Raw genomic sequence first — 57,671 nt, 5'->3', positions numbered from 1 at the left:
TACTGGCCCAGGTAACCCGCCTTCTCGGCCAGGGCAAAGGAGACCACATCCCCCTCGTCCACGTTATAGGTCTCGGCGAAGTTGCCCATGTTGATGGCCACCACCAGCAGGTCGCTCTCCTGGTTGTCGCGCACCACGGTCTCACCGGTGTTCACGTCGCTGTAGGCGGTGCAGAAGGGGATGGCCAGGCTCACGCCGTTGACCGTCACGTCCAGCACGTCGCCCAGCTCCAGGCCGGCGGTGTAGAGGGCCTCGGGCTTGATGTCCAGGTCCAGGTTGCCGTACTTCTCCACGGCGGCCACACGGCCCACCACGGGGCCGCGGCTCACGTCATAGGTGCTGCCGAACACGGCGCCGTTGACCACCCACACGTCGGAGAAGTCGGGCTTGCCGTCCTTGTTGGGGCAGACCAGATAGTCGCCGTAGCCGTGCTCGGAGGAGGGATCGTTCACGTGGAGCACATCGCCCCAGGCGGTGTTCACGGTGAGGCGCACGTCGGCGGGCACGAAGCAGGCAAAGTTGGTGTCGGGCTCGGCCTTGGTCTTGAGGTCGATGAAGGTGTCCTTGCTGCCGGTGAAGTCCTCGGCGGTGAGGGCGGAGCCGTCGGCCTTGGTATAGGTCTTGAGGACCTTGTCCAGCTTGGCGATCCACTGCTCACCCACGGTGCCCTTGAGGACCACGCTCACCCCGTCGTCGGTGGCGGTGTAGTCCACATTTTCCAGATCGTTGTGGAAGGAGGTGTCCTTGGAGACCATCATGCCCTGGATGGCGTACTCGGTCTTGCCGGTGAGGAAGAAGTCATCGGCGTGGGCGGCGATGTAGTCCTCGGCGGGGGTCTCGGCGGTGAGGCCGTCAAAGGTCATGAGGATCTGGGCCAGCTCGGCGCGCTGGGCGGTGCCGGTGGGATTGAGCTTGCCCTGGCTGCCCGAGAGGATGCCCAGAGCCACGGCCCGCTCCACGCCGTCCTTGGCCCAGGCGGCCACGGCGTCAGCGTCGGCGTAGGTGCTCAGATCGGCATTGGCGGCATTGACCCCCTTGGAGGCGGCGTAGTCGGCAAAGACCTTGGCCAGCTCCTGGCGGGTCATGGAGCGCTCGCCTCCAAAGACGCCCTTGCTCACGCCGGTGGTGAGGCCCTCGTCCTCGGCCCAGGCGGCGGCGTCGGCGTACCAGGTGCCGGAGACATCGGTGAAGGTGGCCTTCTCGGCCACGGCGGGCTTGCCGGCCAGGTTGTAGAGGGTCTGGTAGACCATGCCGCGGGTGACGGTGCCGGCGGGGGAGAAGGTGGTCTTGCCGGTGCCGCTCATGATGCCCTCGGCGGTCACATAGGAGACTGCGTCGGCGTACCAGGCGTTTTCGGCCACGTCGGTGAAGGAGGCAACCTCAGCCGCCAGAGCGGGGGCGGTCAGAGAGAGTGCCAGGGCGCCGGTCAGCGCCAGAGAAAGAGGCTTTTTCATGGCTGTTTCACATACCTTTCATTTCCATACATCTTGGTTCCATCAGTGGGAGGCGGGGGTGGAGAGATTGGTCTTGAGGGCGGTGAGCTGCTCGGCCGTCATACCGAAGCCGGTGAGGTAGTCCTCCGCGGCGGCCTGGAGATCCACGCCGGAGAGATCGGCGTCCTTCTCCACACCGGCGATGGTGCGCAGCATATCCAGAATGTTGTTCTTCACGATGAGCTGGTATTTTTCCGGCTGGCCCGCCTGGGTGACGCCGTAGTAGTTCTCATAGGAGACCATGTAGTCGGCCACCACCTCGTCCAGACTGGCGCCCATCAGGCACTCCAGCAGGGCGGAGGTGAAGCCGGCCCGGTCCTTGCCCTCGGTGCAGTGGACCAGATAGGGGCCGGGCTGCTGGGAGAGCTTGGCCAGTCCGGCGGTCAGATCCGCGCCGAAGCTCTCGGAGGAGTAGTCCACCGGCATGCCCAGGGGGATGACACTGCCCGCCTCATAGAGGCTCTTGTAGTAGGGAGAGGCGAAGTCCTCCGCGGCCAGATAGCCGTCGATGTCCTCCTTGTGGTCGGCCAGATTGAGGACGGTCTTGACCCCGGCCTTCTGGATGAGGGCGTCGGCATAGGAGGCACGGCCGTGCTCGTTGTTCACCGGGCTGGCCGAGCGGTAGAGAGCACCCTCGGCGATGTCACCCACGGTGACGGCCCGGAAGTTGGCAAAGACGGCGTCACTGGAGTAGTCGGAGCGCTCATCGGTGTAGACCAGGGAGTTGAGCTCCTGGGTGTCCTTCTCGGCGCCCTTCTGGGCCAGGGAGATGGTGGCGGTGCTGCCCACCTGCACGCCCGCGGTCTCGTTGAGCTTGCCGTAGTTGATGCACACGGCCAGGTAGGTGTCGCCGGGATAGGCCCGGAGCATGGCCTCTCCCTTGTCCACGTAGTAGCCGTTGAAGTAGGGGATACCGGAGAGGGTGTAGCCGTTGTCAAAGACCACGTCCACCGTGTCCCCCAGAGCAAAGCCGGCCTTCTCAAAGTCGGCGATGGAGATGTCCAGCACCGCATGGCCGTACTTCTCGATCTCCCGGACGGCGCCCGACATGGGATCGGGGGCCTCCGTCTGGGTGAGGGAGGAGAACTGCATGAGGATCTGGGCCAGCTCGGCGCGCTGGGCGGCCCCGTTGGGGTTGAGGTACCCACGGCTGTCACCCTTGAGGCTGTCTGCGTAGTAGCAGAAGCTCATCCCCTCCAGCGCCCAGGATGGGATCTGGTCATAGTCGGGGGCCTCCCGCATGGCCATGCCCCCCTCCTCGCTGGTGACGCCGGTGAGGGCGGCATAGCGGGAGAGCAGGACGGCCAGCTCGGCCCGGGTGATGGTCCGGTCCCCGGCAAAGGTCTTGTCGGCGGGGACGGCGGCCAGGCCCTCCTGCTCGGCCCAGACGGCGGCGGTGCCGTACCACTTGCCGTCCAGGTCGGTGAAGGAGGTCTTGGCGTCCACGGCGGGGGCGCCCGCCAGGTTGTAGAGGGTCTGGATGACCATGCCGCGGGTCACGGTGGCGGCGGGGGAGAAGGTGGTCTTGCCCGTGCCGCTCATGATGCCCTCGGCGGTCACATAGGAGACCGCGTCAGCATACCAGGCGTTTTCCGCCACATCGGTAAAGGCGGACGGTTCCGCTGCCAGAGCGGGGGCAGCCAGAGAGAGGACCAGGGCGCCGGTCAGGGCCAGGGTGAGCGTTTTTTTCATGGCTGATTCACATACCTTTCCGTTAATCAAGTGGGGACAAAAGGGGGCCGGCCCTTCGGCCGGCCCCGCAGACTGGGTAAGATGCAGTTGGATCAGGCGGCAGCGTCCGCAGCGGCGGGGATGAGCTGAGCCTGGAAGAAGGCGATGGTGGCGTCCACCGTCTGGAAGAGAGCGGTGAAGTCACCGGAGAACACATTGTAGGTGTGGTCGCAGTTGTCCACCAGCAGCACCTCGCTGGCATCGTTGGCAGAGGCCTCCACGATCTTCTCGGCGTTGTCGGGGGTGACCGTGGTGTCGTTCTTGCCGTTGATGGCCAGGATGGGAGCCTTGATGCCGGCGGTGACCTTCAGCATGTCGGTCTCAGCGATCTCCTTGTACCAGCGCTCGCCGATGTGCAGGGGCTCGCGCCAGTCGTAGGTCTGCTCATAGTAGCCGTCCTTCTTGGCGGTCTCGTAGGCGGCCTGGAAGTCCTCGTCCTCGGTCATGCCCAGGTAGAGGGCGCCGGACCAGGTGACCACGGCCTTGAAGGTGTCGGGGTGGGCCTCGGCGGCCAGCAGGGCATCGGTGCCGCCCTGGCTCCAGCCCATGACGCCCAGGTTGGCGGCGTCCACGGTCTCCAGACCGGCCAGATAGTCGGCGGCGGCCTTGGCGTCGATCACGGCGGAGGTGTTGTTGTAGTTGACATAGTCAGCCTTGGACTCGCCGTTGCCCATGAAGTCGATGCGGATGGTGGCGATGCCCTGAGTGGCCATCACGGGAGCGGCCATGGCGTAGCCGTTGCCGGCCTCCTCACGGTTGGAGCCGGTGCCGTGGAGCATGACCACGCCGGGGACCTTGGCGTCCTTGGAGGCGGCGGTGGGCATGGTGACGGTGGCGGGGATGTCATGGGCGGGGATGCCGTCCTGAGCCGCCACGGGGATGGAGACCACAGTCTCGGTGTAGGTGGGCTCCAGCGCGTCAAAGCTCTTGAGGATCTGAGCCAGCTCGGCGCGCTGAGCGGTGCCGGTGGGATTGAGCTTGCCCTTGTTGCCGGAGAGGATGCCCAGAGCCACGGCGTCCTCCACGCCTTCCTTGGCCCAGGAGGCCACGGCGTCGGCGTCGGAGTAGGTGCTCAGGTCAGCGCTCTCGGTGGGCAGGATGCAGTTCTGGGCAGCGTAGTCGGCAAAGACCTTGGCCAGCTCCTGGCGGGTCATGGCCCGCTCGCCGCCAAAGACGCCCTTGCTCACGCCGGTGGTGAGGCCCTCGTCCTCGGCCCAGGCGGCAGCGTCCGCATACCACTTGCCGGAGACGTCGGTGAAGGTGGCGGGCTCAGTCACAGCGGGCTTGCCGGCCATGTTGTACAGGGTCTGATAGACCATGCCGCGGGTCACGGTGCCGGTGGGACCGAAGGTGGTCTTGCTGGTGCCGTTCATGATGCCCTCAGAGGTCACATAGGAGACCGCGGGGGCGTACCAGGCATTCTCGGCCACGTCGGTGAAGGTGGGGGCGGGCTGCACAGCAGTGCCCTCCTTGACGGTGATGCGGCCGTCGCCCTTGGGATCGGCGTAGGCATCGCTCACCACGCCGCCCAGCTCGTCCACAATGTAGTTGATGAGCACGGCGTTGTCGATCATGACGGAGTCCTTGAGCAGCTTGTCGTCCTTGAACATCACAAAGCCGTCGCCGCCGCTCTTGAGCATGTAGTTGTGGGAAGCCAGGGTGTAGGTCTTGTTCACGTCCAGAGGCTCGCCGCCCACCATGACGTTGTTGACCCGGTAGGCGCCCTCCACCTTGACGAACTCGCCCTCATCGCTGAGGACCACGCCGGAGGGGACGGAGGGATCGATGGTGTAGGTCAGGCCGGAGACCTGCAGGAAGCCGCCGTTCTCCTCGGGATACAGGCGGGCGCCCATCTCCAGAGCATCCAGGATGTCCTGGCCGGTGGTCTCCACCAGGCAGGCCTCGTTGCCGAAGGGATGGACATTGATGATGTCCTCGTAGGTGATGTCGCCCGCGTCGATGTCGGCGCGCACGCCGCCGCCGTTGACGAAGGCCACGTCAGCGCCCAGCATCACGCGGTAGGCGTCGGCGCACAGGTCGCCCAGGTTGGTCTCGGCGTTGCGCACGGCGCGGTTGCCGGTGGCGGGGTCCTTGGTGGTGAGGGCCACGTCGGACTTGGCCACGACCTTCTGGAGCACGCCGGAGAACTCGTCGTTCACCTTGGCCACGAAGGCGGCGGTGTCGGCGTCCTGCTTGTCATAGCCGGAGACCAGCTCGGTGGTCACGTCGCCGGTCTTGGTGTCGATGACCACCTTGCCCAGGTTGGCCAGCTTGGTGCCGGTCTGGGCCAGGGTGACCTCCTCGCCGTCCTTGTTCTTGACGGTCTCGTCATAGGTCTCGTGGGAGTGGCCGTCGATGAACACATCGATGCCGGTGGTGTTGGCGATGACGGACTTGGAGGTCCACACGTCGGTGGAGCCCTCGTTGCCCAGGTGGCCCAGGGCCACCACGTAGTCGGCGCCGGCCTTGGTGGCGTCGTCCACAGCCTTCTGCACGGCGGCGTAGAGGTCCTTGCCCTCATTGCCCTGGGAGAAGCTGTAGATGTACTCGCCCTTGTCGTTCTGGAAGTAGGTGGGAGTGGACTTGGTGAAGGACTCGGGAGTGTCGATGCCCACATAGCCCACGGTCACGTCGCCGTAATCCACCAGCTTGTAGGCGTCCAGCACGGCCTTGCCGTTCAGGTCGGTAAAGTTGCAGCAGAGATAGGAGTACTCGGCCTTGTCCTTGGCCAGGGTGAGGAAATTCTCCATACCGTAGTCGAACTCATGGTTGCCGGGGATGGCCAGATCATAGCCCACCTGGTTCATGATGTCCACGATGTAGGAACCCTTGGACAGGGTGCCGATGGGGCCGCCCTGAATGGCGTCGCCCGCGTCCACCAGAGTGACGTTTTCGGCGCCGTACTGGGCCTCCATCTCCGCCTTGTAGGCGGCCACGCCGGCGTAGCCCAGATTGGTGACTGCGCCGTCCTCGCCCTTTGCCTGGTCGATCTGGCAATGGACATCGTTGGTGTGGAGAATGACGATCTTGCCCTCCTCAGGCTTGACCGTCTCTTCCGCGGCCATGGCGGGCGCGGCCAGACCCATGGTCATGGCTGCCGCCAGAGACAGCGAAAGAAGCTTCTTGCTCTGTTTCATTTCAGACATTCCACCTTTCGTCTTATTGTGCCCCGGATCTTACCGGGACCCTTCGACATCTCTAATAGTAACAAACTGGTAACGAGAATACAAGCACTCCCCAATACAATTTTCTATCTTTTTCCCAAAGCTGTAACGGGTGGCAGAAAAAAGCCCCGCCGCGCATTGCGCGGCGGGGGAGAGCGTACCCAAACAGGGCAATCCACACGCTGTTTTTCCGGTTATGGCGCAGCGTAAAATGCCTCAGGATTCTTCGCCATAGGGAGGGCTTCCTTCATCCATACGAATCCCCTGCCTCGCGCTTCCAATTTCATAGTATATAATTTTACTGCAAAAATGGAACCAGTTGAAATATATTTCGTCTATCCTTATAAAAATAAAGAAAGGTGGATGTACTATGACAGAGAATGTTCGGCAAGGGCTTCATGGGACGGCGTACATCGCCCTGGCCCTGTGTGCGGCCGCACTGGGGTGTTTCCTCACCGGAAGGGCCCAGGGAGCGGAGAACACCCTCCGGAAGAACGGGATCTATACCTATCTGACCACGGAGGAGGGGCTGCGCCTGGCGGACTGCTACTACCGCCCCGTCTATGAGGAGGGGCACATCACGTTCCTTCGGGAATACGACTATGACGACGTGGATTTCGAGGGGTTTGGGGAAATTTTTGCCCCTGAACTGGACCGCTTCTGCCAGGCGGAGGACGCCACGGGAAAGGTGGCCCTCATCTACGACGGGGGCATCCTCTACGCCTACGACGGCGTGCGGTTGGAGGTCCTGAAGGAGTACGGGTCCGACCGAGCGTCCTATGGGGACGTGGCGGAGCGGATCGAGCGGGACGGCGTCATCCTGAACGAGCTCGATCCGACCATTCGCGGATAGGAAATAAAAACGAAATCCCCCCATCCCGAACGCTCCCAGGAGGAGCGGGGATGGGGGGATTTGTCTGCTTATTTCGTGGCCCAGTTGCCGGTGGCGCTGGCCTTCAGATAGGCGTTGATGAAACCGTCGATGTCGCCGTCCATGACCGCGTTGATGTTGCTGGTCTCGTAGGCGGTGCGGTTGTCCTTCACCAGCTGGTAGGGCATGAAGACGTAGGAGCGGATCTGGCTGCCCCACTCGATCTTGAGCTGTACGCCCTTGATGTCGGAGATCTTTTCCAGATGGGCCTCCATCTTGAGCTGCACCAGGCGGGAGCGGAGCATCCGCATACAGTTGTCCCGGTTCTGGAACTGGCTGCGCTCGGTCTGGCAGGAGACCACCACGCCGGTGGGCTTGTGGATCAGGCGCACGGCAGAGGAGGTCTTGTTGACGTGCTGGCCGCCCGCGCCGGAGGAGCGGTAGACCTGCATCTCGATGTCCTCGGGACGGATGTCCACCTCCACGTCGTCCGGGAGCTCGGGCATGACCTCCACCGCGGAGAAGGAGGTCTGACGGCGGGCCTGGGCGTCGAAGGGGGAGACGCGCACCAGACGGTGCACGCCGTGCTCACTCTTCAGATGGCCATAGGCGTTCTCGCCGGAGATGGTGATGGTGGCGCTCTTGATGCCGCCCTCCTCACAGTCCTGGTAGTCCATGGTCTTGCAGGCATAGCCGTGGCGCTCGGCCCAGCGGGTGTACATCCGGTAGAGCATCTGGGCCCAGTCCTGGGCCTCGGTGCCGCCGGCGCCGGCGTGGATGGTCAGGATGGCGTTGGAGTTGTCATACTCCCCGGTGAGCAGGGAGGAGAGGCGGGCCTCCTCAATGTCGGCCTCCAGCTTGGCAAAGCCCTCCTCCAGCTCGGGCAGGAGGGAGTCGTCCTCCTCCTCATTGCCCATCTCGCACAGGGTCATCAGGTCGGACCACTCATTCCGGCGGCGCTCCTGGCCCTCCAGCTTGCTCTTGAGCTGAGAGATGCGCTGCTGGACCTTCTGGGCCTTCTCCAGGTTGTTCCAGAAACCGTCGGAGGCGCTCTCCGACTCGAGCATCTCCACCTCACGGGCGGCGGCCTCCAGCCCCAGGGCCTGGTCCAGATCGTCCAGGTCGGGCACGATGTTATTCAGTTTTACCTTATATTCGTCAAATTGAAGCATGATACACACTCTCACTATTTGATGATGGTTTAGCTTTCCTATTATATACAAGAAACAGCGAGATGTAAAGTAAAACTGTGAATAATCCGCAAAAAGAGTACCTTATTCAGCGCTGGCTGACCAGCCAGTCCGGCCCGGTGGGCTCGGTACGGAAGATGAGATCGTCCACATCCTCCCTGGGCGGGGCGGCAGGCGGAACGGGGCGGGGATCGGGATCGGGCATGAGGGCTCCTCCTTTCTCTGGGTCTGGAATCGGGCGTCCATGGGACGTACAGACCAGTATATGCGTTTCCGGTTTCAAAATGTGTCTAAGGGGGGCGGAAAAAAAGTTGGAAAAAAAGCTTGACATCCACAGATGGGTGTGGTATTCTAATTGAGCACTCAGGAAGTGCACGAGACTGGAACGCCGGAGTGGCGGAATTGGCAGACGCCCGGGACTTAAAATCCTGTGGGACTCAAATCCCGTGCCGGTTCGATCCCGGTCTCCGGCACCATATCGCGGGATAGAGCAGCTTGGTAGCTCGTCGGGCTCATAACCCGGAGGTCGTAGGTTCAAATCCTACTCCCGCAACCACATTGTGCGACCAAAAAAGATATCGCACCGGAAAACCCCGAAGCCGCAACGGTTTCGGGGTTTTTTCGCGTCCATTTTTGACTGCACGAAAAAAAGATATCTTCCCACCTCTTCCACGTGCGGTGAGGACTTGAACTAAAACTGAGGGCTTTTGCGCCCAATTTTGAGTGAGCAACACGGAAAAATTTCTGTTTCTTCGAAAATTATTTTGTTAAATTTTTGTGAACAAAGTGGTTTGTGCTAAAATGTAGTACAAACCACTTTTCTATTCCACACATCTTGGCCGTCACTTTTTTAAGGTGACGGCCTTTTTTCTTTTCAGATAAAATCAAAATGAGAGCCCAAAGGGCATTACGCACAGGAGGAAATTAACTTGGATCGAAAACAGTATTTTGAAGAACTACATATTGCGCTCACGCGGGAGGGTTTCACCTCCCAGCCTGAGCAGGACGAATTGCTTCCTGTGGAGTGGGATGGTCTCCCCCTCTGCCGGATTACAGCGGACGGAGGCGTTCGCTACTGGCAGGAGGATGTAGCGACGCCGGAACGGGAACGAGCCTGTGAGCGAGCCACCGATCTGGCCTGTACCGTGCGTGAGTACATGACGCTGCTGGAACAGGCTCCGCCCCTGCAAGCCCAAAGCCTGACCGGTGACTACCGCCTGCTGGCTGACTTCAACGGAGCCGTGCTGGCTGCCCATCCCACCCGGCTTGGCGTCCAATTCGTCACATGGGGCTGGAGCTTCGACCGCACAGGTCTCAACCAGGGCAATTACTTTCAGGAAAACTATGTAGGTGCCAAGCAGGACTTCGCCATCCGCGCTGGCCTCATTTCCAAACAGCAAATTTTCAATCAGGAGCAGCTTGTTGAAATCTACCGGTGCTGCTCTGACACCTTGGACGCTGGTTTTGACTTGACTGCCGAGCAGGAAAAGTGCATCCGGAGTGTTCAGGAGCAGATTGCCATTGCAGCTCCCGATACTCTGGAGCGCATAAGAGAGCAGGAGCAGCACCCCATGGAACCCTACAACCAAGAACCGATCTTGTAATATTCAGGCGCCGGAGTTTTGGAAATAAGACTCCGGCGCTTTTTTATTGCCTCAAACCAGACAGGAGGATTGAAGATTGGAGCAAAAGAACGAACAAAAAGCGCCGCTGCGCATCAAAAATCTGGCTGAGTTGAAACGCTGTATCCGCCCCGGGACAGAGTTGGTGGCAACCAGCCATAGCAAGCACCCTGCCCTGGTCGGGCTTGTACGGGTGGTGACTGAGGTTCAGACCAACGCTTACTATTCCGTGGTCAAGGATCAGCCAACTCATCAATATTCGACCTGTAATTACGGGAAGGGATTCCGCTCTGATTTCGAAAAGGCATCCAACTATTTATTTGAGGGCACGACCATCAAGGTCCTTGACCGCAGAAGCAGTGATGGCAGCGTGCTTTACGAAATGGAACTTTATCCGGGCGAATACCTTGTCCTCGGTCAGAAGAACGACATGGAGGAGAATGCGGATATCAGAGAAGACAATGGCGAAATCAAGCAGGAAGGGATGAACATGACCTTATGACACGCTATTTCATGCGAGATACGCCGCTGTGCCAGCTGGAACAGCAGATGATGACCCCGCCCAATTTCAAGGCCAGAGGTCACGGCCGGTATTCTCCCGGTTTCCAATACAGCAGCGAGGACACGGAGTGCCCATACTGTATAAACTTCAGGCGCAATCAGCCTTGTCCGCTGAAACTGTGCATTTGCCTGGATGAACGGATCGCGGCCGGCACACTGAATCTCAATGAGTTCGTCAGGGATTGCTTCTTCCCTGAAGCGGGGGTACAGCTTCTGGCCCGCTTAGAGAGGAATTTCACTTGCTGCTCCATCAGCTTTTTTCTGAATGAGTGCCATCGTGAGCGCTGGCAGCACTGGCGCGAGCGCTACTATCGAATGTCAGGCCGTAATCTGGCCGCGCTGTTTCTCCTCACGGCGTATGAGGATATCTGGCGCAGGATGATCTGGAAGTTTGATGCCCGCGGATTTGACTTCCAGTCCGTCCAGCTTTCCGGCATCCAGCCGGAACTGTACAGTGTTTACCAGGCGGCCAAAGCCATCTCCACCGGCAGCCACAATATCACTCTTGCCGATCTCGCATCCCCCGAATTGGTCACAGATGAGGCGTTCCACCTGATTGTCTGCACTCTGCTTCTGGCCAAGTACGGAGATGCGATTTTGAATTTTGAAGGAAAGTAAGGTGATGCAATGTGATGATGGAAGCAGTTCTGAGCAACGCCGACCACCCGGAATACGGTGTTGCGACGATTCCTCTTCCCATTCCCAGAAATCAATACGACCACTGCGTTGCGCTGTTGGAGGCACTGGAGATCGGCGATGCCTCTGAAGCTGACTGCCGGGTGGACTCCCTCGACAGCGCATGGCCCGTGCTGAATCGGCTGGTGAGCACCAAGGTCAACCTGGACGAGCTGGACTATCTGGCCAAGCGGCTGGACAGCTTTACTGTGGGCGAGTTTTCGCAATTTCAGGCGATGGTTGAAAAACTGCATCTCACCAGCATGAAGGATCTCATCAACCTGACCTTCTGCTGCCAGCAGGCGACGGTGATCACGGACTTCACAAATTTGAAAGAGGTTGGCCGTGATCACTACATGAACATCCATGGCGGGTGTGCCAGCATGGAAGAACTGGAACAGCTGGACGGAGTGGAAACCGCTGTCCTGTTGATTGAGGACAATGAGGGGACTATCACCCGCTACGGAGTGGTCTATGACAACGGCATGCAGCTTTCACAGCTCTATGATGGGAAGCACCTGCCCTGCTATCACTATGAGGCCGATATGACCGTTGTCGGGATATCCTCCCGGTGGGAGCCGGAGAACAGCAGGAATGTGACCTGGATCTATCTCCCTGCCTCAAAAGGACAAATTGAGCGCGCCATGCAGCGTTCCGGCATTGCTGACCCAAAGGATATGCGCCTTTTTATGGCAGACAGTTCATTCCCGGAGGAAGTGGATGTAGCACTGGACTTCCGGTGCGACAACATCTACGAGCTCAATGAGCTGGCGCTGGTCGCAGATAAACTCTCGTGTGACGACCGCAGAAAGCTGGGAGCAGCAGTAAGTATGGCTAAACCGGAATGCGCCAGCCAGATCCGCCGCTTGGCGGAAAACCTGGATCTGTTTGAATTCGCCCCCGGCGCCCACACCCCCGAGGAATATGGGAAATACATGATTCAGAGATCCGGCCATTTTGAGTATGACCCCAATCTGGACGAGTTTTATGACTACGAGCGGTATGGCCTGCAACACATGGGCTATCAGTCGGGCGTGTTTACCGACCGCGGCTACATCGCCTATGTCGGTACAGTAAGTCTGGAGGAACTGATGGCAGACGACCCGGCAGAGTCCTATCAGCGGGAGCAGGACTTTCAGATGGGAGGGATGACATGATCCAACTCTTTATGAGCCGCAGCGGGAGTTCTGTCATTGTCCCGCTCAATTTGCCCGCATCTCATGGCGCTATGACAGAAGCGTACAGCCAGCTTGAACAAGCTAACAGAACAGGAAAAACAGAGATCGTTGAGATCAAAAGTGTGATTGCCAACCTGCCGTCATATCTCGGCGGACTCGACCCTGATTCCAGAACGCAGCTTGCACAGCTGAATCTGCTTTCGAGCATCATTGCCAAAATGGACTCTCGTGAACGGAGCATCTATGCCGGCGCCTTGGATGGCAACAGCATCAATGATCTGAACGATATGATCCGTGTGGCGGAACAGGTATCGGACTACATTCTCATCCCTAATGTCAATTCGGATGTGACGCTTGGCCGGTATGTCGCTGTTGCCGGCCAGATTCAGGGCGATCCCAGGTTCCCCGAAGCGGCCTGGCCCTACCTGGACTTCGCGAAGAAAATCGGTGCGGAGTACTATGCCGAGCATGGTGGTGCGTATACCCATGCTGGCTATGTGCTTCTCAAGCAGGATGCCGAACCCGTCAGAGAGAAGGCGGCAAAGATCCGGCTTGACCTCTCCTCCTCCCAAGCGCAGGCGAGTGTATCGCTTCCGGCATTGAAGGAGGAATTGGAGCGAGTAAAAAAGTTGCTGGGGATCGATTGTTTTGCAGAGGCCGCAATTACCAAGGTTTCTTTTGCTGTTCCCAATTTGAACGAGTATATTCCCACCACGGGAGTATGCGTGGAAGATGCAAACGAATTGGCTTGGGCAATCGAGGGGATGCAGCTTGAAGACAGCGAGCTGATGAAATACCTGTCGGTTCTTTCTGTGGAGCAGCCGGAAACCATGCAGGATGCTCTTCGATATGCCATGAATCTGGACGACTATGAGCGTATCACGGAGGACACCTATGAATATGGCCAAACCGTCCTTCGGCGCATTGGCGCTGATGACGAGCTAATCGATACCATCGACGGGTATATGGATTTTGAGAAGCTGGGCGAGGACATTATGGCAGAGGAAGGAGTCCGGCGAACCGAGTTCGGCCTGATCCGCCGATGCAGCAGCCCTTTTTCTGAGGAAACACATACGTTAGAGATGGAATACCTTTCATAATGACTCGGGCAGTCAATTTTCTCTTGGTATAACTGATGGCTTATATATTGCTTAAAGTAAAGAATACTGAACAGCATCACCTGATGGATTAGGAGGAATGCAAATGAAAAAGAAACTCATGATCTCGGTGGCTTTGCTGGCCGTACTGGGAGCTGCTGTTGTAGGCTATTTTCACTTCTCTTATAAAAATGTTTTTGACCATGGCTAATCTCTCTAAACTGTGGTATGTTGTGTACTTACCAAACGAAGGAGGTGAAAAACCATGAAACAGAAACCTACGAAAAAATGTGAAAACGGTGTTCAGCTGAGGCCCGCTTCCATTGAGGAGGCGGGCCTTTTCTATTCAGAACTGGACCAGAAACAGGATGAAGCTCTGGGCACAGTTGGTCACATCCGCATGGACTTTGGTTCTGGTGGCAAGGAATTTTGGCATACCTGGTGGCCTCACAACGAGGATCGATTCAATACTTTGGAATTCAAGGAAGAACTCCAAGCTATCGTTGACACCTTACGAGCAAACGGGCCGCTAAAAGATCTGGCCTCCATGAGCAACTACTGTCACAAAAACGGCGGGACCATCACAGAGGACAGCAGAAGTTTTGGATATGTGGCAGAAACAGACCACTACCGCTACTGTCTCCGCTGTACCCCCACTCCGGGTGATTATCAGGGCTACCTATACTGCTATGATAAGCGGCAGCAGGAAATGGCCCAAAAGGACAAGATAGTGGGGCGAGTGACCTTTGCAGATGGGACGGCTCAGGAGTTCACAGACCCACATCAGTATCTTCAAACTATCAAAGAAGAACTTCCACTCCGCAATACGACCGGATTCAAGCACGAAACGCTTTCTGAAGATCCAGAGATCAAGAAAGCAGTGGATGATATTCTGTTGGATTTTGCGGGCGAGGAAAATCCTCGACGAACCTGTAACTACGGCTTGACCGAGAAAGGGTTGCAAGCCCTTCAAGATGTGGCAGACCCGTCCCTCCCCCATTCCTATGCGTGGTTTGTGATGACTGATTGTAACACCCCGCAGGAGCAGCTCCACCGTAACCTTACCCTGGACGAAGCGGTCGAGCTCTATCAGAACAGCGACCATCCTGAGAAACGGCTTGGTGTCACCAAGGATGACTTCGCAACAGTCGACTTTGTCCGAATGGTGGACGGGGAGCAGACATTTTTCGGTGACTATCAGAAACTGGAGAGTTTCAAGAACGATCCAACGATTTTCGAGGCAGTAGAACAACTCCATCAGGAATTGGAGGATATGTCCCAAGATCAGGGCATGACCATGTAGGAGGTGCAAGATGCAAATACAAAAAGAGTGGCTGGACTTTCTCCGGGAGCAATATCCCAAGGGGTCTCGCATTCGATTGACGGAAATGAAAGATGATCCCTACGCACTGTCCCCTGGAAGTATGGGGACGCTCAAATATATCGATGATGACGCACAGTTTCATATCAGTTGGGACAACGGCAGTGGCCTTGCCCTCCGGATTGGCGAAGACCGATTCCGCGTTCTGTTACCGGAACCCCAGACTCTGAAATTCTACATGCCTCTCACCGCTCAACTTTACGGTCGTGACAGCTGGGGAGATCTGGAGGAGTACGGCAACGATTTGAATGGTCGTGATCTGCGAGACTATCAGTCGTGCATTCACGAGGCGCTTCTGGAAAACCAGGTGCCGGAGGAAAAAAGTCGCGGCCTTATGCGCTGGTATGATAAACAGGATGGGGTAAATGAAAAAGTTCAGTCCATCGTGTTTGACGCAGAAAGCCGCGATGGGCAGCTGTGGTGCGTAGCGGAATGCAAGGTAGTGGGTGACCTTCTGCCGGAGGAAAAAGAGGCCCTGGCTGATTACATTTCAGGTCAGGCGTCGGACGGTTGGGGCGAGGGATTTGAGCAGCGGGCCATCGATCTGGAAGAGGGGGAACTTTATGTGAGTCTCTGGAACTCCAGCAACTGGACAATCCAGACCGAGGAAGAAAAGTTCTCCCCCGATTCTCTCACCCGCCTGCCGGATATGTGCTGGTCTGTGCTTCCCGGTGAAGGAACACTTATCTGCATCAAAAAAGGTGAGAGCGGCTACTACCCCAGCGACTGGAGTACCGGCGACAGGGCCCAGAACCGCTACCTGGCGGACTATAACAACCAGCGTCGGGGCATTACACCGGCACAGGAACAGGCGATGCTCACTGGCAGCATGTGCGGTTGGGATGTACCTGGTGCGGATCCCAAGTGGTATGAAGAACATCAGAACCAGGAGACGGGAGGAATGACGCTTGAATAAAGGATTCACCGTATATGTAAGTCCTTTGGAAATGGACAGTACAGCTCACCGGTTGGTAGAACTGCCTATGGAACAGGAAAAACTGGATGCACTCCAGCTGGAACTGAACACCGGCTCCCCCCTCTATACCGAAGTATCGGACTTCTGTGGGCGGGAATACCTTGAGGAGCATTTGCCAGAGGATATGGATCTGACAGAGTTGAATCTGCTGGCTGAGAAACTGGCCTCCTTGGAACCTGTCCAGGAAGCGGCCTTCGAGGGCCTTGTCCGCATGGATCTGGATAAAGGAATGACGGAACTGCCATTGTGTCGGCTGGTCGACCTGGCCAACAGTGCGGATTGCTGTCATGTTGCTCCAGGAGTTGGTAATGACGAGCAGCTGGGACACTTCTATGTGGACAATGATTTCCCGGTAATTCCGCCCGGCCTGCCGGAAGAGGTGTATGAGGTTCTGGACTATGCAGCCATTGGCCGAAAGGCCAGAATGGAGGAGGGCGGAGTCTTCACCTCCGAAGGCTATGTGGTACAGCACACCGACCTGGATGTGAGTTACTCGCAGTCCCATTGTGGGCCGCAGATGGAGGTGATGAGTCCATGAAACACCGCCTTGCCCCTCTTTTGGAGGGGCTGGAGATGGGCAAATCGGAACATGATTGGCTGGAACAACGGTTGGAAAGCATGACAGCAAAGGAAGAACTGCTCTTCCGAGGTGCCATGCAGATTGAATCACCAAGGGACATTCAGACGACCATCCAAATTCTTCAGGGATTGGATCACTACCAGCTCCTCTATGGAGCAGAGGACGATGTGCTACTGGGACGATTCGTCATGGAGCATATTCACACCCCCACACACGCGGCACGGGGCTACCTTGACCCGGAAATTGTTGGGGCAGCCTATCGGGAACATGGTTCAGGCAGTTTTGTTGAGAACCACTATGTAGAGCGGCTGAACCCCGATCGTCCCTTGCCGGAGGTAAATCCCAATATGCCGCTGCCTAACACCGGTGAGTATGCAATTCGGATCAAACTGGTAAGCAGAAACAATATGGAGGGTGTCTGGATTGGATTCCCCGACACAGGAGAGTACATGGATGCAGTCCATCCGGATGAACTGCTTCTCGGGCTGGATGCCTTGCAAGCAGAAACACTGGATCAGTGCATGGCGGTGGATGTGGACTGCGCTCTGCCCCAGATTACCGACATCCTCAACCAATATGACTCCGCAGGAGAATTGGTTCGCCACGCCATTGACTTCGGCTATGTCTGGGCGGAACAGGGGCAGGGAGAACCCCACTGGTTGGAAAAATGGATGTGTGTCATGGAGTTGGAAGACTGTCACCGCCTGGATTTGGCACTGGATCTCGCCCAAAACCTCCATTGCTACGAATATATTCCCCGCGGGGTTGATCTTGCGCAGTATGGCATGGACTTGGCCCGAAAGGAGGGTGTACTTGGCCAGGATCCGCTGCTCAACCAGTGCTTTGACTCTGTAGCCTACGCCCAGCATCATATGGCAAAATATGGCCTGTCCACAACAGACCATGGCTATGCAGCCAGGAATGGGCAAGAGGTCATCTACGAATACAGCCAGCCAGAACATGAACCGGAGATGACCATGTAACAATCTCACACCAAATTAGGGGCCGTTTTTCCGAAAGGGACAAAACGGCCCCTTCTTTTTTGCGCCCTTTTTCGGTAAAACGTGTCCGGAAAAGGAGGCATTTATGAGAGATGACAAGTTGTTGGACTATTTGAAAAGTTCCTGTCATGGCCGTGAAAACCGGAAAAGCGGCAGGGAGTTGGCTCGGACACTGGGGATCAATGTTAAGGATCTTCAAAAGTTGGTAAAACGACTGCGAAAGAAAAAGAACCCCATCGCTAGTGACCAGTACGGCTATTACTATGCCGCCACCGCTGCGGAACTCTGTGACAGCATGGATTTTCTCCAGGGGATGGCGGATGGCCTGATGGAAGATATCCGCAGTATGCGAGGGTGCCTTGATGGTTACTCGGAAAGGGACGGTGCTGCTAATGGCTAAGCCCTTCTTTCCGTGGATGGGGAACAAAGAGAAACTTGTTCCCTACATCCACCAGCTGATACCGCCCCATGTGAAACAGTTTACAGAGGTGTTCGGTGGAAGCGGTGCCGTCATCTTAGGTCTGCAGCCAAAGAAGGGCCGGTTGGACATTTATAACGACCTGAACGACGATTTGTTCAATGTGTTTTGCTGCGTCAAAGAAAAATCGTTCTCACTGGCCAAAGAACTGAAGTTTCTGCCGGTGCATGGCAGGACACCCTTCGCCTTCTACCGCGATATGGCCGCTCATGAGCCGGACTTCTATCGGCATATTGAGGAGGAGAAACGAGTTGTAGCGGAGTCCACTTGTTTTACCGAAGAAGAGATCCGCGAACTGCTCACGATCCTGGATGGCAACGCAAAACTTTTTGATGTTCGGCGGGCAGCGGCTTTTCTGTTCACCACTTACGGCAGCTTCAGTGGGACAGGAAATTCTGTTGGCATTAAAACTGTGGACCCGCAGGCAATCGTGGATAAACTTCCCCAGGTTTCAAGACGAATGGACAGCATTTTCCTGGAACATCAGGATGCCCTTGTGCTGATCCCCAAGGAGGACCGTCCGGACGGAATCATCTATGCAGATCCACCCTATATGCTGACAGAAAAGGTCTATGATGTGCGATTCCTTCCGGAACACCACATCATCCTTCACGACAGGGCACGTTCATGTAAAGGGTATGTGATCATCTCCTACGGCTATGATGACCGGATCATTGATCTGTACAAAGATGATTTTTTCATCATCTCCTTGAAACGAACCAATCCGCTGTCACAGACCGAAGGTTCCACCTTCAGGGAGTTGATCATCACCAACTACGATCCCAGCCCCTACCTGAATAAGCAACTTGATATCTTTGGGCAGGCAACTGAGGCCATGTGGGAACCCGTCATCCTGCACCGGCCTCGCAGAATCTTAAAAGCAGACTAGGAGGTAATTTGAAATGAAGTTTGTATTACATCGTAATCCCGAGAACAGAAACCAGAAAATTCCTTTCCCCGCCATGCAGATGGCTGAATTGGCTGACGCGGAGCAGCTGACTATCCAGGCAGATGCAGGCAGTATCCTGATCAGCCGGGAGGACATCACGGCGCGGCAGGCCATCACCACTATCACCCATCTCTACGAGGTGATCGACTCCTTGATTCTCCAGCTGGTGGATGCCAGCAATGAAATCGTCGATGTCCTGGATATCCCCGACCCTCTCGAGACCGTGGATGAGGAGCTGCTGGATGATCTTCTGGAGTGCGGAGCCAACCCGGACGGTCTGCGTCTGCTTCTGGCGGTGGAGGACGAAGCAGATGAGGAATGATACCTACCTCTACACAGACGGTCTGGACGCAGCCAGGCGCAGCGGGCAGATAGCCCTATGGCGGGCCAGCCATCAGGCCAACATCGCCTGTAAAAAAGCGATTGAGGATAGTATCCGCCAAGGCTTTGATGGCGTGCATCTCAAAGAGTACTGCGCCAAAGAGGTGTTGGAGGAGTTCGGTTTCAAGCGGGTGAACTGGGTGCTGGCAAACACCATCCAGGAAAAGAGTGGCGATGACCGATTCCGCCCCGACAACAGAAGTTGGGCACAGCGCACCTTCATTCCGGAAGATATGGGCCACGAGGTGGAGTTTATTGTTAACTCACACTCCGAGGTTGTGAATGGTTTTGTGAACCAAGTACGGGAGGCCTATCAGAAGCTTAACCTCTTCGGCCCAGAACACTGCGAACCCAATTCATGGGAGGATTTAGATTACACAGGAAAGGTGCTGGTACTGAGTCCGGACACTCTGAGAGAATCCTGCTGGACACAGGAAAATCAGCTTTGGTATGCCCATGATGGATTTGGGTGCAGTCCCCATGCCATCGGTCGTTCTATCCGCTGTACCTGCCTGGGAGATGGAGAACATACCAGATGGAACCGATTAGACTTCATCGGAGTCCTGCAGGAGAATCTTCTGCCGGAGTGGGCTGAGGAAAAACTGAACGAGCTGACAGGCCAGAATGTTGATCACAACATGGAAGGCATGAAGATGGAGTGAAAAGGAGGAATTATGAATTTGAGTTATTACACGGTGGATGATCTTCGTCTGGGACATGATCCGAAAGGCGTGGTCGGGTGGCGGATGTCCCATTTTCTATCTTTGGATGATGCGTTAACGCATTATGCGAGTCTGCCTGCTACGGGAGTAAAATCTCTTGGGCTGACGGATGGAGTGCATTGTCTGGAGATCGCTCGATGTGTCCCGCTCTTTGAATATGACAGAGAAGGCGAAGACATCCTGGCCTCTGACTACAAGCAGTTTCCGCTCTGGGCCGATGTGGAAGAGGTCAATACTGCAACACAGGCATGTATTTCCGCCTTGCGGCTTCGGTATGTCCTCCATCCTGATGCGATTGTACCAATTCCAAAAGGTGACTCCTTATCTTCAAAATTAAAGGATAAATATCTCTGGCTGAATGCAAACCGGGCAAAGGAATCCGCCATTACGCTGGCGTATCGCGCCGGTACAGGATGGATCCCCTTGAGAGAATGGAAACGCTGCGCTTCGAAGCATCCGCTGATTCTTAAGTTTATGGCGGATGGTCTGACGGAGGGCGGCGCTTTTGTATCTCTGGAAGTTGAGCCCTGGGAGTATGACCTGTTGGTCCGCCGCACTTTAGAGCGGCTTAACCAAAATTCATCAAATTCAGGAGGAATGAAGACATGAAGAACGACATGAAAGCAGCAGTGTCCCCTATGGAGATGGATGTGAGGATCTTTCCCTATCGAGGGGACGGCCCCGTGGCAGCAATCGCTTCGGTTACGCTGAACGGCTGTTTTGCCGTGCGGGATGTACGGATCATGGAAGGGAAAAATGGGCTTTTCGTTTCCATGCCCAGCAGAAAGGTAAAGGGTGAGTATCGAGACATCTGCTATCCCTGCACCAAAGATTTCAAGCAGCAGTTTGATCAGAAGGTCCTGGAGGCCTATGAGCAGGCACAGGTTCAGGAGGCTCAGAAGTCCCCAGCCCCCGAGGGTCAAGAGGAAAACGGCCCCACCATGGCAATGTAAGGAGGTAATGTTCATGAAACGAGTAATGACCCTTTGCGTCCTGGTTCTGACACTGACAATGGCGCTCTGCCCCGCAGCACTGGCAGCGGATCTTGGGAGTGCGGCTACTGCAGCCCAGGTATGTTACCCTACTTCTATCAGCCGCAGCGAGGACGGCACAGAACTGAAAAAAATCTATGACCTGGGGCCGGAGGATGACCCCGCAGGGATTCCCCGCTCTGATTTCGAGCAGGATGGCTTCCACTATACCCTGACGGATCTGCTCAAACAGGAGCTTCCCGAAAACGAAAGTCGGCAGCACACTGAAACGGTCTCCTTGCCCAGCAAGAATAAGGATATGGAGTCTGTGCTGGCGCTGCTGCCCGCCGAAAAGGAATTCGTTACGGATGACGGTCTGACCGGGATTCTGAGCCTGGACCTGTCCACAGTCCGGGTGGAGGTTGCTGGGTATGGCAGCTCCACCAAGGAAGTCTCTGCCACACGCTCCTACCCCAATCTGGCTGGTCAGGATACCCAGTACATCCCCAAGACTATCGAAGAGGATGGCCGGACTCTGACGCTTCAAACGGTCAATTGGCAGACAGACAATACCGCAAACATGGATGGATATGCCGTTGGTGACCGTTTCACCGCTGTCGCCACCTATACCGGAACTGCGACCAGCTCCTATGTGAAAGGTTATACCGTGACTGCGGACTATACCGGAACCGTCAGCCGCATCGCCCTGAATAAGGTGCGCTATGTGGCTATTTTTGAAGGAACACCGCTGGAGCCTATTCTGCCAACGGAGGATGAAAGCACTGGGCCCGCCCAGTTTAATTGGTTGGCCATTGCAGTCCCCTTCGGTATCGTAGCCCTAGTCGGTGCAGGAACAGGTGCCGCTCTATTTATGAAGCGTCGCCACGAGACAACGGAGGAGGAGAGCGAATGAAACGAGTAATTTCCACTTGCCTGACGCTTTGCCTGTCTGCAGCATTGGCCTTGCCTGCCAGCGCCTTAGACTACAGCATTGACGCCCCTGGTAATCCGGATTATGGGGATCCTACTTCTATCGAGGTAGTCCAAACGGTTGATGGTGGGGCAATGAAGAATGAGGATGTGAGCAAAAACGCAGCCCTGATCCCGCCTTCCTTTGGCAGCCCCAGCGCAGATGCCCTTGGAACAGGTACCTATCTTACCTCCAACTTGGCCCCTGGCGGCATGGCGGTTGGTACTATCTCCGGCGGCAATATGCCCATCGTATTCCCGCCTACGTCTGGCGAAAACACAGGCAATACCAGCTCTGGCAGTTCTGGCGGATCCAGTACATCTGGCGGTTATACCTATGTGACCGATGATCTCTACTATTCTGGTGGTTATCTGGGAACTCTGAAAATCTCCGCCATTGGCCTCAGTGTGAAGATCTATCAGGGCACCGGGAGCAGCACACTGGCCAAGGGAGCAGGCCACTTCACAGACACGAGTATCTGGGACGGCACTGTTGCCCTGGCTGGCCACAATCGGGGTGTCAACAACCATTTCGGCAAGATCCATACCCTGGAGATCGGGGATAAGATCACCCTGACCACTAAGCTGGGCACCCGCACCTATAAAGTTACCTCCGTCAGTAAGGTCAGCGAAACGGACCGCAGCGCCATGACGCCTACTGGCGAGGACCGGATCGTGTTGTACACCTGCGTAATGAATCAGAGTGCTTACCGCTGGTGCGTCCAGGCGACTGCTGTGTAAACTGATCTGCTGAGCCGCCATTTGTTCTCTGCCCACACGGAAGATTCTGCTTGACTTCTACCTCCTTCTTGGATATTGTGTGCTTGCAAAGATCCACATAATGCAAAGGAGGAATGAATATGAAGGCAAAAAAGAATCTGGCCCTGGTAGCGGCAGGTATCGTAATCGGCGCGTTTCTGGCATTCCCCACAGCACACGCCGCTGAAGAACTATTCACTGCAGTTCGCAGCTCCCACCAGTTCTTCCTGGATGGGGAAAAAGTTCAGATGGAAGCATATATCATAAACGGCAACAACTATGTCAAACTTGCAGATGTGGGCAAGATGGTCGGGTTCAATGTGTATTGGGACGGAGCGGTGTACATGGACAGTGATGCTCCTTACACTGGAAAAGCACCGGAAGCATCCTCCACGCTTGAGGAGGTGAGAGAAGAGATCGCCGTCCTCGTGAACGAGGTACGACGCGAGAATGGTCTCCAGGAACTGACTATCGATCAGCGCCTGATGGCAGCAGCGCAGAACTGCAGCGATCAAAAGTTTACCTGGCATCACACGAAAGAAGAGTGTGAAGCGGTGGCGGCATCTGGATATCCCTATGGCTTCGGCTCAAATCTCACCGTATTCACTGGTGCGGCAATAGCAGATATTGCACAGCGCGCAGTGGATAACTGGGAAAAGTCTCCTGGTCACTTCCAAACCATGACGGATCCAGACGCAACAAGTCTTGGTGTAGGTGTAACCAAGGACAATGGCGTTACGTACTGCTATCTGTTTCTCGGAAAGCCTAATACCAATAATCCCTACGGATAAATCCATGTAGAGTGTGGCCCCTCCAAAACTGGAGGGGTCGTTTTTTTGTGCCTATACAAGAAAGAAGGTGAGTAAAATGATGTAATGCAATAGCATATCTGCCTATTTTCCAAGTTCAAGAAGAATAACCGCAAAAAATAATATCGAGAAAAGCAACAGGCCGTAGGGATACAGGACCCGACAGTCTGTTTTGACTGGAATGCTCCATCCCTGCGGCCCTTTCTTTTTTCGAAGAAAGGACAAAAAATGAAGATGAAAACGCATTCCGTATATATTCGCATGATGTCCTTGCTGCTCGCTGTTCTGTGTATTGTGGGCCTGTTCCCTGCCAGTGCGCTGGCTGCCAGCCCCAACACCATTAAGTTGGAGGACTGCACCTACAACGGGGTCCACTATGACTCTCCCGCATTAGGGATTTGCTATATGCACCAGATGCAGTTTGATTTCAACGGCGACAGCGTCATGGGCTTTTGCTCCGAAAAAGGCAAAGGCATGGGCTGGTCTTTGGAAGGTCATGAGTGGAACAGCCCCAAAGAAATCAACGACTCCACAGTGAAAATTATGATGGCATATTTCTATTGTCATACCAAAGGTATTTTCACTGACCGGGCACAAGCACTGGGCCTGGATGAAGTATGGGGCTCCGACTATACCTGGACTATGAATGCATGGGTGCAGGCAGTAGTTTGGCGGTATAAGGCCGGTCTGCTCTCTGATCCTGTGGTCGCCTGCGCGGAAGAATTGATGTATGTTTTCAACAACCTCAAACACACCAACTACACCAGCATTGATGAGGAACTGGATGGCTGGTCTTTCCGCGACAGGGCCCAGTACACTCTCGACCTCGGTGCAGAGGGTGTTTGGGGTGATTGCGCAGTATATGAATACAAATATGCTGGTCCCGGCTCCAATTACCACCCCGCCAATGATGTTCAGGCTGTATTCGTTGGCGAACTCACCATCACCCGCGAGCAGTACGAGCTTACCGTAAAGAAGGTAGACTCTACCAACCCCAGCAAGGGCCTTTCCGGTGCTCGGTTCCTCATCCAGTCCGCCAATGGCACCTATTCCAAGGAGTTTGTCACCGGGAGCGATGGAACCTATACGCTGTCGTCTTTGGATGCGGGCACTTATTCCGTAACTGAAATGGCCCCTCCGGAGGGCTACGAAATTGATAACGCAGGACCTCAGTATGTTGTTCTCCCCAACGAGAGCGGTACCACCGTCACAGTTACCTTTACTGATACTCCTGTCATCACCAGTGAGGGCAGCATCCGCAAAGTGGATTCCGACGATCCCAGCAAGGGGCTGGCTGGTGCTGTGATTAAGATCGAGGGTGTCGATAACAGCTTTACCGGCACCTACACCACTGGTGTCGGAGGATATCTGCAGGATGTACCCTGGGATACGATGCCCATCGGCTCTTATGTAGCCACTGAAGTCACCCCTCCCAATGGGTACACCATCAGCAAAGATCCTGATAAGGTCCGGCAGGAGTTCTATTGGGACGGCAAGAGCGATGTTGACCTTGTGTTCGAGAACGATGCAAAAGTAAAGCTCGAACTCTTGAAGGTAAACGACTCCGACCAGCCCATCGAAGGCGCAGTATTCAATGTCCTGAAAGATGGGCAGATCATTGCCACAGAGAAAACCGATGCCTCTGGAATTATTACCGTTACCAATATCACCGAGGGCCTCTACGCTTTCGTTGAAGTCTATGTACCGGCTCCCTATGCCCGACTCGAAGAGCCTGTAACCGTCCATGTGGATCAGGAAGATGTGGACGGTGGCGGCACGATTTCGGTCTCCGCAGTAGATGAAGAACTTCCTACCCTTACCATTCTTAAACGCGATGGCCAGACCGGACAGGTTGTTCCGGGAGCCGTCTTTGAAGTAAAGGGCATTCATCACGGCTACCACACGGATGTTACTACTGGTGAAGACGGCACGTCCACTTTGACTGGCCTTCCCGTAGACAGCTATGAAGTGACTGAAATCTCCGTACCTGACCCCTATGTGGTGGCTGCGGAACCTACCCAGACGATCTGGCTGGGTCCTGGCGATGAGAAGCAGCTGATCTTTGATAACTTGAAGCAGCCTCAGCTCACCATCGCTAAAGTCGATGCTGCAGACTCCACCACCCCCATTTCCGGCACCGTCTTCCGGATTGAAGCCATTGATGGTGATTACCAGAATGATGTCACCACCGGCCAGGATGGTACTGTTACCCTCCGTGTGGCACCTGGTACTTACCGTGTCACTGAATTGTCCGTACCGGCCCCCTACTTCCTCCCCGATAAAGACGCAGATCGGGTACAGACGATCTCTCTGAATGCAGGGGATGAAAAGAAGCTTGTTTTCAAGAACAGCAAAAGCCCTGAACTCACCATCTACAAGGAGGATAGCGTTGCTGGTGCCCCCGTGGAGGGAGCGCGATTCCATGTAACCTATACCAGCAATGGTGAGGCCGCTGACGCACCTGCCACCATTGATTTTGGCGAGTTCCTGACGGATTCTAACGGCGAGATCCGACTCCACGAGCAGGGAAAGCGGCTGTATCCCGGCGAATACACCATCACTGAGGTAGAGCCTGCTCCTGGGTTCCAGATGGTAGAGCCCACAACTCAGAAGATCATTCTCCATGGCGGAGAAAAGAAAACCGTTACCTTCCAGAACACTCCCCTTAACGCCATCATCGTCGAGAAATACGACAGCGTCACTGGTGAGGCCCTTCCGGGCTGCACGTTCCAGCTGCGTTACCTTGGCGGGACATCTGGCACCGGTGGAACGATTATTGGCCAGAAGGTGACCGGGAGAAACGGCACCGCTATTTGGACCAGCCTCAAACCCGGCACCTATATTCTGGAGGAAGTGGACCCTGCGGACGGCTATAGCATCATCCAGTCTTCGGAAACCGTCTATCTGGCCGACAGCGGAGAACAGTCGGTTGTCACCGTCCGGTTTAAGAATATGCCGGATGGCAACCTGCTGATTCGCAAGGTTTGTTCTGTCAATCCCAGCGTGACTCTCCAGGACGCCGAGTTTAAGGTCATGTATGCCGATGGCACTTTGATCGGGGACAATAATGGAATCTACCGCACGGACGAGAACGGTGAGATCCGCATCGAGGGCTTGGCTCCCGGTAAAAGCGTGGTCGTCACTGAAACGAAGGCTCCGGCAGGTTTCCTGATTGACACCCAGTCCCAGACCATCCAGATCAAGGAGGGGCGCACTGTTTCGCTTACCTTCAAGAATCAGCCCAATGGAGAGCTCATTATTCAGAAACGCGATAGCGCCACCGGCAAACCTCTTCCTGGTGCTGAATTCCGAGTGACTACGGCAGCAGGATGTGAAGTTGGGCTGGATGGTGTCATTGGAGATTCCACTCTCACCCAGAATGGCATCTTCACCACGGACTCCAATGGTGAAATTCACATCACGAATCTGGCCCCAGGTGCCTATGTAATCTCTGAACTGAAGGCTCCGTCTGGGTATGTGATCGATCAGCCTACCACAAATGTGGTGATCGGCGAGAACGGCGATACACAGACAGTGGTCATCAAGAACTCTAAGGCCGGAAGCTTGGTCATCGATAAGCGGGACTCGCTTACTGGTAAACCCCTTGAGGGAGTCACATTTAAGGTGACCACATCTACCGGTGAGTACGTGCCGGACGAGAACGGCTACATCTCCAGCAACGGTCTTTACTTTACCGATAAGGACGGAAAGATCCAGATTGACGGTGTTGTGGGCACCCTGGTAGTGACCGAAACCGCAACCATTCCGGGATACAGCATTGATCCCGCAAAGAAGACCCAGACCGTCCAGGTCAACCCCAATGATACGCAGACTCTCTACTTCACCAACACACCCAGTACCACATTGGTCATCGAAAAGTATATCGAGGGTACCACAACGCCGCTGGCGGGCGTGACTTTCTTGGTCACAGATAGTTCCGGCGCGGTCGTTGGCTCCAGCAATGGAGAGTACATTACCGATGAGAATGGCCGCATTGTTATTGACGGTTTGGAGCCCGGCACCACGGTGACCGCCAGAGAGGTCAAAACAGTGGAGGGCTATGTGCTGGACACTTCTCCCAAGTCCATTGAGATTAAGACCGGCGAGGTACAGACCTTGCGCTTCTATAATGCGGCGAAGGGCACTCTGATCATTCGAAAGCTCGATTCCGTGACAAAAAAGCCTCTGGCTGGTGTGGAGTTTGAGCTGACCTACGCCGATGGCGGCTATGTGGACGCTGACAACGGCCACCTGTCCAGCAAGGGCCTTTATACCACAGATGCCAACGGCGAGATTCGAATCAGTGGTGTGACCGGCACGATCGTGGTAAAGGAAACGAAAACCATTGATGGCTACACCATTGATCCGGCCACTCAGTCCCAGACCGTGGTGGTAAACCCGGCAGATACGCAGACCTTGACTTTTTATAACGATCCCATCGGCGGGGTTGAGATTATCAAGGTCAACGAAGCTGATCAGACCGAGCGCATTCCTGGCACCACATTCGAGATCCGTAAGGTAGATGATGAACTGATCGATACCGTCACCACGGACAAAAACGGTCGAGTCTTCGTTTCCCTGGAAGACGGTGCCTACTATGCGGTGGAGGTCGAGGCAGCGGATGGCTTCAAGCTGGACAGCACCCCCTACTACTTTGAGGTGGAGAACGGAAAGACAGAGCCGCTCAAGATTACCAATAAGGCCGTGTCCGGTATCCTGATCCATAAGACGGACAGCACTACCGGCGAAGGGATCTACGGGGTGACCTTCCTTCTCTATGACAGCAGCAATACCCCCATCGGTCAGTACACCAGTGATGACCGTGGCTATGTCTACATTGAGGATTTGGAGGCAGGACATTACTACCTGCGCGAGTTGGAAAATGAGGGGTATGTCCCGGACACGCAGAAGAAAACGGTCTATGTGAAGTCTGGTGAGACCACCGAGGTTGAGTGGGAAAACACTCCCATCACCGGACAGATCCAGATTACCAAAACTTCGGCGGATTATAATTCGATGAACGGCTGGCCTGCCGGAACCCCCATTCCCAACACCGTCTTCGAGATCTACAACTATCGGACCGGCAAGCTGGTGGATACCATCAAGACGGACAAAAATGGCGTGGCAGTCTCTAAGCCGCTGCCCCTGGGCCGGTACAAAGTTGTGGAAGCCCAGGCAGCCGAGTTCTATGGCCTGGACAAGACTCCCATTGAGGTGGAGATCGAGTTTGCCGGTCAGATCGTTAAGACGGCCATGACAAATAAGAGCCTCTATACCAACGTCAGCATTAAAAAGACCGGATATGTGGAGGTCATGCCTGGGCAGCAGATTCGCTACGACTTTTCTGGCATCGGCAACAACTCCACCACCAGCCTGACCTCCTTCTACTGGAGGGATACCCTGCCTACCCAGGCGGTACGGCTGGATAAGATCATCACTGGCACCTATAATGTGCCTGGAAATTACAAGGTGGTCTACCAGACCAACCTGAGCGGCGGTACATGGCGCACCATGTACGACAACCTGAGTACCATGCAGAACTATACGCTGGATGCCTCGCCTGCAGCACTTGGTTTGGCTTCCAACGAGTATGTGACCCAGTTTATGGTGTCCTTCGGCGTGGTGCCCTCCAATTTCCGACAGGTGGAGGCACCGAGAGTCTATTGCAATGTAGTCTCTTGGCTCACTGGTGGCACCCAGTTCGTTAACCAGGCAGATGTGGGCGGTGTCTATGACGGACAGTGGATCATGGCAACCAGCCGTTGGGTAACCAAGGTTTATAAGCCTTCCGAGCCCCTTCCCAGAACGGGATATTGATCCAATTCCATTACATCCAGGAGGGTCGCCCAATTGGGCGGCCCTCCCACTTTGAGGAGGAACTATCTATGAGCAGAGGAGAACAAAAGGTTCAAAGGCTTTTCAGCTGGTTTCAGCTCGGAGGAAAGGCACACCGGTTCCAGCTCGATATTTTTTAAGAAAGGGTGATTAACATGAAGTTGAAAAAATACTTATGTGCCTTTTGTGTGATTTCCCTTATGGCGATTTTACTCACTGTCCCCGCTTTTGCAGCTGGCGGTGATGTGGCCGGTGCAGTGGAACAGACCTGGGATGATGCCGCAACGCAAATCAAGACTGTCGTGGATAATGTGGTTTTTCCTGCCCTGAGCATGATCCTTGCCATTGCATTCTTTGTGAAGCTGGGAATGTCGTACTTCGATTACCGCACAAGGGGACAATTCGAATGGACTGGTCCGGCAATCCTCTTTGTATGCCTTATCTTCGTGTTGCTGGCTCCCAACTACATCTGGGGCATCATCGGTATCTAAGAATCGAAGGCCGCACCCTCTCCTGATTGGGAAGGGGGTGCGGTTACCTTTTGTGGGAGGAGGTGTTAGTGCCTAATGTTTATTTGGGATTTTGTAGCCAATCCTATTATGGATGCTCTTATGGATTGGTTTTACAGTCAGATCGTTGGTTTTCTCGGTGCATTTTTTTCCCAGATGGGCAATATGGGCGCGGAACTTTTTGAATTGGAATGGGTACAAGCAGTTGTCCTATTCTTCTCTCAACTCGGTTGGGCTCTGTATGGCGTCAGTCTGGTCGTTTCTGGATTTGAGTGCGGAATAGAATATATTTCTGGCCGTGGCAATATCCAACAGGCCGCATTAAATGCCATTAAGGGTTTTCTGGCAGTTAACCTTTTTACCGTTGTTCCGGTACGCCTGTATTCGCTATCCGTTGCGCTACAAGGGACCTTTGCACAAGGTATCACCGGAGCCGGTTCAGGCATTGGAGATCTTGGCGCGGCAATTTTAGAAAACATGGAGTCTACTTCCTTAACGGAGATCGCTGCTGCTGGCCACTGGGGAATTGGCACCAACCCACTCATGCTGATCTTCTGCATTATTTTGATGGCCTATGCTGTGATCAAGGTGTTTTTCGCAAATCTAAAAAGAGGCGGAATCCTCCTCATTCAGATTGCGGTCGGAAGCCTCTATATGTTTTCAATCCCTAGAGGATACACCGATGGTTTTACCCAGTGGATGAAGCAAGTGATTGGCTTATGCCTTACCGCTTTCCTGCAGGCCACCATATTGGTGGCAGGGCTAATGGTATTCAGCGAGCATGCTCTGCTGGGATTAGGTCTGATGCTTTCTGCTGGCGAAGTGCCCAGGATTGCAGGAACATTTGGTCTGGACACCACCACCAGAGCCAACATCATGTCTGCGGTGTACACAGCTCAAGCAGCTGTCAACACCACCCGTACGCTTGTACAGGCGGCAACAAAATGATAGCACCCACAGGCCGTGTCCTGACGATGGGCAGCCTCTTTGATGGAATTGGTGGATTCCCTTTGGCTGCTGTTCGCAGTGGTATAGAACCGCTGTGGGCCAGCGAAATTGAGGCGTTTCCAATCTCAGTAACACAAAAAAGATTTCCCAACATGGTTCATGTCGGAGACATCACACAATTAGATGGAGCAGCGTTACCGCCGGTGGATATCATCTGCGGTGGCTCTCCGTGTCAGGATCTTTCCGTGGCCGGAGCGCGTGCCGGGTTAGCCGGTGAACGCTCCGGCCTATTTTTGGAACAGATCCGCATCATTAAGGAGATGAGATATGCAGATAAGCAAAGAGGACGGCCAGATATCCTTGTTCGGCCAAGATATGGAGTGTGGGAAAATGTCCCAGGAGCATTCTCCAGCGCAAACGGAGAAGACTTCAAAATCGTCCTCCAATCGTTCCTCCAAGTTGAAGAACCATACCTTCATGTTATTAGACCTGAGACCGGGCGCTGGGAATATGCTGGGGCCGTGCTGGGAGTACGATCCTGTGTGGCTTGGGTCACTTGGGACGCTCAATACCTCGGAGTGCCCCAGCGCCGTCGTCGAATCTTCCTTATCACAGATTTTGCAGGATACAGTCCCATCCAAATATTATTTATCCCCGACAGCTTGCATGGGTATCCTGCGGCGAGCGGAGGAGAGGGGGAAAGATCTTCCGACAGCACTTGCGGCAGCACTGAGGGTTCAGGCTGGGATACAAAAACCGGAGGACACTAATCTGCACGGAGAAATTACTGGGGTCGATGGTTATAACGGTGATTTAACGGGCGATGTGTCTGCCACACTTGGAACCAACTGCGGTATGTCCACAGGACGAAATGGTGTTCTGGATCCAACTCCTTTTGTGAATAACCAGCAGGATGAGGCCAGATTTACTTGCGGCATAGACGGCGACCTCGCCCTATTGCCCCCGGAAAGCCTTCATGTATCGGGTCTAATAACAAAAGGAAGCGGCGATTGCTTTATTACAGAAGAAAAACACACCACTTTAAGCACTGGTGGAGGTCAAGCGGGTCAGGGATACCCATGCATTTTTGCCGCAGGATTCTCCGCAGGGGCTGGTGCAACTGCCGGTAGCATTGGCTACGATGAAGAAATCGCTCCTACTCTCAAAGGTAGTGCCAGCGGAAATTGTATGCCGACTGTTTTCTGCCTGAATGATCAGGGCGGCCGTGTAATGGATGTAACCAAAGAGATGACAGGAACGCTCCGCGCTCAGACACACGGACATGAACCTTTGGTTCTTGATGCCCACGGTCAGGACACCAGATACCGTGGGCCAGTCGAATGTTCACCAACTTTATCCGCAAGCTTACTGAATCATCCTTTGGTAGTTGATTCGCCCCAAGAACCGGCCCTATACGAGAACCACGGAATTGATGCCCGCTATACTGGTCCACATGCTGTGTCACCTACTCTCTCTGCAAGGGCTGGAACTGGTGGAAACAATTTGCCTTTGGTTGCAGCACCAGAGGAAACCTATTGTATTACAGGAAATGCAATTGACCGGCAGCCACATAATGGTGGGAACGGAATTGGATATCAGCCGAATCTATCCTATACTTTGACCGCAACAGATCATCATGCAGTGTTTCGCCGGCAGCGTGTCGATCTATTTCAGAGCGATACAGTTGTAGGGACCCAAAGTGCGCGCCAGTACAAGGATGCTACAGATCTAATTTATCAACAGTTACCTGAAAAGATGGGAATGGTATACCTCATTCGCAGACTCACACCAATGGAATGTGAACGGCTACAAGGGTACCCGGATGGTTGGACAAATATGCCAAATGTGTCGGACTCCAATCGATATAAGGCTTTGGGCAACAGCGTTGCAATTCCATGTGTGCAATACCTGATCCAGCGCATCGCTATGTGCCTTATGCTTGGCTTTCAAGGTTACTTTTAGTTCCTTTTGTGAATGGCTTTTTAATTTGCTTTTGGGTATGCTTGCTTTGCAATTACAGAAGAAGGAGGTCAGGTTATGGCGGAAGATATTAAGAATCTCTGCGCGCCAATCCCATCAGATCTGCACGCAAAGGTACGGGAACATCAGGAAGCATCCGGCAAAACCCTTGGCCAGTATATGGCTTGGTTGATCACACAATTCTATGAGTACGAAAAAGGAGGAAATGCAAGTATGGCAGACAACAAAAGAACGGTGGCCTTCCAAGTTCCGGCAGACCTGTTCGAACAGTTCAAGGCGTATCTGGAAAAGAATCACATCAAGCAGAACGCATTCTTCTTGGACTGCATCCAACGAGCCCTTGCAGATGAGTTGGAATAAATACTCAACAATGCCCTGCCGGAAATTGGCAGGGTTTTGTTTTCTTCAGACCGAAATGACATCTAGGAGGTGAAGATGTGTTTATCTATCCTGAAAACCTGAAAGCAAAACCAATGCTATGGCTTTGGGAACTGCGGGATATTGGTATTATCGGCGTTGGTTTTCTCCTCTCTGTTCTGGCTTTGAGTCAGGGGGCCGGGATGATACCACTCGTGATTACCGTCCTATTCTCCTTCCTAACTATTCGGGTGGACGGCTCCAGCATCCTGGACTTTTTACGGAGGGCCGCCTGTTTCCTAATCCTGCAGCAGCAATACTACGAATGGAGGCTTGACCCATGACTCGCAAAGAAAAATTGGCTCTTCGGCAACACCAGTCCACACGACAGCTCATGGGTATGCAGGGTATTGCATCACATGGAATTACGACTTCCAATTCGGAGTTGGTCTTTTTTCTCATCCGACCCGATAACCTTTCCGTTCTATCATCCGAGGGAATCCGTGCCAGGGTAACGGCGCTTGCCAACCTCCTGCGGGCAGAGCCCGCTGTGGAGCTCTTGGTTGTCGATTCCAGGGAATCCTTCCAACGAAACAAAGAATTTTATCAGAAGAGACTGGAAGAGGAAACGACCCCTGCCATTCGGAAACTGCTGATTGAGGATATGCGTCATCTGGATGAAATCCTGTCATCTTCCGCTTCTGCTCGAGAATTTGTTTTGATTCTGCGGCGGGATCTGAAGTCGGACATGAGCGAAGGCACCTTGCGCCAATTGGAGAAAGGTATCTGTGATCATGGCCTGCACGTCCGCCTAGCCGATGAGCAAGATGTAAAACGCTTGCTGGCCGTTTATTACCAGCACGATATAACCACAGACTTCTTTCAAGATGTGGATGGAGAAAAGGCGGTGATCGGAAATGGCTAAGAAGAAAAAACAGAAGAAGAAAAACACACCCTCGAAACAACCCGTAGTATCCCGGCCCAAGGAGTTCCTGGATCTGATCGCACCGGCTGCAGTTAAGTTCAATACGGACCATTTCATTCTGGGTGGTACATATCGCAGTGTTGTTGCACTTCGAAGTTATCCCCCCACAACAGAGGAACTGGCTCTACTCCGTAGACTTGGCGAAATGGCTGGTGTCACCCTGCGCCTTTCCGCCAGGCGAGTTACCACAGCTGAGGAGGATGCTATTATTCATGCAGCCACCAACAAGAACCGAATGGAGCGCAGTAATTTCAGTAACATCAAGCAAAGCGTGACTGCAGAGGAAAAAATCCAGGATGTCGAAACCCTGATCAAAACAACTCGACGGCAAACCGAACCCCTCATCCATTGTTCCTGTTTTTTGGAGTTCACCGCTCCGACCATGGAAGAGCTCCGCTCCCTGCGCGATGAGGTCAACGCAATTCTCATCCGCTCCAAATTGGGAACAGATCCTCTACTCTTACGTCAGAGAGACGGATTTCTTTCCTCCAATCCTGCTGGTCAAAATGCGTTTGGCTCCTTTACTGAACGTGTGCTGCCTGCATCCAGCGTGGCCAATCTGTACCCAATCAGCTATTCGGGAAAGACGGATCCGATGGGCTTTTATGTGGGCCGGGACAAATATGGCTCCAATGTTATCGTGGATCTGGACCGACGAGCCGACGACAAAACCAATGCCAGCGCCTTGATACTTGGCAACAGCGGTCAAGGAAAAACATATCTGCTCCGGCTCCTACTGTGCAATGTCTTGGAGGCAGGTAAGTGTGCCATCTCTCTGGACTCGGAGCATGAAATGGAGGATCTCTGCAGAAATCTGGGAGGTTGCTTTCTGGACTTCATGGACGGCAGACATCGCATCAATTTATTGGAGCCGCGCCGGTGGGATGATGGTAGTGAGCCTGATGATCCAGACGCGCCTCCTGCCTTCCACGGTACTCTCTTGGCCCAGCACATCTCATTCCTTCGTGACATCTTCCGTGTCTATAAGGACTTCGATGTCCCCCACATTGACACTTTGGAGCTGATGATAGAACGGCTCTACCACAAATGGGGCATCAATGATAAGACGGACTTCTCACGTATGCTTCCTACCGATTATCCTATCTTATCAGACCTCTATGACACCATTGAGGATGCCTACCAGAACTATGAAGACGAGGAAGCTCTGAAACTCTATCCTCCCGAAATGCTTCGGGATCTGCTGCTGGGCCTCCACTCTATGTGCAAAGGTGCGGATGCACGATTCTTTAACGGACATACGAATATCTCGTCTGCGCGTTTCCTTGTGTTCTGTGTCAAAGGCTTGGACAGCGTCGCGCAAAACCTTCGGGACACCTTGCTGTTTAGTGTGCTCTCATATATGTCTGATCAGCTCCTCAGCGCCGGAAATACAGTGGCAGCGATTGATGAGCTGTACTTGTGGCTCACCAATCCGGTAGCTGTCACCTACATCCGGAACTGCCTGAAACGAGTAAGAAAGAAAGAGTCGTCCCTATTTCTCGCCAGTCAGAACCTGGAAGACTTTGACCAGCCTGGCGTCCGAGAGTTGACTCGCCCCCTTTTTGCAATCCCTACCCATCAATTTATTTTTAATGCAGGTGCCATCGATAAAAAGTTCTACATGGAAAACCTTCAGTTGGAGGAAGCGGAATACGAACTGATTCGTTACCCCCAGAGAGGAGTCTGCCTCTACAAATGCGGGACAGACAGACATTTGCTGGCGGTCCATGCTCCTTCCCATAAGGAGCAGCTCTTTGGATCGGCAGGTGGTCGCTGATGGCAATTCCTGCTGCTGCCATTGCAAAAGCCGCAATTGGTGTCCTCTCAAACGAGAAGACACGCAAGGCTGCAGGCTGGGTTCTGGTAGCGATTCTATCCCCAATCATTCTCCTCATTGCTGCATTCTGTTCTATCCTGGGCGGTTCCGCTGATCACAACAGCAGCATCCTTGACCTGTGTTTCTATGGTGGCACATTACCAGCAGATATCCCTGCAGAATACCGAGCCTACATCGAAGACATGCAGGCAAGCTTCGCATTGTTGGATGAGCGAATTGCGGAAATCAATAGCATGACAGAGGACGGAGCAAGTCTTGACGCTATACGTGTCAAGGCATTTTTTTATGCTCTGTATTTCGGCGCGGAGTCACCGAGCAGCCGAGCGCACCAACAATTTGTTGATTGCTTTGTCACTTATGAGGAACGTACCCGCCCGCTTGATTCAACTGATAGCGAAGACGAAAGTGCCGAAGAACCGGAGGAGGAAACCTACACCGTTGCAATTCCCATCACAGACATCGCCACAATATGGTCCAACATTCAAACGGCATTAGGAGAAACAGTTACGGAGGAGCAACGAAACAACGCAGACAGTATCTACAACTTGGTCCGTTACGGTTCTGCTACTGGAACAGAGGGCTGGATACCCGGTGCCGAAGTGCCGTTTATCGGTGCGGATGGATTTTGTTCTCCTGTGGGCTCCAGCTGGGAAAGTAGAGTCACATCAGAGTTTGGATACAGATCCGATCCCTTTACCGGCCAGACAAAAGGTCATACCGGTATCGACATCGCTGTGCCCACAGGCACACCAGTTCGTGCAGCTCTGCCCGGAGTCGTTACAAAGGCAACCTACAATGCTGGTGGCTATGGCTACTATGTAATGATTGACCACGGCAATGGAATGGTAACTCTGTATGCTCACAATTCGAAACTGTTGGTCAGTGTTGGAGATACCGTGGAGGCGGGTGACACCGTATCTCTGTCCGGCTCCACGGGACGATCGACCGGTCCGCATCTACACTTTGAAGTGCGTGTCAATGGTCAGCGTGTAAATCCACGCTCCTACCTGCCCACAAATTAAAGGAGGCGATTTGATGAAAGAAAAAGAGATTGCTGTCTTGAAGGTGGAACCTGGTAAATCACCAGAAACGGTAACCATGCCAAACACTTTGGACGCTATGCAGAAAATGGTGGGTGGCTACATCGAGGTGCTCCCCCTGAGCGATGTTTGCCTGGTCTGCAATGAGGACGGCAAATTGATGGGGCTGGAAGGAAACCGGCGCTTGGGCAACGACATCATTGTCGGCACATTCTTTCTGGCTGGCGATACTCGATCCGGTGATCTTTGTTCTCTTACCCAAGAGCAGATACAACACTTTGGTGAAGTGTTTGCTAAGCCGGATACCTTCCAACCAGGTGAGGTAGAGGACGCCTTGCGGATTGAGTTCTACTCAATGTAAGGAGGTCAGAATGGACAAGATTGAATTGAAAGTGACGATGGAGCCGGAGCGATTGGATGCGCTCCGGTATTTTTTGTCCGCAAAGGAAAAGCGAACACCAGAGAAAGAACTGCAGCGGTTGCTGGAAGAGCTCTATGAAAAATATGTGCCAGCGGATACTCGGGAGTATCTGGACAGTAAGAACAAGCCTGCAGTTCGTCCACGCCCCAGGCGTACAGCAAAAGGCGGGCGCACTGCACAGACACAGGATAACAACAATGACCAGGACAATCCTGGCCAAGATGTTTCGACCGGCTATGACATGGGAGGTAGACATGATGAAAAAGTCTGATTTTTTGAGCCAGGATCTTCGTTCGTCCAATCGGCTGTTGAGTCTTCGCCATCACAAAGATATCCGTTACCCCGCACCCAGTACCTACAGTAAGCAAAAGCCTGCCAAGCGGCGGAATAGGGGGGCCAAATGAGCGGCTCCGTTGAGATCGTACTTTGGCTCCATGAGTATGAGTTCAGGGCACTGAAAAAGCAACTTGCTTCGAATGGAACTGATGTTGAAAAACGAATGCAGGAAATGCTTGCCGATCTATATTCTGAGTGCGTTCCTTCTGAGGAACGACAGGCGATACAGGAACTCATCAATGCTGAACATGCCGAGGCGGTAGCGGATCAAATGGCCAAAACCACCTGGGCGGCGTACCATGTCACCGGTCGGGGAGAGGATCTGTATTTCAAAACTTCTTCAGCAGATACACTGCTCATCGCCGCAAAACGCTTGCGTACTTATCTCACCGCTGGGGATAGTCCTCTACCTGTTTCCTTTGCATCTGTGTTCAAAGACCGCTCGGAAATCACCCAGGCAGAATATGATCAACTCCTGGACCAACGGCTGCAGAACACTGGGAAGGTGTCTGGTGTTTTCGAAATGGACTTTGACAAGGATACATTTTCCGCAGCTAACGCTATGGATGGCTGGCATACCTACCGTATCCATGACGTGAGCGTGGCAGCCTACCACGCTTTCCGAAAACAGAATATCTCGATGGATCAGAGATGGGATCGACTGCTGGACAAACTTGAAGGCAAAGAACTCACACCAAACTCAGAGGCTATGGTGCTGACCGGATCCAGGCGACTTAGTATGAACGAGATTTCTTTCCAGGATGACATGAGCGAATGCGGAAGTCTGCTGAATTTCTATGTGCCAGTCACATTTGATCCTGACGCTGTGTTCGGAACCAATGTGGCTACTGATGCCAATGATGACTATCTCAATGTCTATGCGGAGTTTGATTTGGATGTTGGTGAAGTGTGTGACGCACTCACTGTGATCCAGGTCTGTGGAGATGGTTCTGAGGAAACCTACCGCTACCCCCTGACCGAAGAGGATCGCTCAATCCTACGCTCCAAAATGAATGACTACTGTATGGAGCAGACGGGACTGAGTCTGGATGATTATCGCGCACAGTATCTTGATGAAGAGATGTGCGCTTCCTCATTCCCGGATGGCCAGAGCATGTAATAGTGTGAGGAGGTAAAAGATGTTGATCGATCGCAACAGCAAAAATGAATTCGTGCTCAACTGCTTCCGGGAACTCCTGGATGACGGTGAGCCACATCGATACCGCGAGATCATCGACTATGTGCGTGAACAGGCCAAAGGAACGCAGTACGAAGGAACCATTGAACAGAACAACCTTGTGTTGCCTATCAGTAAAAAACTTGAAGATCCTGCGTTCCCCTATGCACGAGTGAGTCATGGCATCTACCAAAAGACAGAACAGTCTCCTGTGCAGCAGGAATCGGTTGGTTGCCATACTCCCTCTGCCTATGATCTGTTGGACATCCTGTTTGTTGTGCAGCGTCAGATGGAAGTGATTCACAAAACGCAACAAGAGGAGTTCTCCTCAAGCAAAACATTGGAGAACTCTTTCCAAGTTGTGTCTGATCACTTAGAAACGCTGCTCGACAGTATGTCCATGTGGATTGCCGACATGGAAGATCTGACGCAGGTCCCCCTTCAGGAGCATGAAAACGAGGATTTGACGGGAATGCAGATGGGGTGAATGCTGGGCACCTGATAACGGCCCCGTGTGGGCCGCTGTGAGGCCCTGTGTGCCCTCCTATGGGTGGGGGTAGACCACCTACCCCAATCGGGAAGGTTAGCCCCCATTTGAGGGCTTTTTCCACCAGGGGACGGAGGACGAAAAAAAAGCAGGCAGAAAGAGCCGGGGTCGTGAACGCCCCGGCTCTCTCACTTCTGCCCGCAGTGCGGGCAGTTTCAGGCTTTTCCCACCGGGGTCGTGAAAGCAAAAAAATCACGCCTACGGGGTCGTGAATCCCCGTAAGCCCCGCCGTATCAGGCTTTCTTCCGGGGACGAAGACGTACCCAGCGCAAATTTGATTAGAAAGAAGGTACCAAAGATGAGAAGCGCAAAGGAGACAGACGGCTTTCCTTACGACAGCAATCGAATCTGCTATATCGAGTTGTTTGCCACTGGCGAGATCAAACAGCTCACCACATATCATGACAAGATCGAAGGATACGTACACGCCCAGTCGGGTATCAGCAAACTCTTTGCGGTATGGCCCGGCCATTGGCGCAGCGACCTTTTCATCATCGATGACCTGGAAGCGTTTCGTATTGGCCAGAGACTCATTAGAGTGTGAGGTGAACTACGTCATGAGTAACACAAAGAAAAAATTTGCTTTCTGGCTGACACCGAAAACAAAAGAACTGGTGGAGCGCTCCTATCAGCTTGACAACTCTCAGAGTCAAAGCGAATTTATTGAAAAAGCCATTCAATTCTATACCGGATACCTTGAAGCGGAGCAGGACGGCTCGTATCTACCAGTCACACTGTCAGCTACATTGGAAGGCTCGTTAGGCGCGCTGGGAGATCGGCTCGGCAAGCTGCTGTTCAAAATGTCGGTGGAGATGTCCATGATGATGCACCTCATGGCACACGATACAGATGCAACACTCAATGAGTTGGAACAGCTGCGTGGCCGGTGTGTCCAGGATGTGATGCGCACCCATGGCATGATCAGCTTCAAGGAGATCTTCCGGTTCCAAAAGAGGTTGTAAGCCATGCCAAAGCTGGTGCAGAAGTGTGGGTACATCTGCAATGGCAGTGCAGCAAAGTACATGCGGTACATTGCCACAAGAGAAGGTGTTGAGAAACTTCATGGCCGGGGTCCTGTCACACAGCCTCAGAAAGAACTCATCGAAAGACTGCTCAAGGATTATCCAGATACCAAAGAACTATTCGAGTACAGTGATTACTGCGCCTCTCCCACCTTTGGCAACGCCTCTGAATTGATCACTATGGCACTGGATGCCAATGTCCACACCATGGAAGCTGGCGATGGCTACCTCAAATACATCGCTACCCGTCCCCGTGTAGAAAAGCGCGGTGACCATGGCCTGTTCAGTGACACGCAGGATGTGTCGCTCCAGGATATGATGGCAGAGGTCGCGGAACACCATGGCCCTGTCTGGACGGTCATCCTTTCTCTGCGCCGAGAAGATGCGTCTGCTCTTGGATACGATAGTGCTGAAAACTGGCGCACCCTCCTCCTACAGCACCGGACACGTTTGGCGCAGGCCATGAAGATCCCGGTGGATGACTTCCGGTGGTGTGCAGCCTTCCACGATGAAGGGTACCACCCACATGTACACATGATGGTGTGGTCTGCAGATGAGAAACACGGGTATCTGAACAAGACCGGAATCACAGCCATGCGCTCTGCGCTGACCAACACTATCTTCCAGGATGAGATGCACAACATCTATGTCAAAAAAGATCTGGCTTATCAGGACCTGGTAAAACAGTCCCGCTCCGCTATGGCGGAACTGATTGCGCACATGGAATCCACCTCGCTGGATAATGATTCGATTGCCAGAAAGATGGTGGAACTGGCCAATGCCCTGAGCAGTGTCAAAGGGAAAAAGCAGTATGGATACCTGCCTAAAAAGTTGAAAGAACTAGTAGATGCTATCACTGATGAGCTGGCACTGCAGCCAGATGTGGCAGCGTGCTATCAGGTCTGGAATGATCTGCGTGATAAATTGGAGGGTTACTACAAGGACAAACCACGTGTCCATAATCCTCTCTCAAAGCAAAAGGAATTCAAGGCAATCAAGAACTCCATTATCCGCGAGGCTGATTGTCTACGTCTGGAATTGGAACAGGAAGAGATGGACTCCACCAACCCAAATGCGAACGAAGAATCAGGAGAAATTGATTCGACCGAGACACCACCAAAAACGGATAGCGCCCAACAGCCAATTAAGTCACCGGCAGTGAACAACCACAACCCAGCAGTAATCGCTGCGGTAACTCGTCTCCTCTATCACATGGGCCAGATTTTCCGTGACAATGCAATGGCACCTACTAGTCCGTTGGGCCTTCGAATTGATTCCAAGCGCAGGAAAAAGCTGATGGCCAAGCGACTAGCCCTTGGGCATAAAGCGGATGATCATGAGGAGCAGGGATGGCAAAATGGGCCATCGATGTAAGGGAAAGGAGGTACTATGGCTCAGTATATTCATTTCACTGATGAGCAGAAACAGCGAGCAGCTGAAGTGGATCTGGAAGAATTCCTACGCCAGAGAGGAGAAAAACTCCTTCCTTCTGGACGGGATAAGAGGCTCGATAGAGATCACAGCGTGACCATCCGTGGCTGTGAATGGTTCGATCACGACAGCCGTCAGGGTGGAAATGCGATCAGCTTTGTCCGGTGGTTTTATAATTACAGTTACCCAGAAGCCGTCAAAGCACTTCTGGGTGGTGAGCAGGGTACAATATACCCATCTGCTGCTGAGCGGGAGAAGCCACCACAAAAACCGTTTGAACTTCCTGAAGCGAATACCAATATGCGGCGCATTTTTGCCTACCTGATGAAGCACCGGCACATTGACCGTGATGTGATTGCCTATTTTGCGAAGGCAAAGACACTCTTTGAGGACAGCAAATATCACAACTGCGTCTTTGTGGGGACGGATGAACAGGGCATTCCACGCCACGCGCACAAACGCAGTGCCAACAGTTTTGGAAAGTCCTTCCGGCAGAATGTGGAGGGCAGCGATCCCAAATATAGTTTTCATCACCTTGGCACTGACGGAAAGCTCTATGTGTTCGAGGCACCCATCGATATGCTCTCCTTCATCACCCTGTATCCTGAAGATTGGAAATCGCACAACTATGTTGCCTGCTGCGGAACATCTGCGATCCCTGTAATGTCAATGCTTTCCCGTATGCCCCACGCACAGGAGGTGTTCTTATGCCTGGACAATGACGCAGCAGGTCAGGCAGCAAGCCTCCGTATGGCTGAACAGATTGCCGAACAGTTTGGAATCGCCTCGGATCGCCTGGCTCCCCAAAACAAAGACTGGAATGATGACCTGTGTGTTCTGGAGGACGCACAGGTCCCTTTTCTGGAAACGGGGTGACGCAATGACTGAACAAGCATGGGGACTGATTGTATTGTGCGGCGGAATGCTGCTGGTGTTGATCATTGCCTCCATATTCACTCAGCGATATTCCCTAAACCGTATCAAATCCAAAACCGTTGGTGACGGCCAGCATGGTACCGCACGATGGGCTACCCCAAAAGAGATCCGTCAGACTTATAAGCATGTGCCTTTCCAAGTCGATGAATGGCGTCGTGGCAAGAATCGGCCAGAGGCACAGGGGATCGTCTTAGGGTGCATCGGACGCGCGTCTGTCAAAGCCAAGAAGCATTCCAAACATGGTGGGCTGAAAGCTCTTGTAGACTGCGACGATGTTCACTTCCTGATGATTGGTGCATCCGGTGTTGGCAAGACTGCCTTTTTCCTGTACCCCAATCTGGAATATGCCTGCGCCTGTGGTATGAGTTTCTTGGCGCTGGACACCAAGGGCGACTTGGCGAGGAACTACGGTGCTATTGCCAGCAAGTATTACGGTTATAAGATTTCCGTGATCGACCTTCGCAATCCGACCAGATCAGATGGTAATAATCTTCTGACGTTGATCAACCGTTATATGGATTTGGCTCAGGAAGATCCCAGCAATCTGGCTGCCAGAGCCAAGGCCGAAAAGTATGCCAAAATTCTCGCCAAGACCATAGTTAATCCAGATGGCGACGCTTCCTCTTATGGACAAAATGCATTTTTCTATGATGCAGCAGAAGGATTGCTTACTGCTGTGGTACTTTTGTTAGCAGAATATCTTCCACCAACAAAAGAAGATTCAAGTGAGAGAAGGCATATCGTATCGGTGTTCAAACTGATTCAGGATCTGCTGGAGTCCCCTGGGCCAAGGCAAAAAAACTACTTCCAGCAGCTAATGGGGAAACTCCCCGATAATCACAAAGCGAAATGGTTTGCGGGAGCCGCACTCAACACCTCGGACCAGGCAATGGCGTCTGTCATGTCCACGGTCTTGTCCCGACTGAATGCGTTTCTCGACAGTGAATTGGAGCAGGTCATCTGCTTTGACAGCGCCATTGACGCGGAGACATTCGCCAGCCAGAAATGCGCTATCTTCCTGATCCTACCGGAAGAAGACACGACCAAAAACTTCATGGCCGGACTGATGATTCAGAATCTGAGCCGAGAACTATTTGCTGTTGCCGATGAGAACGGCGGAAAACTAAAAAACCGTGTGGTGTTGTTCTGTGATGAGCTTGGTACCATGCCGCCCTTTGATATATTGCCCCTATTCTCCGCCGGGCGCTCCAGGCGGTTGACCCTGGTGCCGATCATCCAATCGTTGGCTCAGCTTGAAAAAAACTACGGCAAGGAGGGCAGCGAGATCATTCAGGATAACTGTCAGGATACAATCTTCGGAGGCTTTGCACCTGGCAGCCAGACAGCAGAAGTGTTGTCCAGGAACCTTGGAACTCGCACGGTGCAGTCTGGCTCGGTGAGCCAAAGCAAGAATGATCCCAGTCAATCCCTGCAGATGGTAGAGCGGCCCCTGATGACGCCAGACGAGTTAAAATCAATTCCCAAGGGGCACTTCGTTGTTATGAAAACTGGTTGCCATCCAATGCAGACCCGACTCCGACTCTTCCTAGAATGGGGCATTACTTTCGAAAAAGAGGGATACACTGTGCCGGTACATGAAAATATGCAAGTCCACTACGCGGGGCGAAAGGAGCTGGAGGAAAGCATTCTATGTCATGCCTTGAAAAATACAGCATCGGAAAAGGCAGATGCAGCACCACAGCAAAACGGAAGTCAAAAAGCTGCAGAGGAAGATGCTCATGCTCCCGCTTCCGACGATACAAGTCTGAGAACATAATTGGAGGTGAACATGGTGGGCTATTTTGAATCGATCTATGCTGATACTGAATTGCCTCATCGGTGCAAAACCGTTTACATTTACCTCCGGGATCGGGCCAATGCATCAGGCACCTGTTGGCCAGGAATTAAGACAATCGCCTCAGATCTTGGCTTATCACGCAGCACTGTGAAGAGAGCAATCAACGAGTTGGAACGCAAAGGCTTCCTACTCAAGAACCCAAGATACCGCGCAAATGGCAGCCATACCTCAAATCTATATACTGTGCGCTAAAGCGAAAAAGTGGTTTGTACCATATTCTGATACAAACCACTTTCTCTTAAATAATTTGCCGCCAAGGGGTTTATATGCCCTGACGATGGACCGAGGGTGGGTTCATTATGGTCCCCCCAGAAGATCCCACTCTATTGGAGAACTTAATACAGAGAATAGTCTATATCTATGCTTGCGGATGACTTCATTTTTTAGCAAAAGCAAATCAAACGCATGAGACTGCTATTCTATGTTCCTATCCAAGCCAGCGAAGAAATCATCATAAGAGCAACTGTAAATTTTACGCAATTCAATCAACACACTCGCCCGGATATTCAACTCCCCTGACTCATATTTGGCATAGGCAGTTCGCCCGATGTCGCAGCCTCTTCGCTGTAATTCGGCACAGAGTTTCTCCTGGGAGATGCCATACTGATCCCGCAGCCGCCTGAGGTTAGAGCCCATGTTGCGGTCACGACGGATTTTTTGCTCCATCTGCGCGTCCTCCATTGACCAGTATTGGTTGCAACCGCATCTATTCTACGGTACAATGGTGGCAAATATTGTCCGTGATACTGGTCAACCTTTGGCGGGCAAATGAAGGCATACGGCACAAATGCGAATGGTAAAATCTGGTTAGTGACGGGCGAATACAGCGTGAGCATTCTCGTGGATAATGAAGTGCGGTGTGCCCAAAGGGCAGTTAATCCACTGTTGTTAGTAAAATAGCTGTCCGTATTATTTAACAGGTAACCTGCAATTATACTCTCAAGTCCAGGCAATGACACTCTGGAGAAAGAGTACGGGGGTGCGACCTGAAGGGGGAATCCGATGATTGTAATAGTCTGTTTGGACGATAAAGGCGGCATGATGTTCAATCACCGTCGGCAGAGTCGGGATAAGAGCTTGTGTGCGCAGATCTTAAGATTGACGAAGCACTCGATTTTACACATGAGCCACTATTCCGCTAGATTATTTTCTGACCTCAATCCTCCTGATCTGACTGTTTCGGATACTTTCTTGCGAGATGCCGGCAATGGGGACTTCTGCTTTGTCGAAGATGCCGCATTGGCTCCGGTCGAGAAACGCATTGAAAAACTGATTATTTTCAAGTGGAACCGAACCTACCCAGCCGATCGGTATTTTGATTTGAAGCTGCATGAAGGAACATGGCATCTTGCTCTGTCAAGCAACTTTACCGGATACTCACACGAAAGAATCACTATGGAGGTATTTGAACGGTGAAACAGAAAGTTACATCCATTTTCCTGCTGGCAGCTCTTGTCCTTTCCCTCTTAGTTGGTTGTTCGACGGACGAAGGCAACTCTTCCAATTACCCGGATGATTCTCCATCCAGTGTTTCCTCTGGAATTGTGGAAAGTCCGCAATCTACTGATCGTGTAGAGCAGTCATCTGCCGACACAGATGACTCCGGCGTAGAGGCTGAGAAGCCGTCGGGGCCGAATGGACAGGGTAGCATGACCGGCCAAGAGATTGACCAACCAGTTTCCTCGACTCTTCCAAGTGAAAGTACTGCTGCCACCAGTTTTTCACTTTCCGATGTTGAGCCTTATAGTGGATCGGCTTATGTTGCAGTCAATGGAAATATTCCTTATTTCACATCTTCTGAACTGACAACAACTTCTTTTGAGCTATATAGCGCTCTCGACTCGCTCAGCCGGTGCGGCACCGCATATGCCTGCATAGGGCAGGATCTGATGCCTACCGAGGAACGCGGATCTATTGGATCGGTCAAGCCTTCCGGCTGGCACACTGTGCGGTATAATGGTGTTGTTGACGGGAATTACCTCTACAATCGCTGTCACTTGATCGGCTTCCAACTCTCGGGAGAGAATGCGAATGAGAGGAACTTGATCACTGGCACCAGATATTTGAACATTGATGGAATGCTACCTTTCGAGAATATGGTTGCCGACTATGTTCAGGAAACGAACAACCATGTTCTCTACCGCGTCACGCCCGTCTTTGAAGGGGACAACCTACTGGCTGCTGGAGTCCTGATGGAAGGTTACTCCGTTGAGGATGATGGTGATGGCATCTGCTTTTGTATCTTTGCCTACAATGTGCAGCCGGGGGTGACGATCAACTATGCAACGGGAGACAGCACGCTAGACGGAGCTGCTTCCACTTCAGAACCATCGGTTGCCCATGAACCCTCTTCCGATACCCAAGCCGGAACATCAACCGCTGAGGCACACTATGTTTTGAACAACAACACGAAGAAGTTCCACCTGCCATCTTGCGCCAGTGCGGACGATATCAAGGATTCCAACCGTGAGGACTATTACGGCTCACGCGAGGATCTAATTGAACGTGCATATGTTCCCTGCAAGCGGTGTAATCCATGAAATAATATCAGAAGCACAATGCGCATAAAGTCTAAATGATGATATAATATTCGCAATTGCGCAAAGTCATCTCGAGGGCGAAGACTGAACATGCCATGGATTTCGAAGAAAGCTAACAACATCAGGTAACAGTGGCTTGAACAAGTCTCTTTGCCTAGACGGCAATTCGTGATGGGTTAAAGGCATGGATTGGCACAAAGCGATTTTGACTAATCCCATATTATATCGTATTATAAAGTAACTAAGTAAGGATGTATGCCACAAACAGAAAGGGCGATATTATGACCGCAAATGAACAGTTGGCCTCTGTGGGCCGGAATATCCAGGAGAAGGCCACTCTCATTTGGAATGTGGCAAACACCCTCTTTGGTGCATTCAAACCCCATGAGTACGGCTTGGTGATCCTGCCCATGGTGGTGGTCAAGCGGTTCCACGACTGCCTGCTGCCAACCCATCAAGCGGTACTGGATACCTGTAAGAAGGTAGAGCACCTTGCAGTCAAAGAGGGCTTCCTGCGGACCGCTGCTGGATACCAGTTCTACAATACCAGCCCGTTCACCTTCGAGACTCTGCGGGCAGACCCAGAGAACATCAACGATAACTTCCGCGCTTATCTCAATGGCTTCTCCGACAATGTGCAGGACATCCTCGCCCGCATGAACTTCAACGCCCAGATCGACCGCATGGAGGAGGCCGGACTGCTCTATCAGGTTATCGTGGACTTCTGCTCTGACAAGGCGGATATGAAGCCGGAAAAGATCAGTGCCGTTGATATGGGCTATATTTTTGAGAACCTGGTTCAGCGGTTTTCCGAGTCCTACAACGAGGAGGCCGGAGCACACTTCACCAGCCGGGATATCATCTACCTGATGTGCGACCTGCTGGTGACGGGAGATCAGAACGCCTTCCACGGGGAGGGCATTACAAAGACGGTCTACGACATGACCATGGGCACAAGTCAGATGCTTACCTGCATGGAAGAGCGGCTGAAGCAACTGGATGCCGATGCAGATGTCACCTGTTTTGGCCAGGAGTTGAACCCCTTCACCTTTGGAATCGCCAAGGCTGACATGCTGATCCGTGGGGGCGACCCGGACAATATGCAGTTCGGTGACACCCTGGACGATGATAAGTTCGACGGCTATCAGTTCGATTACTGTATTTCCAACCCTCCTTTTGGGATTGACTGGAAGCGGGAGGCCACGGCGGTGGAGGCAGAGCACAAGAAGGGTTCCGCTGGTCGCTTCGGTCCCGGCCTCCCCAGCAAGAGCGACGGGCAGATGCTGTTCCTGCTCAACGGCCTGTCCAAACTGAAGCCGGAGGGCCGCATGGCCATCATCCAGAACGGCTCCTCGCTGTTCACCGGGGATGCCGGTTCCGGCCAGTCGGAAATCCGCCGGTATCTGATCGAAAACGACTGGCTGGACGCCATCGTGCAGCTCCCCAACGACAGCTTCTACAACACCGGCATCGCCACCTACATCTGGACCATCACCAAGGACAAGCCCTCGGAGCATATCGGGAGGGTCCAGCTCATTGATGCCAGCAAGTGCTATGAGTCTCGCCGGAAGCCCATCGGCAACAAGCGAGTGGACATCACCGAGGCCTGCCGAGAGTTGATTGTCAGGGCCTACGGGGAGTATCGGGACCAGACATGTGAGCGGGAGCTGGAGTCCGGAGCAAAACTCGTCTGCAAAAGCCGGGTGCTGGACAGTGTAGCCCTGGGCTATAACAAGATCACCGTGGAAAGCCCCCTGCTGGATGAGGACGGGAAGAGGGTCCTGAAAAAGGGCAAGCCTGTGGCTGACCCCAAAAAGCGGGACACGGAGAATGTGCCGCTGGACGAGGACATCGATGCATACTTTGCACGTGAAGTCCTGCCCTATAACCCGGATGCCTGGATCGACAAGAGCAAGACTAAGGTGGGCTATGAGATTCCTTTCACCCGCACTTTCTACGAGTACAAGGAGATCGAGCCTGCCGACCAGATCGCCAAGCGTATCGAGGAGCATGAGCGTGCCCTGATGCAGAAGCTCCATGACTTGTTTGGGAAGGACGGTGAGTGAGATGACTCCGGCAAAGGGTTTTGCGGAGATGAAAGACAGCGGAATTGACACTATTGGAAAAATCCCAACTCACTGGAGTTTATGTAGATTGCGGTTCCTATGTAAAATAATGACCGGAAACCAAGACACACAAAATGCCGTTGGAGACGGTATATATCCTTTTTATGTTCGCTCCCCCAAAATAGAGCGGGCCAACAGTTATACGTTTGATGGGGAAAGTATCCTAATGGCTGGGGACGGTGCTGGAGCTGGCAAGGTATTTCATCATGCTTTTGGGAAGTATGCAATTCATCAAAGAGTTTACTGTTTTTACGATTTTAATAATATTGTTCCACGGTACTTTTACTACTTTATAAGCAATCAATTTAGTTTGGAAATTGATAAAGGTAGCGCAAAATCGACAGTTGCTTCGGTGCGACTCCCGATGTTGCACAACTTTGTTCTTTGCTTGCCAACAACCAAGGAGCAAACATCTATTGCCACTTATCTGGACACCCAGTGCGCCAAGATCGACGAGATCATCGCCCAGGCAAAAAGCAGCATTGAGGATTATAGACAGTGGAAGGCCTCCATTATCTACGAGGCTATTACTAAAGGCCTGGACCAAAATATCGAGCTGAAGGACAGTGGGATCGAGTGGATTGGGGAGATTCCGGCTGATTGGGCAATTATCCGCATTAAAAATCTCCTTACTGAAATTAATGACCGCTCAGGAACTGGTTTGGAACAACCGCTTTCGATGAGTCAATCTTTAGGTGTTGTTCCGTCATCCATGATTGCGGTTGCTAATCCGGCAACATCTTATATCGGAGCCAAGATAGTACAACCAAATGATTTGGTGTTTAACAAATTAAAGGCCCATTTAGGTGTATTCGCTGTGTCGAGTTTTAGGGGTTTGGTCAGCCCGGATTATGCTGTTTACCGCGCAAACGAACGAGTTGATCCAAAGTTTCTGGAATATCTTTTCAAAACGCCAAATTGTATTCAAGAGTTCAAAAAATATATTACAGGTGTCGGTGCTGGCTTAAGCCGCCTATATACAAATGATCTGTTCAACATTAAAGTTGCACTACCAGTTGTCAGTGTTCAAAGGCACATTGTAGAGTACCTAAACGACTTCTGTTCACAGGCGGATGCATTGATTTATGAAAAGCAATCCCTCATTGACGATTTAGAAGCTTACAAAAATTCTCTTATTTATGAGGTTGTGACCGGGAAAAGGCGAGTAGAAGATACCGACCAAGTGACAATAGCTATTCTTTCCCCTGAGATATTGCGGTACAGAAAAGCTCTGCTTATGCTCAGGGTGTTGGACTTGCTTGGTACTGGTGTCCGGGGACGAATTCAGTTGCAGAAATGTATGTTTGCCGCAGAGTGTTTGCTAAATATGCCATTTCACACTCAATTCATTCGATACGAGCATGGCCCATACGATCCAGATCTCCTAAACATAGAAGAAATCATTAACGCAAAAGGCTGGTACACGGTTCTGAAAGGATCGCCTGTCTCCTACCAAAAGGGAAAACAATTCGAAGAGGGCTTGCGGGAGTATATGGATACTTTTTCTGATATTGATCAGAAACTCGAAAAAATAGTGGATTTTTTGAGGCCAATGAAAACCTCTCAGGCTGAACGTGTAGCGACCTTGCTCGCTGCATGGAATGACTTTATTATTGATGGGGTATCCCATCCTACTGACAAAGAGATAATTGGCGAGGTCGTTACGAATTGGACTCCTAACAAGGCAAATCCTCAGTATTCTACTTGGCAGGACACTCTATACAAAATGAGAGAACATCGGTTTGTGCCCAAAGGTTCTGGAGTTCACACATTGCAGAAAGAAGCGTAAGGAGGATACGACATGCCCGATAACGAAAGACAGTTTGAACAAGATATCGAGTCCTTCCTGCTCTCTCCTGTCGGTGGTTGGCAGAAGGCGTCAGACGCGGGCTATCGGGCTTTCATGGACTCCGGTGTGGCCCTGGACTTAGCTACCCTGGTGGACTTTGTCCAGGCCACACAGCCCATCCAATGGCAACGTTTCGAGAAACAGTGCAACTCCGATCCGGAGAAGAAGTTCTACAAGGCTTTTGAGAACGCCGTGGAGAACGATGGACTGATAAGTGTCCTGCGCCACGGGTTCAAGCACCGGGGGATTGAGTTCCGGGTGTGCTACTTTAAGCCGGAGTCCACTCTCAACGATGTGGCTGTCAAACACTACGGTCAAAACATCTGCCAGTGTATCCGCCAGTGGCACTACTCCGGGCAGAACAACAATAGCGTAGATATGATGTTGGCAGTCAACGGTATCCCGATCGTAGCCATCGAGCTTAAGAACCAGCTCACCGGCCAAAGCGTGGACAATGCCAAGCGGCAGTGGATGTTTGACCGGGACCCCAAGGAACCAGCGTTCCGGCTGAACCACCGCGTCCTGGTGTTCTTCGCCGTGGATCTCTATGAGGCGGTGATGACCACCAAGCTGGATGGGGCCAAGACCTACTTTCTCCCCTTTAACCAGGGCAGTAACGGCCCCGGCAGGGACGGCGGAGCCGGGAATCCGCCTTCACCGGATGGAGACTACGTGACCTCCTACCTCTGGAAGGACGTATTGCGAAAAGACAACCTTTTGGACATCATCCAAAAGTTCGTCAACCTCCAAGTGAAGAAAGAGAAGGCGCCTCAGAAAGATGGCGCACAAAGGGAAATCACTAAAAAGTCAGTCATCTTCCCCCGGTATCACCAGATGGATGTGGTGCGTCGGCTGATCCAGGATGTCAGAACCAACGGCCCCGGCAAAAACTATCTGGTGCAGCACAGCGCCGGTTCCGGGAAGTCCAACTCTATCGCCTGGACCGCCTACCATCTGGCCAGCCTCCATGACGATGACAACAAGCCCATCTTCAACTCCGTGGTCATCGTCACAGACCGCACGGTGCTGGACGCCCAGCTCCAAGAGACTATCTCTGGCTTCGACCACACCCTGGGTTCTGTAGTGACCATCGACAAGAAGAAGTCCGCCAAAGATCTGCGGGACGCTTTGAACGACGGCAAGCGGATCATCGTCACCACTCTGCAGAAGTTCCCCGTGATCTATGAACAGATAGACGACACATCCGGCAAGGCTTTTGCCGTCATCGTGGACGAGGCCCACAGCAGCCAGACTGGCCAGAGCGCCATGAAGTTGAAAATTGCCCTGGCGGATACCCATGATGCACTCAAAGAATATGCGGAGCTGGAGGGTAAGGCCGAGGACGAACTGGAGGATGCGGAGGACAAGCTGGTGCGAGAGATGGTCTCCCACGGCAAGCACAAGAACCTGAGTTTTTTTGCCTTTACTGCCACGCCAAAGAACAAGACCCTGGAGATGTTCGGGGATGAGTATGCGGATGGCTCTTTCCACCCCTTTCATATCTACTCCATGCGACAGGCCATTGAGGAGCACTTCATTTTGGATGTGCTGGAGAACTATACCACCTATAAGACCTGCTTTCAAATCGCCAAGAACACCCCGGACAATCCGGAGGTCCCCACTATCAAGGCCATCAAGACTATCCGGCGTTTTGAGGAGCTTCACCCCCACAACCTGCAGCAGAAGGCCGCCATCATTGTGGAGACTTTCCGGGACATTACCAAGCACAAAATCGGCGGAAAGGGTAAAATGATGGTGGTTACGGCCTCACGTCTGGCGGCGGTGCGCTACTACCACGAGATCAAGGCATATCTGGAGGCAAATCACTACGACGATGTAGAGATCCTGATTGCCTTCTCTGGAGGTATCAGGGACCCAGACGAGGAGAACGGCACAGAGTACACTGAAAGCGGCATGAACCGAGACCGGGAGGGAAACCGCGTCAGCGAGGCCCAGACCAAGCAGGTCTTCCACGACGAGGGCGATGTGCTGATCGTGGCGGAGAAGTACCAGACTGGCTTTGATGAGCCGTTGCTCCACACCATGATTGTGGACAAGAAGTTACGAGATGTGAAGGCAGTCCAGACTTTGAGCCGTCTGAACCGTACTTATCCTGGAAAAGAAGATACCTACATTCTGGACTTTGTGAATACCAAGGAAGAAATTCTGGAGGCCTTCCAGCCATACTACCAGGAGACTAGCCTCACCGAGGAAATCAATGTTGACCTGATTTACAAGACTCAGAAGCAGCTCCGGGAATTCAAACTGTATAACGAAAGTGATATTGAGGTGGTCAGCAAAATCTACTTCGCTCCAGATGCGAAAAAGGCCACCTCCGTCCAGGCGAAGATCTCCAACGCTCTGCTCCCGGTGGCCAAGGCTTACAATCAACTGAGCAAGGAGGACCGCTACCAGTTCCGCCGCCTAATCCGAGCGTTTGTGAAGTGGTATAACTACATCTCTCAGATCGTGCGGATGTTCGATAAGGACCTTCATAAGGAGTTTCTCTTCTGTTCCTATCTCTCCAAACTGATCCCTGCAGAGCCTTCCACCCCCTGGGACCTGGAGAACCGGGTGAAGTTGGAGTACTACCGTCTGGAAAAAACCTTTGAGGGAGCAATCACACTGGAAGATAAGGCAACGGCCCTGGAGCCCGCGAAGACGAAGAAGGCGGTCAACATGAACGCCAAGAAAGACCCGCTGGACGAGGTCATTGATCGAATCAATGAGACCTATAAAGGCGATTTTACTGAAGCAGACAGAGTCTTGATTGGGACTTTGCGTGAGAAACTACTGGCGGATAAAAAGCTTCGCAAAGCAGCTAAAGTGGATGGACAGCAGATCTTCGAAAAAAATGTGTTCCCCAAGATTTTCGACCAGACTGCCCAGGCCTCCTATATCGAGAGCACGGAAACCTATACGAAGCTATTTGAGGATACCGCCAAGTATAAAGCCATCATGGTCGCCTTGGCAAAGGAACTGTATCGGGAACTTCGGAATGGATAATATGGGTATAAGACGTACTGATCCATGGCAATGCACAACTTGAAATGGGTTTAGAGAGAAAAATTTGGAGGAGTCAGCGTGAATGGTCAAGGAAAGCTACTGACACATTTTCTGAAGAATGCGGACAAGCTCGTAATACCTGTCTATCAGAGAAATTACGACTGGAAGGAAGAACATTGCAAGAAACTCTACTCCGACCTTGTAAAGACGATCCGAGATAACAAACGGTGGCATTTCTTCGGTGGTATAGTCTCCGTCAGTGATCCTATGGGCAGCAGTTCAGACTATCTGGTTATCGATGGCCAGCAGCGGATTACCACAGTTTCGCTTCTCCTCTTGGCGATTGCTAATCTGATCAAGGATGGACTCGTTACCCCTAATGATCCAAACCTGTATGACGTCATCACGAAGAAATATCTCGTTGATGAAATCAATCCTAAGCAGAGGAAGATGAAGCTAAAGCCCATCAAAGGAGATCAGGACGCTTATGACAGGCTCTGGGGCGATCCGTCTGAGTACAATTTCAGCTCCCGTATCACACAGAATTACCTATTCTTCTATAATCAGATCCAGCGTGAGGACATCAGCGTAGACCAATTGTTTACGGCGGTAGAGAAGCTCCAGATCATCGACATCACGCTAACACCACCCGACGACGATCCACAACTAGTGTTTGAGAGCCTCAATTCGACCGGCCTTGATCTGAATGAGGGCGACAAAATCCGGAACTTTGTTCTTATGCGACGATCTATGGAGGAGCAGGAGCAGTTCTATGATGACTACTGGTGCCCCATTGAAAAAAACGCTGGCTACGACAAACAGACGAACTCTTACGACGTGAGTCCGTTCATCCGTGACTATCTGGGGATTAAGGAGCGACGTCTGACCGCAATGAAGGAGATCTACCAGGAGTTCAAGGATTATGTTGAAAAGCGCGGCCAGATAGAGGATGTTCTTAAAGAACTCCGGGACTATGCGAAGAGGTATAACAAGATCCGGGTTGGGAATCCGAACTTTCCAATTAAACTCCGGGCTTCGCTATATCGGCTGAACCGTTTCGAAAGCAGTGTTTGCAGGCCGTTTCTAATGGAAGTCTTCCGACTACAGGAGGAGGATGTGCTTACCTTAGAGGATGTGGGTGAGGTCTGCCGCATTGTGGAGTCCTATCTACTTCGCCGCCTCATCTGCGATTTGCCATCCAACACCCAGAGCAAAGTATTCCTTACGCTCTGCAATGACATCAAGCGTCTCGATGGTACCTATGATGATTTCATTGAGAAACTGCGGTATGTTTTTGGAAACAAGAAGGAGAAGGCAGCCTTCCCAACAGACGAAGATTTTGCTGAAGGTCTCAAAAACAAGAATATCTACACAATGCCGGCCAGATATAAGGCGTACATCTTCGAGCGCATAGAGAATGGAGATAGCTCGGAGTACAAAGAGATCTATAATCGTCTGGACAGTGGTGAGTACACCATTGAGCACATCATGCCCCAGCATCTAACTCCTGCTTGGGCCAGCGAGCTCGGTGACGATGCTGAAAATATCCACGGCCAATGGCTCCACCGGCTCGCAAACCTGACCCTGGCAGCCTCCTCTTACAATATCAGGTACAGCAATGCCTCCTTCCAAGATAAGAAAACAATGAAAAACGGCTATCTGCAGAGCGGACTGAAAATGACCCAACAAATCGCCAAAGCCGATCATTGGGGCCTTCCAGAACTGGAGCAGCGGAGCAGTATGCTGGTAAATCAGTGCATTGCCCTTTGGCCAAATAAGGATACTACTTATGTTCCACCGCAGAAGCAGTATGACGAAATTGCGCTAGATGATGATGCCTCCTTGACTGGGCGTCAACTGATGAAGTATCGTTTTCGTGGAATTGAACATGAAGCCACAACTTGGGTTGATATGTATGTCCAGATGCTGAAGGAACTCCACAATATCGATACGGCGTATCTGAATTATCTTGCCGGCGCCGATGATAGCGTCGATCTGGCCAGCCAATTCTTTAGGACAGGAGATGGGTTTGAGGCATCTGCACTGGTCGTTGAAGGTATCTATGTTAATACCGGGACCTCCACGCAACACAAGCTGAATATGCTGAGACGGCTGTTTGAGCATTACGATCAAGACCCATCTGACTTGGTGTTTTTCCTCAACGAAAAGAAATGCAACGATGAGGAATCTAGTCTGCGGCATAAGGTACGTAGAGAGTACTGGTCGCAGGTCCTTCCAGCAATTCGTACCGAGACAGGCACTTTCAATTATGTCTCCCCGACCAAAAACAATTATATGTCTGGCTCTACGAGTTGCCCTGGTGTCCAGCTATCTTGCGTGGCGAACTACGATCAAGCCCGTATAGAAATCTATATCGATACCGGGAATGCAGGAAGGAACCAAATGATCTATGATTCGCTGAAAAGTCATCGCTCTCAAATTGAGGAGGATTACGGCCGACCACTGAAATGGTACAACCAAGAAGGCAATCGTTCTTGTAAATTATATGATGAACTTCTCGATGTCAGCGTGACGAACCATGATGACTGGCCTGCGATGATTAAATTTCACGTTGAGCGAGGGGCAAGACTCCTCAAGGCTGTGACACCATTTCTTCCATAGGCCCGGCAACTTATGAGGTGAGCATTATGAGAAGGCCCGCATATGATTCAAATGTTGCCTTCGAGGGTAAGATTAAATCAATGCGTCTGATTTCAGAGATGATCGGTTTTGGACCGATGCCTGCTCCAGATCGTGAGGTCGAACAGCGGTTGACGCTCAATTCCAGAGGGAAGATCTGGTTCAGCAATTACTTATATGGGGATGGGGTAAAGCAGAAACTTCATCGAAAAGAATGTTCAACGATTTCACCCACAGATGCGGATTATATCCTTAAATTGATCGCGATGGTATTTACCTCCCCCCAATCATCTGCGCTTGTTACAGATGTAGGTATGTGGAGGCTGTGCCTACTCAGTGAAACTGGGCAGAATTTCAAGTATGAAGGCTCCCTGACTAGTCAAAGTGAAAATGACCCTCTCGGTATTGCATCTGAAGAATTGAGGATAATCTTGTCTATGCCTGAATTGGCTGCCTTCGACGGAAAGGTATCAGAAGGCCAACTGTCGGGGAAAGCCGATGGCCAGCGGCCTCCGAGCATGCAACGGTTTGTGAGGGAGTACAAAGCTTGTACGCACCAACACGGTAATATCGCTGATGCAAAGTGGGGGGACTGAACGAACAATATGAAAGCAAGTGGGAGGGATCGGAAATTCCGATCCCTCCCATCATCAGGCCGGGCGTAAAATTTTGTGTAAGCGATTTTCGACAAAGTCAAGAATGGCGCTGGAAAGCAGGGCGGATTCTGGCCTGG

At 52.8% G+C, this 57,671-nt stretch carries 49 protein-coding genes, 2 tRNA genes and 1 pseudogene (1 of these 52 running past the window's edge); 47 read left to right on the top strand and 5 right to left on the bottom strand.

Annotation, left to right across the window (positions count from 1 at the left end):
- The 3 genes from GPK94_RS02520 to GPK94_RS02510 all read right to left on the bottom strand — a co-directional run.
- Window positions 1-1,454, bottom strand: the 5' portion of a protein-coding gene (locus tag GPK94_RS02520; RefSeq protein ID WP_215654294.1) for an S-layer homology domain-containing protein. The gene continues 721 nt to the left of window position 1, outside the view; the window shows 1,454 of its 2,175 coding nt (coding positions 1-1,454); the start codon lies at window positions 1,452-1,454; its stop codon lies beyond the left edge, outside the window.
- A 42-nt stretch (window positions 1,455-1,496) separates the two neighbouring features.
- Window positions 1,497-3,185: an S-layer homology domain-containing protein gene (locus GPK94_RS02515; protein WP_215654292.1), complete on the bottom strand. Its 1,689-nt coding sequence runs from the start codon at window positions 3,183-3,185 to the stop codon at window positions 1,497-1,499.
- A 92-nt stretch (window positions 3,186-3,277) separates the two neighbouring features.
- Complete coding sequence (locus GPK94_RS02510) at window positions 3,278-6,361, bottom strand: alpha/beta fold hydrolase (protein WP_215654290.1); 3,084 nt, start codon at window positions 6,359-6,361, stop codon at window positions 3,278-3,280.
- 397 nt (window positions 6,362-6,758) lie between these two features.
- On the opposite strand from GPK94_RS02510, the gene GPK94_RS02505 reads away from it, so the two are divergent.
- Window positions 6,759-7,241, top strand: coding sequence for a hypothetical protein (locus GPK94_RS02505; RefSeq protein WP_215654288.1), 483 nt, complete (start codon window positions 6,759-6,761; stop codon window positions 7,239-7,241).
- Window positions 7,242-7,309: 68 nt separating this feature from the next.
- Here GPK94_RS02505 and prfB read toward each other — a convergent pair whose 3' ends face one another.
- On the bottom strand, window positions 7,310-8,431 hold the full coding sequence (gene prfB, locus GPK94_RS02500) for a peptide chain release factor 2 (RefSeq protein WP_195279364.1): 1,122 nt from the start codon (window positions 8,429-8,431) through the stop codon (window positions 7,310-7,312).
- A gap of 405 nt (window positions 8,432-8,836) precedes the next feature.
- Here prfB and GPK94_RS02495 point away from each other — a divergent pair.
- The 39 genes and pseudogenes from GPK94_RS02495 (at window position 8,837) to GPK94_RS02300 (ending at window position 44,969) form a co-directional block, all read left to right on the top strand.
- Window positions 8,837-8,925: transfer RNA gene (locus GPK94_RS02495), tRNA-Leu, on the top strand.
- A gap of 3 nt (window positions 8,926-8,928) precedes the next feature.
- Window positions 8,929-9,005: transfer RNA gene (locus tag GPK94_RS02490), tRNA-Met, on the top strand.
- A 373-nt stretch (window positions 9,006-9,378) separates the two neighbouring features.
- Window positions 9,379-10,053, top strand: a complete 675-nt coding sequence (locus GPK94_RS02485; RefSeq protein ID WP_195306642.1) for a hypothetical protein — start codon at window positions 9,379-9,381, stop codon at window positions 10,051-10,053.
- Between the two features lie 76 nt (window positions 10,054-10,129).
- Entirely contained in the window at window positions 10,130-10,573 is a 444-nt protein-coding gene (locus GPK94_RS02480; protein WP_101691697.1) for a hypothetical protein, read from the top strand.
- Window positions 10,570-11,250: a hypothetical protein gene (locus GPK94_RS02475; RefSeq protein WP_215654286.1), complete on the top strand. Its 681-nt coding sequence runs from the start codon at window positions 10,570-10,572 to the stop codon at window positions 11,248-11,250. Before GPK94_RS02480 ends, GPK94_RS02475 begins: the two co-directional genes overlap by 4 nt.
- A gap of 14 nt (window positions 11,251-11,264) precedes the next feature.
- Complete coding sequence (locus GPK94_RS02470) at window positions 11,265-12,464, top strand: antirestriction protein ArdA (protein ID WP_148337113.1); 1,200 nt, start codon at window positions 11,265-11,267, stop codon at window positions 12,462-12,464.
- Window positions 12,461-13,585 (top strand): antirestriction protein ArdA, encoded by a 1,125-nt coding sequence (locus tag GPK94_RS02465; protein ID WP_215654284.1) that lies wholly within the window; start codon window positions 12,461-12,463, stop codon window positions 13,583-13,585. Before GPK94_RS02470 ends, GPK94_RS02465 begins: the two co-directional genes overlap by 4 nt.
- A gap of 262 nt (window positions 13,586-13,847) precedes the next feature.
- Complete coding sequence (locus GPK94_RS02460) at window positions 13,848-14,885, top strand: hypothetical protein (RefSeq protein WP_195641523.1); 1,038 nt, start codon at window positions 13,848-13,850, stop codon at window positions 14,883-14,885.
- A gap of 10 nt (window positions 14,886-14,895) precedes the next feature.
- Window positions 14,896-15,879 carry a DUF4314 domain-containing protein gene (locus tag GPK94_RS02455; protein ID WP_148337111.1) on the top strand — a complete coding sequence of 328 codons (984 nt, stop codon included), beginning with the start codon at window positions 14,896-14,898 and terminating at the stop codon, window positions 15,877-15,879.
- On the top strand, window positions 15,872-16,477 hold the full coding sequence (locus GPK94_RS02450) for an antirestriction protein ArdA (protein ID WP_195306638.1): 606 nt from the start codon (window positions 15,872-15,874) through the stop codon (window positions 16,475-16,477). The genes GPK94_RS02455 and GPK94_RS02450 overlap by 8 nt, the downstream gene beginning before the upstream one ends.
- Complete coding sequence (locus GPK94_RS02445) at window positions 16,474-17,502, top strand: hypothetical protein (protein WP_215654282.1); 1,029 nt, start codon at window positions 16,474-16,476, stop codon at window positions 17,500-17,502. Before GPK94_RS02450 ends, GPK94_RS02445 begins: the two co-directional genes overlap by 4 nt.
- A gap of 103 nt (window positions 17,503-17,605) precedes the next feature.
- Window positions 17,606-17,920, top strand: coding sequence for a hypothetical protein (locus tag GPK94_RS02440; RefSeq protein ID WP_087337441.1), 315 nt, complete (start codon window positions 17,606-17,608; stop codon window positions 17,918-17,920).
- Window positions 17,913-18,887, top strand: coding sequence for a DNA adenine methylase (locus GPK94_RS02435; RefSeq protein WP_195306635.1), 975 nt, complete (start codon window positions 17,913-17,915; stop codon window positions 18,885-18,887). The genes GPK94_RS02440 and GPK94_RS02435 overlap by 8 nt, the downstream gene beginning before the upstream one ends.
- 13 nt (window positions 18,888-18,900) lie before the next feature.
- Window positions 18,901-19,269, top strand: a complete 369-nt coding sequence (locus GPK94_RS02430) for a hypothetical protein (protein ID WP_087337436.1) — start codon at window positions 18,901-18,903, stop codon at window positions 19,267-19,269.
- Window positions 19,259-19,990: a DUF3849 domain-containing protein gene (locus GPK94_RS02425; RefSeq protein ID WP_215654280.1), complete on the top strand. Its 732-nt coding sequence runs from the start codon at window positions 19,259-19,261 to the stop codon at window positions 19,988-19,990. The genes GPK94_RS02430 and GPK94_RS02425 overlap by 11 nt, the downstream gene beginning before the upstream one ends.
- 12 nt (window positions 19,991-20,002) lie before the next feature.
- Window positions 20,003-20,659, top strand: a complete 657-nt coding sequence (locus GPK94_RS02420) for a hypothetical protein (RefSeq protein ID WP_195306576.1) — start codon at window positions 20,003-20,005, stop codon at window positions 20,657-20,659.
- On the top strand, window positions 20,656-21,003 hold the full coding sequence (locus GPK94_RS02415; protein WP_226923584.1) for a SpoVG family protein: 348 nt from the start codon (window positions 20,656-20,658) through the stop codon (window positions 21,001-21,003). The genes GPK94_RS02420 and GPK94_RS02415 overlap by 4 nt, the downstream gene beginning before the upstream one ends.
- Window positions 21,004-21,016: 13 nt before the next feature.
- Window positions 21,017-21,934, top strand: a complete 918-nt coding sequence (locus tag GPK94_RS02410) for a hypothetical protein (protein WP_022289157.1) — start codon at window positions 21,017-21,019, stop codon at window positions 21,932-21,934.
- A gap of 167 nt (window positions 21,935-22,101) precedes the next feature.
- A complete protein-coding gene (locus GPK94_RS02405; protein WP_346727975.1) occupies window positions 22,102-22,731 on the top strand; it encodes a class D sortase in 630 nt (209 codons plus the stop codon).
- A 119-nt stretch (window positions 22,732-22,850) separates the two neighbouring features.
- Window positions 22,851-23,540, top strand: coding sequence for a CAP domain-containing protein (locus GPK94_RS02400; protein WP_195328269.1), 690 nt, complete (start codon window positions 22,851-22,853; stop codon window positions 23,538-23,540).
- 246 nt (window positions 23,541-23,786) lie between these two features.
- Window positions 23,787-29,375 carry a SpaA isopeptide-forming pilin-related protein gene (locus tag GPK94_RS02395; RefSeq protein ID WP_215654276.1) on the top strand — a complete coding sequence of 1,863 codons (5,589 nt, stop codon included), beginning with the start codon at window positions 23,787-23,789 and terminating at the stop codon, window positions 29,373-29,375.
- A 173-nt stretch (window positions 29,376-29,548) separates the two neighbouring features.
- Window positions 29,549-29,884, top strand: a complete 336-nt coding sequence (locus GPK94_RS02390) for a DUF3852 domain-containing protein (protein WP_148337099.1) — start codon at window positions 29,549-29,551, stop codon at window positions 29,882-29,884.
- Between the two features lie 75 nt (window positions 29,885-29,959).
- Complete coding sequence (locus tag GPK94_RS02385) at window positions 29,960-30,850, top strand: conjugal transfer protein TrbL family protein (RefSeq protein ID WP_101691712.1); 891 nt, start codon at window positions 29,960-29,962, stop codon at window positions 30,848-30,850.
- Window positions 30,847-32,812, top strand: a pseudogene (locus GPK94_RS02375) (DNA cytosine methyltransferase). The gene GPK94_RS02385 and the pseudogene GPK94_RS02375 overlap by 4 nt, the downstream one beginning before the upstream one ends.
- Window positions 32,813-32,887: 75 nt before the next feature.
- Window positions 32,888-33,190: a hypothetical protein gene (locus GPK94_RS02370; RefSeq protein WP_209346307.1), complete on the top strand. Its 303-nt coding sequence runs from the start codon at window positions 32,888-32,890 to the stop codon at window positions 33,188-33,190.
- Between the two features lie 77 nt (window positions 33,191-33,267).
- Window positions 33,268-33,531, top strand: coding sequence for a hypothetical protein (locus tag GPK94_RS02365; protein ID WP_101691723.1), 264 nt, complete (start codon window positions 33,268-33,270; stop codon window positions 33,529-33,531).
- Complete coding sequence (locus GPK94_RS02360) at window positions 33,528-34,112, top strand: hypothetical protein (RefSeq protein ID WP_209346308.1); 585 nt, start codon at window positions 33,528-33,530, stop codon at window positions 34,110-34,112. The genes GPK94_RS02365 and GPK94_RS02360 overlap by 4 nt, the downstream gene beginning before the upstream one ends.
- On the top strand, window positions 34,105-35,949 hold the full coding sequence (locus GPK94_RS02355; protein ID WP_215654272.1) for a type VI secretion protein: 1,845 nt from the start codon (window positions 34,105-34,107) through the stop codon (window positions 35,947-35,949). Before GPK94_RS02360 ends, GPK94_RS02355 begins: the two co-directional genes overlap by 8 nt.
- Window positions 35,949-37,031 carry a M23 family metallopeptidase gene (locus tag GPK94_RS02350; protein ID WP_215654271.1) on the top strand — a complete coding sequence of 361 codons (1,083 nt, stop codon included), beginning with the start codon at window positions 35,949-35,951 and terminating at the stop codon, window positions 37,029-37,031. The genes GPK94_RS02355 and GPK94_RS02350 overlap by 1 nt, the downstream gene beginning before the upstream one ends.
- 13 nt (window positions 37,032-37,044) lie before the next feature.
- Complete coding sequence (locus GPK94_RS02345; protein ID WP_101691726.1) at window positions 37,045-37,410, top strand: DUF3846 domain-containing protein; 366 nt, start codon at window positions 37,045-37,047, stop codon at window positions 37,408-37,410.
- Window positions 37,411-37,420: 10 nt separating this feature from the next.
- Complete coding sequence (locus GPK94_RS15935; RefSeq protein ID WP_252192493.1) at window positions 37,421-37,741, top strand: DUF6103 family protein; 321 nt, start codon at window positions 37,421-37,423, stop codon at window positions 37,739-37,741.
- A gap of 129 nt (window positions 37,742-37,870) precedes the next feature.
- Window positions 37,871-38,926, top strand: a complete 1,056-nt coding sequence (locus GPK94_RS02335; RefSeq protein ID WP_215654269.1) for a hypothetical protein — start codon at window positions 37,871-37,873, stop codon at window positions 38,924-38,926.
- 19 nt (window positions 38,927-38,945) lie between these two features.
- On the top strand, window positions 38,946-39,470 hold the full coding sequence (locus GPK94_RS02330; RefSeq protein ID WP_209346313.1) for a hypothetical protein: 525 nt from the start codon (window positions 38,946-38,948) through the stop codon (window positions 39,468-39,470).
- A gap of 358 nt (window positions 39,471-39,828) precedes the next feature.
- Window positions 39,829-40,074: a hypothetical protein gene (locus tag GPK94_RS02325; protein WP_148337092.1), complete on the top strand. Its 246-nt coding sequence runs from the start codon at window positions 39,829-39,831 to the stop codon at window positions 40,072-40,074.
- Between the two features lie 13 nt (window positions 40,075-40,087).
- Entirely contained in the window at window positions 40,088-40,492 is a 405-nt protein-coding gene (locus tag GPK94_RS02320; protein ID WP_148337091.1) for a hypothetical protein, read from the top strand.
- Between the two features lie 3 nt (window positions 40,493-40,495).
- The gene (gene mobP3, locus GPK94_RS02315; RefSeq protein ID WP_195640808.1) at window positions 40,496-41,926 is read left to right on the top strand and encodes a MobP3 family relaxase; all 1,431 of its coding nucleotides are present in this window, start codon (window positions 40,496-40,498) and stop codon (window positions 41,924-41,926) included.
- A 15-nt stretch (window positions 41,927-41,941) separates the two neighbouring features.
- Window positions 41,942-42,859 carry a DUF3991 and toprim domain-containing protein gene (locus GPK94_RS02310; RefSeq protein ID WP_130870493.1) on the top strand — a complete coding sequence of 306 codons (918 nt, stop codon included), beginning with the start codon at window positions 41,942-41,944 and terminating at the stop codon, window positions 42,857-42,859.
- 46 nt (window positions 42,860-42,905) lie between these two features.
- Window positions 42,906-44,696 (top strand): type IV secretory system conjugative DNA transfer family protein, encoded by a 1,791-nt coding sequence (locus tag GPK94_RS02305; RefSeq protein WP_242623844.1) that lies wholly within the window; start codon window positions 42,906-42,908, stop codon window positions 44,694-44,696.
- 15 nt (window positions 44,697-44,711) lie between these two features.
- The gene (locus GPK94_RS02300) at window positions 44,712-44,969 is read left to right on the top strand and encodes a helix-turn-helix domain-containing protein (protein ID WP_180956741.1); all 258 of its coding nucleotides are present in this window, start codon (window positions 44,712-44,714) and stop codon (window positions 44,967-44,969) included.
- Between the two features lie 222 nt (window positions 44,970-45,191).
- Here GPK94_RS02300 and GPK94_RS02295 read toward each other — a convergent pair whose 3' ends face one another.
- Window positions 45,192-45,443, bottom strand: a complete 252-nt coding sequence (locus GPK94_RS02295) for a helix-turn-helix transcriptional regulator (protein ID WP_130870494.1) — start codon at window positions 45,441-45,443, stop codon at window positions 45,192-45,194.
- Between the two features lie 336 nt (window positions 45,444-45,779).
- Here GPK94_RS02295 and GPK94_RS02290 point away from each other — a divergent pair, with 336 nt between their 5' ends.
- The 7 genes from GPK94_RS02290 to GPK94_RS02260 all read left to right on the top strand — a co-directional run bounded on the left by GPK94_RS02290 (window position 45,780) and on the right by GPK94_RS02260 (window position 57,534).
- Window positions 45,780-46,193 carry a ribonuclease Z gene (locus tag GPK94_RS02290; RefSeq protein ID WP_130870495.1) on the top strand — a complete coding sequence of 138 codons (414 nt, stop codon included), beginning with the start codon at window positions 45,780-45,782 and terminating at the stop codon, window positions 46,191-46,193.
- The gene (locus GPK94_RS02285) at window positions 46,190-47,317 is read left to right on the top strand and encodes a DNA/RNA non-specific endonuclease (RefSeq protein WP_226928286.1); all 1,128 of its coding nucleotides are present in this window, start codon (window positions 46,190-46,192) and stop codon (window positions 47,315-47,317) included. The genes GPK94_RS02290 and GPK94_RS02285 overlap by 4 nt, the downstream gene beginning before the upstream one ends.
- 281 nt (window positions 47,318-47,598) lie before the next feature.
- Complete coding sequence (locus GPK94_RS02280) at window positions 47,599-49,383, top strand: class I SAM-dependent DNA methyltransferase (RefSeq protein WP_215654267.1); 1,785 nt, start codon at window positions 47,599-47,601, stop codon at window positions 49,381-49,383.
- A gap of 1 nt (window position 49,384) precedes the next feature.
- Complete coding sequence (locus GPK94_RS02275) at window positions 49,385-51,232, top strand: restriction endonuclease subunit S (protein WP_215654265.1); 1,848 nt, start codon at window positions 49,385-49,387, stop codon at window positions 51,230-51,232.
- A 12-nt stretch (window positions 51,233-51,244) separates the two neighbouring features.
- Complete coding sequence (locus GPK94_RS02270) at window positions 51,245-54,298, top strand: DEAD/DEAH box helicase family protein (RefSeq protein WP_215654262.1); 3,054 nt, start codon at window positions 51,245-51,247, stop codon at window positions 54,296-54,298.
- Between the two features lie 78 nt (window positions 54,299-54,376).
- On the top strand, window positions 54,377-56,920 hold the full coding sequence (locus GPK94_RS02265) for a DUF4268 domain-containing protein (protein WP_215654260.1): 2,544 nt from the start codon (window positions 54,377-54,379) through the stop codon (window positions 56,918-56,920).
- Between the two features lie 26 nt (window positions 56,921-56,946).
- Entirely contained in the window at window positions 56,947-57,534 is a 588-nt protein-coding gene (locus GPK94_RS02260) for a hypothetical protein (RefSeq protein WP_101691738.1), read from the top strand.
- Window positions 57,535-57,671 lie beyond the last annotated feature (137 nt).

Origin of the sequence: Pseudoflavonifractor sp. MCC625, assembly GCF_018784545.1 — a bacterium.
GTDB lineage: Bacteria > Bacillota > Clostridia > Oscillospirales > Oscillospiraceae > Pseudoflavonifractor_A > Pseudoflavonifractor_A gallinarum.
This window is presented reverse-complemented; position numbering and strand designations above follow the sequence as displayed.

What these genes read in the sequence shown, in the direction of transcription:
- GPK94_RS02435 (WP_195306635.1), top strand. Translation starts at nt 17,913, where the DNA reads ATGGCTAAGCCCTTCTTTCCGTGGATGGGGAACAAAGAGAAACTTGTT.
- GPK94_RS02370 (WP_209346307.1), top strand. Translation starts at nt 32,888, where the DNA reads ATGGCGGAAGATATTAAGAATCTCTGCGCGCCAATCCCATCAGATCTG.
- GPK94_RS02390 (WP_148337099.1), top strand. Translation starts at nt 29,549, where the DNA reads ATGAAGTTGAAAAAATACTTATGTGCCTTTTGTGTGATTTCCCTTATG.
- GPK94_RS02295 (WP_130870494.1), bottom strand. Translation starts at nt 45,443, where the DNA reads ATGGAGCAAAAAATCCGTCGTGACCGCAACATGGGCTCTAACCTCAGG.
- GPK94_RS02425 (WP_215654280.1), top strand. Translation starts at nt 19,259, where the DNA reads ATGAGGAATGATACCTACCTCTACACAGACGGTCTGGACGCAGCCAGG.
- GPK94_RS02445 (WP_215654282.1), top strand. Translation starts at nt 16,474, where the DNA reads ATGAAACACCGCCTTGCCCCTCTTTTGGAGGGGCTGGAGATGGGCAAA.
- GPK94_RS02420 (WP_195306576.1), top strand. Translation starts at nt 20,003, where the DNA reads ATGAATTTGAGTTATTACACGGTGGATGATCTTCGTCTGGGACATGAT.
- GPK94_RS02290 (WP_130870495.1), top strand. Translation starts at nt 45,780, where the DNA reads ATGATTGTAATAGTCTGTTTGGACGATAAAGGCGGCATGATGTTCAAT.
- GPK94_RS02455 (WP_148337111.1), top strand. Translation starts at nt 14,896, where the DNA reads ATGCAAATACAAAAAGAGTGGCTGGACTTTCTCCGGGAGCAATATCCC.
- GPK94_RS02510 (WP_215654290.1), bottom strand. Translation starts at nt 6,361, where the DNA reads ATGAAACAGAGCAAGAAGCTTCTTTCGCTGTCTCTGGCGGCAGCCATG.
- GPK94_RS02360 (WP_209346308.1), top strand. Translation starts at nt 33,528, where the DNA reads ATGACTCGCAAAGAAAAATTGGCTCTTCGGCAACACCAGTCCACACGA.
- GPK94_RS02440 (WP_087337441.1), top strand. Translation starts at nt 17,606, where the DNA reads ATGAGAGATGACAAGTTGTTGGACTATTTGAAAAGTTCCTGTCATGGC.
- GPK94_RS02415 (WP_226923584.1), top strand. Translation starts at nt 20,656, where the DNA reads ATGAAGAACGACATGAAAGCAGCAGTGTCCCCTATGGAGATGGATGTG.
- GPK94_RS02465 (WP_215654284.1), top strand. Translation starts at nt 12,461, where the DNA reads ATGATCCAACTCTTTATGAGCCGCAGCGGGAGTTCTGTCATTGTCCCG.
- GPK94_RS02320 (WP_148337091.1), top strand. Translation starts at nt 40,088, where the DNA reads ATGAGTAACACAAAGAAAAAATTTGCTTTCTGGCTGACACCGAAAACA.
- GPK94_RS02395 (WP_215654276.1), top strand. Translation starts at nt 23,787, where the DNA reads ATGAAGATGAAAACGCATTCCGTATATATTCGCATGATGTCCTTGCTG.
- GPK94_RS02260 (WP_101691738.1), top strand. Translation starts at nt 56,947, where the DNA reads ATGAGAAGGCCCGCATATGATTCAAATGTTGCCTTCGAGGGTAAGATT.
- GPK94_RS02355 (WP_215654272.1), top strand. Translation starts at nt 34,105, where the DNA reads ATGGCTAAGAAGAAAAAACAGAAGAAGAAAAACACACCCTCGAAACAA.
- GPK94_RS02430 (WP_087337436.1), top strand. Translation starts at nt 18,901, where the DNA reads ATGAAGTTTGTATTACATCGTAATCCCGAGAACAGAAACCAGAAAATT.
- GPK94_RS02330 (WP_209346313.1), top strand. Translation starts at nt 38,946, where the DNA reads ATGTTGATCGATCGCAACAGCAAAAATGAATTCGTGCTCAACTGCTTC.
- GPK94_RS02470 (WP_148337113.1), top strand. Translation starts at nt 11,265, where the DNA reads ATGATGGAAGCAGTTCTGAGCAACGCCGACCACCCGGAATACGGTGTT.
- GPK94_RS02270 (WP_215654262.1), top strand. Translation starts at nt 51,245, where the DNA reads ATGCCCGATAACGAAAGACAGTTTGAACAAGATATCGAGTCCTTCCTG.
- GPK94_RS02515 (WP_215654292.1), bottom strand. Translation starts at nt 3,185, where the DNA reads ATGAAAAAAACGCTCACCCTGGCCCTGACCGGCGCCCTGGTCCTCTCT.
- GPK94_RS15935 (WP_252192493.1), top strand. Translation starts at nt 37,421, where the DNA reads ATGGACAAGATTGAATTGAAAGTGACGATGGAGCCGGAGCGATTGGAT.
- GPK94_RS02400 (WP_195328269.1), top strand. Translation starts at nt 22,851, where the DNA reads ATGAAGGCAAAAAAGAATCTGGCCCTGGTAGCGGCAGGTATCGTAATC.
- GPK94_RS02410 (WP_022289157.1), top strand. Translation starts at nt 21,017, where the DNA reads ATGAAACGAGTAATGACCCTTTGCGTCCTGGTTCTGACACTGACAATG.
- GPK94_RS02325 (WP_148337092.1), top strand. Translation starts at nt 39,829, where the DNA reads ATGAGAAGCGCAAAGGAGACAGACGGCTTTCCTTACGACAGCAATCGA.
- GPK94_RS02345 (WP_101691726.1), top strand. Translation starts at nt 37,045, where the DNA reads ATGAAAGAAAAAGAGATTGCTGTCTTGAAGGTGGAACCTGGTAAATCA.
- GPK94_RS02335 (WP_215654269.1), top strand. Translation starts at nt 37,871, where the DNA reads ATGAGCGGCTCCGTTGAGATCGTACTTTGGCTCCATGAGTATGAGTTC.
- GPK94_RS02385 (WP_101691712.1), top strand. Translation starts at nt 29,960, where the DNA reads ATGTTTATTTGGGATTTTGTAGCCAATCCTATTATGGATGCTCTTATG.
- GPK94_RS02475 (WP_215654286.1), top strand. Translation starts at nt 10,570, where the DNA reads ATGACACGCTATTTCATGCGAGATACGCCGCTGTGCCAGCTGGAACAG.
- GPK94_RS02350 (WP_215654271.1), top strand. Translation starts at nt 35,949, where the DNA reads ATGGCAATTCCTGCTGCTGCCATTGCAAAAGCCGCAATTGGTGTCCTC.
- GPK94_RS02505 (WP_215654288.1), top strand. Translation starts at nt 6,759, where the DNA reads ATGACAGAGAATGTTCGGCAAGGGCTTCATGGGACGGCGTACATCGCC.
- GPK94_RS02280 (WP_215654267.1), top strand. Translation starts at nt 47,599, where the DNA reads ATGACCGCAAATGAACAGTTGGCCTCTGTGGGCCGGAATATCCAGGAG.
- GPK94_RS02460 (WP_195641523.1), top strand. Translation starts at nt 13,848, where the DNA reads ATGAAACAGAAACCTACGAAAAAATGTGAAAACGGTGTTCAGCTGAGG.
- mobP3 (WP_195640808.1), top strand. Translation starts at nt 40,496, where the DNA reads ATGCCAAAGCTGGTGCAGAAGTGTGGGTACATCTGCAATGGCAGTGCA.
- GPK94_RS02310 (WP_130870493.1), top strand. Translation starts at nt 41,942, where the DNA reads ATGGCTCAGTATATTCATTTCACTGATGAGCAGAAACAGCGAGCAGCT.
- GPK94_RS02275 (WP_215654265.1), top strand. Translation starts at nt 49,385, where the DNA reads ATGACTCCGGCAAAGGGTTTTGCGGAGATGAAAGACAGCGGAATTGAC.
- prfB (WP_195279364.1), bottom strand. Translation starts at nt 8,431, where the DNA reads ATGCTTCAATTTGACGAATATAAGGTAAAACTGAATAACATCGTGCCC.
- GPK94_RS02305 (WP_242623844.1), top strand. Translation starts at nt 42,906, where the DNA reads ATGCTGCTGGTGTTGATCATTGCCTCCATATTCACTCAGCGATATTCC.